48 protein-coding genes, 1 tRNA gene, 1 other RNA gene and 1 other annotated feature are annotated in these 51,062 nt (G+C 35.6%); of the genes, 46 read left to right on the top strand and 4 right to left on the bottom strand.

From position 1 onward, the window contains the following. Positions 1-44: 44 nt before the first annotated feature. Both Q0X02_RS02585 and Q0X02_RS02580 read left to right on the top strand, forming a co-directional pair. Entirely contained in the window at positions 45-1,838 is a 1,794-nt protein-coding gene (locus Q0X02_RS02585) for an oleate hydratase (RefSeq protein ID WP_094225457.1), read from the top strand. An 84-nt stretch (positions 1,839-1,922) separates the two neighbouring features. Continuing rightward, a complete protein-coding gene (locus Q0X02_RS02580) occupies positions 1,923-2,735 on the top strand; it encodes an ADP-ribosylglycohydrolase family protein (RefSeq protein ID WP_297811113.1) in 813 nt (270 codons plus the stop codon). Between the two features lie 42 nt (positions 2,736-2,777). On the opposite strand, the gene Q0X02_RS02575 is transcribed toward Q0X02_RS02580, so the two are convergent. Then, on the bottom strand, positions 2,778-3,938 hold the full coding sequence (locus tag Q0X02_RS02575) for an iron-containing alcohol dehydrogenase (protein WP_297811110.1): 1,161 nt from the start codon (positions 3,936-3,938) through the stop codon (positions 2,778-2,780). A gap of 225 nt (positions 3,939-4,163) precedes the next feature. Between Q0X02_RS02575 and Q0X02_RS02570 the strand changes: the two genes are divergently transcribed. After that, positions 4,164-4,493 carry a hypothetical protein gene (locus Q0X02_RS02570; RefSeq protein WP_297811107.1) on the top strand — a complete coding sequence of 110 codons (330 nt, stop codon included), beginning with the start codon at positions 4,164-4,166 and terminating at the stop codon, positions 4,491-4,493. A gap of 31 nt (positions 4,494-4,524) precedes the next feature. Here the strand turns inward: Q0X02_RS02570 and ssrA are convergent. Continuing rightward, positions 4,525-4,886: a transfer-messenger RNA gene (gene ssrA, locus Q0X02_RS02565) on the bottom strand. Between the two features lie 105 nt (positions 4,887-4,991). Here ssrA and rpiB point away from each other — a divergent pair. From rpiB to Q0X02_RS02360, 41 genes are all read left to right on the top strand, one after another. Further along, positions 4,992-5,444 carry a ribose 5-phosphate isomerase B gene (gene rpiB, locus Q0X02_RS02560; RefSeq protein WP_297811104.1) on the top strand — a complete coding sequence of 151 codons (453 nt, stop codon included), beginning with the start codon at positions 4,992-4,994 and terminating at the stop codon, positions 5,442-5,444. Between the two features lies 1 nt (position 5,445). Then, positions 5,446-8,073 carry a DNA polymerase I gene (gene polA / locus Q0X02_RS02555; protein WP_297811101.1) on the top strand — a complete coding sequence of 876 codons (2,628 nt, stop codon included), beginning with the start codon at positions 5,446-5,448 and terminating at the stop codon, positions 8,071-8,073. Next, the gene (gene coaE, locus Q0X02_RS02550; RefSeq protein WP_297811098.1) at positions 8,063-8,668 is read left to right on the top strand and encodes a dephospho-CoA kinase; all 606 of its coding nucleotides are present in this window, start codon (positions 8,063-8,065) and stop codon (positions 8,666-8,668) included. The genes polA and coaE overlap by 11 nt, the downstream gene beginning before the upstream one ends. Beyond that, on the top strand, positions 8,665-9,306 hold the full coding sequence (locus Q0X02_RS02545) for a lytic transglycosylase domain-containing protein (RefSeq protein WP_297811095.1): 642 nt from the start codon (positions 8,665-8,667) through the stop codon (positions 9,304-9,306). Before coaE ends, Q0X02_RS02545 begins: the two co-directional genes overlap by 4 nt. 28 nt (positions 9,307-9,334) lie before the next feature. After that, positions 9,335-9,420: transfer RNA gene (locus tag Q0X02_RS02540), tRNA-Leu, on the top strand. A gap of 27 nt (positions 9,421-9,447) precedes the next feature. Continuing rightward, positions 9,448-10,776: an electron transport complex subunit RsxC gene (gene rsxC / locus Q0X02_RS02535; RefSeq protein WP_297811093.1), complete on the top strand. Its 1,329-nt coding sequence runs from the start codon at positions 9,448-9,450 to the stop codon at positions 10,774-10,776. 3 nt (positions 10,777-10,779) lie between these two features. Further along, positions 10,780-11,751 (top strand): RnfABCDGE type electron transport complex subunit D, encoded by a 972-nt coding sequence (locus Q0X02_RS02530; RefSeq protein WP_297811090.1) that lies wholly within the window; start codon positions 10,780-10,782, stop codon positions 11,749-11,751. Then, positions 11,748-12,320 (top strand): FMN-binding protein, encoded by a 573-nt coding sequence (locus Q0X02_RS02525; RefSeq protein WP_297811086.1) that lies wholly within the window; start codon positions 11,748-11,750, stop codon positions 12,318-12,320. Before Q0X02_RS02530 ends, Q0X02_RS02525 begins: the two co-directional genes overlap by 4 nt. A gap of 9 nt (positions 12,321-12,329) precedes the next feature. Continuing rightward, complete coding sequence (rsxE, locus tag Q0X02_RS02520; RefSeq protein WP_297811116.1) at positions 12,330-12,959, top strand: electron transport complex subunit RsxE; 630 nt, start codon at positions 12,330-12,332, stop codon at positions 12,957-12,959. Continuing rightward, positions 12,959-13,540: an electron transport complex protein RnfA gene (locus tag Q0X02_RS02515; RefSeq protein ID WP_297811083.1), complete on the top strand. Its 582-nt coding sequence runs from the start codon at positions 12,959-12,961 to the stop codon at positions 13,538-13,540. Before rsxE ends, Q0X02_RS02515 begins: the two co-directional genes overlap by 1 nt. Positions 13,541-13,550: 10 nt before the next feature. After that, positions 13,551-14,402, top strand: coding sequence for an RnfABCDGE type electron transport complex subunit B (locus tag Q0X02_RS02510; RefSeq protein WP_297811080.1), 852 nt, complete (start codon positions 13,551-13,553; stop codon positions 14,400-14,402). Between the two features lie 249 nt (positions 14,403-14,651). Further along, entirely contained in the window at positions 14,652-15,326 is a 675-nt protein-coding gene (locus Q0X02_RS02505) for a DUF969 domain-containing protein (RefSeq protein WP_297811076.1), read from the top strand. Continuing rightward, the gene (locus tag Q0X02_RS02500) at positions 15,319-16,305 is read left to right on the top strand and encodes a DUF979 domain-containing protein (protein ID WP_297811073.1); all 987 of its coding nucleotides are present in this window, start codon (positions 15,319-15,321) and stop codon (positions 16,303-16,305) included. Before Q0X02_RS02505 ends, Q0X02_RS02500 begins: the two co-directional genes overlap by 8 nt. 10 nt (positions 16,306-16,315) lie before the next feature. Next, positions 16,316-16,957 carry a pyroglutamyl-peptidase I gene (gene pcp / locus Q0X02_RS02495; RefSeq protein WP_297811070.1) on the top strand — a complete coding sequence of 214 codons (642 nt, stop codon included), beginning with the start codon at positions 16,316-16,318 and terminating at the stop codon, positions 16,955-16,957. A 149-nt stretch (positions 16,958-17,106) separates the two neighbouring features. After that, a complete protein-coding gene (locus Q0X02_RS02490) occupies positions 17,107-17,484 on the top strand; it encodes a NusG domain II-containing protein (protein ID WP_297811067.1) in 378 nt (125 codons plus the stop codon). After that, positions 17,484-17,996 (top strand): Gx transporter family protein, encoded by a 513-nt coding sequence (locus tag Q0X02_RS02485; RefSeq protein ID WP_297811064.1) that lies wholly within the window; start codon positions 17,484-17,486, stop codon positions 17,994-17,996. Before Q0X02_RS02490 ends, Q0X02_RS02485 begins: the two co-directional genes overlap by 1 nt. Positions 17,997-17,999: 3 nt before the next feature. After that, entirely contained in the window at positions 18,000-18,671 is a 672-nt protein-coding gene (gene radC, locus Q0X02_RS02480) for a DNA repair protein RadC (RefSeq protein ID WP_297811061.1), read from the top strand. Next, on the top strand, positions 18,672-19,667 hold the full coding sequence (locus tag Q0X02_RS02475) for a rod shape-determining protein (protein WP_297811058.1): 996 nt from the start codon (positions 18,672-18,674) through the stop codon (positions 19,665-19,667). Beyond that, positions 19,668-20,522 carry a rod shape-determining protein MreC gene (gene mreC, locus Q0X02_RS02470; RefSeq protein ID WP_297811055.1) on the top strand — a complete coding sequence of 285 codons (855 nt, stop codon included), beginning with the start codon at positions 19,668-19,670 and terminating at the stop codon, positions 20,520-20,522. Next, positions 20,523-21,014, top strand: coding sequence for a rod shape-determining protein MreD (mreD, locus tag Q0X02_RS02465; RefSeq protein ID WP_297811052.1), 492 nt, complete (start codon positions 20,523-20,525; stop codon positions 21,012-21,014). 9 nt (positions 21,015-21,023) lie between these two features. Next, complete coding sequence (locus Q0X02_RS02460) at positions 21,024-24,359, top strand: penicillin-binding transpeptidase domain-containing protein (protein ID WP_297811051.1); 3,336 nt, start codon at positions 21,024-21,026, stop codon at positions 24,357-24,359. Continuing rightward, positions 24,340-24,936, top strand: a complete 597-nt coding sequence (locus Q0X02_RS02455; protein ID WP_297811047.1) for a cell division inhibitor — start codon at positions 24,340-24,342, stop codon at positions 24,934-24,936. The genes Q0X02_RS02460 and Q0X02_RS02455 overlap by 20 nt, the downstream gene beginning before the upstream one ends. After that, on the top strand, positions 24,933-25,937 hold the full coding sequence (locus Q0X02_RS02450; protein ID WP_297811045.1) for a ribonuclease E/G: 1,005 nt from the start codon (positions 24,933-24,935) through the stop codon (positions 25,935-25,937). Before Q0X02_RS02455 ends, Q0X02_RS02450 begins: the two co-directional genes overlap by 4 nt. A 20-nt stretch (positions 25,938-25,957) precedes the next feature. Next, positions 25,958-26,030 (top strand) — a sequence feature (ribosomal protein L21 leader region). Between the two features lie 12 nt (positions 26,031-26,042). Further along, positions 26,043-26,351 (top strand): 50S ribosomal protein L21, encoded by a 309-nt coding sequence (gene rplU / locus Q0X02_RS02445; protein WP_297811041.1) that lies wholly within the window; start codon positions 26,043-26,045, stop codon positions 26,349-26,351. Next, entirely contained in the window at positions 26,351-26,692 is a 342-nt protein-coding gene (locus tag Q0X02_RS02440) for a ribosomal-processing cysteine protease Prp (protein ID WP_297811038.1), read from the top strand. Before rplU ends, Q0X02_RS02440 begins: the two co-directional genes overlap by 1 nt. A 3-nt stretch (positions 26,693-26,695) precedes the next feature. Then, positions 26,696-26,980 (top strand): 50S ribosomal protein L27, encoded by a 285-nt coding sequence (rpmA, locus tag Q0X02_RS02435; RefSeq protein ID WP_297811035.1) that lies wholly within the window; start codon positions 26,696-26,698, stop codon positions 26,978-26,980. A gap of 117 nt (positions 26,981-27,097) precedes the next feature. Continuing rightward, entirely contained in the window at positions 27,098-28,363 is a 1,266-nt protein-coding gene (gene obgE, locus Q0X02_RS02430; RefSeq protein ID WP_297811032.1) for a GTPase ObgE, read from the top strand. Positions 28,364-28,371: 8 nt separating this feature from the next. After that, positions 28,372-28,662, top strand: a complete 291-nt coding sequence (locus Q0X02_RS02425; protein ID WP_297811029.1) for a YhbY family RNA-binding protein — start codon at positions 28,372-28,374, stop codon at positions 28,660-28,662. Next, entirely contained in the window at positions 28,655-29,254 is a 600-nt protein-coding gene (nadD, locus tag Q0X02_RS02420; RefSeq protein WP_297811026.1) for a nicotinate-nucleotide adenylyltransferase, read from the top strand. Before Q0X02_RS02425 ends, nadD begins: the two co-directional genes overlap by 8 nt. Then, positions 29,217-29,819, top strand: a complete 603-nt coding sequence (gene yqeK / locus Q0X02_RS02415) for a bis(5'-nucleosyl)-tetraphosphatase (symmetrical) YqeK (RefSeq protein WP_297811023.1) — start codon at positions 29,217-29,219, stop codon at positions 29,817-29,819. The genes nadD and yqeK overlap by 38 nt, the downstream gene beginning before the upstream one ends. Beyond that, complete coding sequence (gene rsfS, locus Q0X02_RS02410) at positions 29,820-30,122, top strand: ribosome silencing factor (protein ID WP_297811021.1); 303 nt, start codon at positions 29,820-29,822, stop codon at positions 30,120-30,122. A 9-nt stretch (positions 30,123-30,131) separates the two neighbouring features. Beyond that, on the top strand, positions 30,132-30,500 hold the full coding sequence (locus tag Q0X02_RS02405; RefSeq protein ID WP_297811018.1) for a RidA family protein: 369 nt from the start codon (positions 30,132-30,134) through the stop codon (positions 30,498-30,500). Positions 30,501-30,742: 242 nt separating this feature from the next. Further along, entirely contained in the window at positions 30,743-33,136 is a 2,394-nt protein-coding gene (locus Q0X02_RS02400) for a cell wall-binding repeat-containing protein (RefSeq protein ID WP_297811015.1), read from the top strand. Positions 33,137-33,233: 97 nt separating this feature from the next. Beyond that, a complete protein-coding gene (gene ychF / locus Q0X02_RS02395) occupies positions 33,234-34,331 on the top strand; it encodes a redox-regulated ATPase YchF (protein WP_297811012.1) in 1,098 nt (365 codons plus the stop codon). Between the two features lie 133 nt (positions 34,332-34,464). Further along, complete coding sequence (locus tag Q0X02_RS02390) at positions 34,465-36,234, top strand: aminopeptidase P family protein (RefSeq protein ID WP_297811009.1); 1,770 nt, start codon at positions 34,465-34,467, stop codon at positions 36,232-36,234. Between the two features lie 2 nt (positions 36,235-36,236). Then, entirely contained in the window at positions 36,237-38,063 is a 1,827-nt protein-coding gene (uvrC, locus tag Q0X02_RS02385) for an excinuclease ABC subunit UvrC (protein WP_297811006.1), read from the top strand. An 86-nt stretch (positions 38,064-38,149) separates the two neighbouring features. Then, entirely contained in the window at positions 38,150-38,794 is a 645-nt protein-coding gene (thiE, locus tag Q0X02_RS02380) for a thiamine phosphate synthase (protein WP_297811004.1), read from the top strand. A 2-nt stretch (positions 38,795-38,796) separates the two neighbouring features. After that, positions 38,797-39,207: a DUF5301 domain-containing protein gene (locus Q0X02_RS02375; RefSeq protein ID WP_297811001.1), complete on the top strand. Its 411-nt coding sequence runs from the start codon at positions 38,797-38,799 to the stop codon at positions 39,205-39,207. Between the two features lie 117 nt (positions 39,208-39,324). Continuing rightward, the gene (locus Q0X02_RS02370) at positions 39,325-39,675 is read left to right on the top strand and encodes a GntR family transcriptional regulator (RefSeq protein ID WP_297810999.1); all 351 of its coding nucleotides are present in this window, start codon (positions 39,325-39,327) and stop codon (positions 39,673-39,675) included. Continuing rightward, positions 39,672-41,009, top strand: coding sequence for a PH domain-containing protein (locus tag Q0X02_RS02365; protein ID WP_297810996.1), 1,338 nt, complete (start codon positions 39,672-39,674; stop codon positions 41,007-41,009). The genes Q0X02_RS02370 and Q0X02_RS02365 overlap by 4 nt, the downstream gene beginning before the upstream one ends. Before the next feature lie 113 nt (positions 41,010-41,122). Next, positions 41,123-42,079: a hypothetical protein gene (locus Q0X02_RS02360; protein ID WP_297810993.1), complete on the top strand. Its 957-nt coding sequence runs from the start codon at positions 41,123-41,125 to the stop codon at positions 42,077-42,079. Between the two features lie 41 nt (positions 42,080-42,120). On the opposite strand, the gene Q0X02_RS02355 is transcribed toward Q0X02_RS02360, so the two are convergent. Both Q0X02_RS02355 and Q0X02_RS02350 read right to left on the bottom strand, forming a co-directional pair. Further along, positions 42,121-43,776, bottom strand: coding sequence for a cell wall-binding repeat-containing protein (locus Q0X02_RS02355; RefSeq protein WP_297810990.1), 1,656 nt, complete (start codon positions 43,774-43,776; stop codon positions 42,121-42,123). Between the two features lie 471 nt (positions 43,777-44,247). After that, positions 44,248-45,978: a cell wall-binding repeat-containing protein gene (locus Q0X02_RS02350; protein WP_297810987.1), complete on the bottom strand. Its 1,731-nt coding sequence runs from the start codon at positions 45,976-45,978 to the stop codon at positions 44,248-44,250. A gap of 224 nt (positions 45,979-46,202) precedes the next feature. Between Q0X02_RS02350 and hprK the strand changes: the two genes are divergently transcribed. Together hprK and nifJ are read left to right on the top strand one after the other, a co-directional pair. Then, positions 46,203-47,162 (top strand): HPr(Ser) kinase/phosphatase, encoded by a 960-nt coding sequence (gene hprK / locus Q0X02_RS02345; protein WP_297810984.1) that lies wholly within the window; start codon positions 46,203-46,205, stop codon positions 47,160-47,162. Positions 47,163-47,299: 137 nt separating this feature from the next. Further along, positions 47,300-50,974: a pyruvate:ferredoxin (flavodoxin) oxidoreductase gene (gene nifJ / locus Q0X02_RS02340; RefSeq protein ID WP_297810981.1), complete on the top strand. Its 3,675-nt coding sequence runs from the start codon at positions 47,300-47,302 to the stop codon at positions 50,972-50,974. Positions 50,975-51,062: the final 88 nt, after the last annotated feature.

The following is a 51,062-nucleotide window of genomic DNA, read 5'->3' as shown; positions in this document are numbered from 1 at the left end:
CTTAAAATTTTCTTACAAAGAAAAAGAAAAGGAGATGTTATTTAATGAATAATAGTTATGATGAAAGAGTCAAATTTGTTAATGGAAATTATCACTCTTTAGTTCACGCAAGAAAGCCAAAAGGCATAGATGATAAGAAAGCCTACATTATAGGTACTGGTATTGCTGCATTGGCTGCGGGTGGATTTTTAGTAAAAGATGCTCACATGAAAGGCGAAAATATTACTTTTATTGAACAATTAGAATTGCCTGGTGGAAGTTTGGATGGAGAATTTAAGGCTGAACACAGAGGATATGTTGCCAGAGGCGGTAGAGAAATGGGTCACCATTTTGAAACTTTGTGGGACTTGTACAGTGCGATTCCATCATCTGAAAATCCAGAGGAATCAATACTAGATCATTTCTTCTACACTAACTTAGACGATCCAAATTTCAGTAAATGTCGTATAACTCATGAAAATGGTAAAAGATATGATGAAGAAAAATTCAACTTATCAGACAAAGCTTTGAAGGAAATTGCAGAGCTTACAATTACAAAAGATGAAATCTTACAAAACAAACAAATTGATGAAGTTTTCTCAGAAGAAACTTTGAATAGTGATTTCTGGATTTTGTGGAGATCAATGTTTGCGTTCCAAAACTGGAATAGTGCTTTGGAAATGAAATTGTATTTGAACAGATTTATCCACCATGTTGGAGGACTTCCTACACTTTCAGCTCTTCAATTTACTCAATACGACCAATACGAATCTATCGTTAAACCGATAGTTAAATGGTTAGAAGAAAAAGGTGTTAAATTTGAATACGGAATCACTGTAAAAGATGTTGATTTTGATATAACTGCTGATAAGAAAGTTGCTACAAAATTGGTAATGGAATCAAGTAAAGGTGAAGACAAATCAATTGATTTAACTGAAAATGATTTGGTGTTTATAACTAATGGATCAATGACTGAATCATCAAGCTACGGTGACGATGAGACTGCAGCAACTTTGAGTGCTGATCTTGGCGGAAGCTGGGATTTATGGAGGAATATAGCATTAAAATCAGATGAATTCGGCAAACCTGACAAATTCTGTAAAAATGTTGAAAGAACTAACTGGGAATCTTGTACTGTAACTGTTCATGGTGGTAAAGTTATCGACTATATCGAAAATATTACTAAGAGAAATCCTTACACAGGAAAAGTAGTTACAGGTGGTATCGTAACTGTTAAGGATTCAAATTGGTTGATGAGCTGGACGATTAACAGACAACCACAATATGTTGGTCAACCAAAAGAAGATATTTGCGTTTGGGTTTACGGATTATTTACTGACAAAGACGGAAATTATATCAAAAAAACTATGAGAGATTGTACAGGAAAAGAAATCACAAAAGAATGGTTATATCATATAGGTGTTCCTGAAGCAGAAATCGATCAATTATCACAAGATTGTTCAGCAATTCCTGTAATGATGCCATATATTACAAGTCATTTTGAACCTCGTGAATTTGGCGACAGACCTTACGTTGTTCCTAAAGGAGCTGTGAACTTTGCATTCCTTGGACAATTTGCAGAAACACTGGACAAACCTGGCAGAGATACTGTATTTACTACAGAATATTCTGGAAGAACAGCAATGGAAGCTGTATATGCATTGTGTCATGTTGAAAAGGGAATTCCAGAAGTTTACGCTTCAAGATACGATTTGAGATATTTATTAAATGCAGTTAGTGCACTTAATGATTACGAAAAACCTGACCTACCAATTCCAAAATTGTTAGCTCATAGTATTGGAAAGAAAATAGAAGACACTGATATCGAATTAATGTTAAAAGAAAATAATTTGATTTAGATTTGTTAATATCCCTGGAATTTATTTTCTGGGGATATTTTTTTGTTTTAATTTGTAATAAAATATACAAAAGGGGATGAAAATATGGACAGAAGGAAAATAGATCGAATCAAAGGAGCGCTTTTTGCTTTTGCGATAGGTGATAGCATGGGAGCTACTACTGAATTTATGACTGAAGACGAAATTTCAAAAATCTACGGAAAAGTCACTGATATATTAGGTGGAGGATGGCTTGATTTGAATCCAGGAGAATGCACTGATGATACTGATATGAGTATTTGCGTTATGAATTCTTTGATGGAAAATGACCGTGATAATTTTGAGAAAAATACTATGAAAAATTTCGTGGAGCGGTACAATACTCATCCAAGAGATATTGGCAATCAATGTAGACGTGCAATCGAACACTACATTCAGTACGAAATATTTATCGAAGAAGATGATACAGCGCTTGGAAATGGAAGTTTGATGAGAGCACTTCCTTGTGCACTTCTAGATAATGAAATTTCTGAAGATTTGAATATAAAACAAGGACGACTCACTCACAATAACGAAATGTGTGATAATATTTTACTCGAATACACACAAATTATCAGAGATAATATCAACGGGAAAAACCACGAACTAAAAGATACGCAATTGTTAAAACCATCTGGATATATCGTGAACACATTCAATAATGCGATTCATTGGGCGAAGGAAAATTCGATTGAAGATTGTATTATAAACGCTGTAAATCACGGGGGAGATTCTGACACGATAGCGGCAATTGCAGGAAGTATCAGCGGCTCGATTCATGGATATTCTACAATTCCTAAAAAGTGGATTGACAAATTAGACGAAAATGTAAAAGAGCAAATTGAAAAATTTGTAGAATATTTGAAAAATCAAATATAAGCAATAAAAAAATCCTGCGTAATGCAGGATTTTTGCTGTTTATTATTCTGTTATATCTTCGCCGTTGTAAGCGTGAGTATATATCATTTTTACTATTTCTGGATTTGATTCACGTGGATTTGTCAAAGTACAAGGGTCTTCAAAAGCGTTCTTGCTCATTTCATCCAATACTTCGTCGAATTTTTCCTTGTTAAATCCGAATTTGTCTTCAACTTCTTTTAATGTTGGTGGAATACCAACTTTCTTAGCTAATTCTCTAACAGCTAGTGGATAATCTTTAACTCCCAATTCTTTTTCAATCCAGTCAACCTTATCAGTTGCTTTTCTGTTGAATTGTGTGATGTATGGAAGAAGAATTGCATTTGCAAGTCCGTGAGTAATTCCGAACATACCACCGATTTTGTGTGCTAATGAGTGAACTAAACCAAGAGATGCTGATGTAAATGCGATACCAGCCATTGTAGATGCGTTGTGCATTTTTTCACGAGCTTGCATATCATCTGGGTTTTCGCAAGCTTTTGGTAAGTTTTCAAATACCAATTTCAAAGCGTGAATTGCAAGAGCATCTGTGTAATCATTTGCAATGTTTGAAACTAAAGCTTCAGTTGCGTGTGCGACAACATCCATACCTGTGTTTGCTGTAACAGATTTTGGCATCTTAGAAGGTAAAACAGGATCTACGATTGCGATATCTGGAACAATATGGTCAGAAACCAATGGATATTTTATGTGAGTTTCTGTGTCAGTAATAACTGAGAACGCAGTGATTTCACTTGCAGTACCTGAAGTTGATGGGATACCAACAAATTTTGCCTTCTTGCGAAGCTCTGGAAGAGAACCAGGTTGAACAATGTCTTCGAATTTTAATTCTGGATGTTCATAAAAAGCCCACATACCTTTTGCAGCGTCCATTGCAGAACCGCCACCTAAAGCTACAATCCAATCAGGCTCAAATTCTAACATTTTTTTCGCGCCAGCTTCAACTGTTTGTACTGATGGATTTTCTTCAACGCCATCGAAAACACAAACTTCCATGCCAGCTTTTTTCAATTCGTCACATGCTCTATCTATGAAACCATTTTTCTTCATAGAATTTCCACCTGTAACAATAATCGCTTTCTTTCCTTTTAATTCACTTAACTTTGAAAATGCCCCTTCACCAAAGTGAATAAATCCTGGAATATGAAGTACTCCATTTGCCATAAAAATCACTCCTTGTAAAATATTTACAAAAACGTATTCGCTTCTGCTATAATAATATTATAACAATATATCCCAGAAAAAGTCAAATGAAAAAAATATTTCTTAACAAATAATCATTATTATCTTAAAGACTTTTACCGTGATAAATAACAATGATTATTTAAAACATACTTTTATTTTTGGGAAAGCATTTGTATAATATTATTAAAAAATAAGGAGGTAAAAATGTCAGAAAAAGAAAATATAAAATTTAAAAAAATAAGCTTCAAAATATCGCTCGTAATTTTAATATTTTTGTTTGCGATTGGAGTATTGTTTTTTAAGTCGGCAGAATTTCAAAGATTTAAAAAAAATTTAAAAAGCGAATACAGCGGAGGAATAAAGAGAGAAATCATTATCTACAATGCAGAAGGAAAAGAAATTTTCAGAAAAGAAGGTAAATTCGATTTTACTTATGATGACAAATGTATAGAATACATCGACACACAAACGGATTTAAAACACAACGTATTCGCAGGAGACAACTCGACTGTAATAATCAACGAATTGAAATAAAAAAACGGTAGCTAAAAAGCTGCCGTTTTTATGGTGGAGATGAGGAGAATCGAACTCCTGTCCAAAAATATATTCATAAGAACTTCTCCGAGTGCAGTCAGTTAATTTTTATTCGTCGACCAAAATTTAACTGACAAAACCATAATCGATATATCCTCTTAAATAATCCCGTATGCCAGAGGAAAACAAACGAGATGTTCCTGCTCATTAGTTGAGATTCAAAAAGAAAACGCAGGACGATTTTTTAGCTTTTGAATCGGCCGCCGTTATTAGGCAGCTAGTGCGAAGTTATTATCTTCAGCGTTTATATTTAGTTGTCCTTTTTTTACGTTTGTAGACGAAAACGACTCGCTATTCAAACTTCAATATCCCTGTCGAAACCAAGACATCCCCGTATTTGACAATTTAATTTTACCACAAAATGCCTATTTCTTCAAATAATTGCTAATTTCTGGTACATATTATAAAATATAATTAACAAATTATTTGGAGGTTTTTATGAAAATTGCAATAGCAGCAGACCATGGCGGATTTGAATTAAAAAATTCAATGGTTGAATATATAAAAAGTTTGGGAAATGAAGTTGTGGATTTGGGAACAAATTCAGCTGATTCAGTAGATTATCCAGATTATGCAAAGAAAGTTTGCGAAGAAATCCAAAAAGGAAACTGTGAGCTTGGAATTTTGATTTGTGGAACAGGAATCGGTATGAGCTTGGCGGCAAACAAGTTAAAAGGAATCAGAGCTGCGTGCGTTTCTGATGTGTACAGTGCGAAAATGAGCAGAAACCACAACAACGCAAATGTTTTGTGCATTGGAGCTCGTGTTGTTGGAGATGAGGTTGCAAAATTAATCATCAAAACTTTTTTGGAAAATAAATTTGAAGCTGGTCGCCACCAAAGAAGAGTCGACAAGATTATGTCGTTTGAAAAAGAAAACAGGGAATTATAAAATGGCAAAAAAAGCTTTAATCATCGATGGCTCATCTCTTTTGTTTCGAGGATTTTATGCAATAAGAGATTTGACAACGAAAGACGGAGTGCACACAAACGGCGTTTACGGGTTTATGAATATGTATTATTCTGTGATGGAAAAACTCAGCCCTGATTTGGTGTGCGTTTGTTTCGACAGAAAAGAGCCGACGTTCAGGCACGAAAAATACTCAGAATACAAGGGCAACCGACAAGAAACTCCTCAGGAACTCATAGCTCAATTTGATTTGTTGAAAAAATTGTTGGCTGCGATGGGAGTGACATACATTGATTTAAAAGGCTACGAAGCAGACGACATCGCTGGGACATTGGCAAAACAAGCATCTGAAAAAAGCTACGATGTGTACTTGTTGACAGGGGACAAGGATTATCTTCAATTAATCGACCAAAATACAAAAGTTGTTCTCACAAAAAGGGGAATAACTGAAACAAAAATTTACGATGTCGATGAATTAAAAAAAGACTACGGAATTACACCTAAGCAAATGATTGATTTGAAAGGTTTGATGGGAGATAAATCAGACAATATTCCAGGGGTTGATGGTGTTGGCGAGAAAACTGCCCTCAAATACATCCAAAAATATGGAAGCATCGAAGGCTTGTACGAAAACATCGACGAAATTTCAGGCAAAAAGACAAAGCAAAAAATCATCGATGGGGAAGATATAGCGTATTTGAGCCGTGAACTTGGAACCATTGACAGAAATGTTCCACAAGATTTGATGGGATTTACGATAGACGATTGCATAATCAAACAACCGGATGAAAATGAATTGATAGAAGTGTTGACCAAGCTAGAGTTCAACAGCTTTATAAAAAAACTTCCAAATGAACAATCCGAAGAAAAATGTGAGTTTGAAATATTGGACGAAAATATCGAAGCAATAAAAGCCTATATTAAAGAAAACAAAAAGTTTACTTTTGCTTTATTTAACGATGGATTTTATGTTGACAATGAAGCCGTAATATTTGCAATCTACACTGACAAAGTCTACATCACAAGAAATGTCGAATTGGTAAAATCCTTCAAGAGTGAGTTTGAAGCAGATGATATCAACAAGCTTTCGTTTGACATAAAACCTTGTATTTATCATTTAATGAGATACGGCATCGATATTTCATACAACTATGACGATGTAGTGATAATAGAATATCTGCTCGACCCTTCCAAGACAAGCTACGGAATGGAAAGGTCTGACCCTAAAATCGTGGGCTACGATTTCAAATCGCTAGAAGACATCACAGGCAAAGGAAAATCCAAGAAAACTATTTTGGAATCTGACGAAAATTTAATAAACAACTATGTAGTTAAATATATGACGTTTACGAACAAATTATTCGAAAAAATTTCCGAAATAGAAAAAGAAAATATGACGCATTTGTATCGCGATGTTGAAATTCCACTTATAAAAGTGTTGTGCGATATGGAATTTACGGGAGTTTGTGTGAAAAAAGAAACTCTGGTCGAAATGGGAGAAATGTTCGAGGAAGAAATCAAACAAATCGAAGCAGATGTTGAAGAATTAATTGGAAAAAAAATCAACATCAATTCATCAAAACAATTGGCAGAAGTTTTGTTTGAAGATTTAGAACTACCTGTGATAAAGAAAAACAAAACAGGCCCATCGACAGACCAAGAAGTGCTCGAAGCGTTGAGCGGAAGACATGAAATCATCGATTATATATTGAGATATCGAACAATTACAAAACTCAAAACAACCTACATCGATGGAATGGTCGATTTAATCAAAGAAGAGGGCAAAATCCACACCACTTTCCAACAGACGATTGCACAGACTGGAAGGATAAGTTCTACCAATCCAAACCTTCAGAACATTCCAATCAAAACAGACGAAGGAAAACTCATCAGAAAAGCATTTGTACCATCAAATGACAATGTGCTTTTAGATGCGGATTATTCACAAATCGAGCTAAGAGTTTTGGCGGATTTGGCAGATGATGAGGTGATGATAGATGCCTTCAAAAAAGGAGCTGACATTCACAGAAAAACAGCGAGTGAAGTGTTCAAAGTCGACTTTGACAAAGTTACACCACTTCAAAGGTCCAACGCAAAAGCCGTGAATTTTGGAATAGTTTACGGGATTGGAGATTATTCTTTGAGCAAAGACCTTCACATCACCAGAAAAGAAGCCAAGGAATACATCGACAACTACCTAAACACATATAAGGGAATCAAAAAATATATGCAGGATATCGTCGAAATAGGCAAGGAACAAGGATATGTAGAAACAATAATGAACAGACGAAGATACATTCCTGAATTGAAATCCAAAAACTACAACGTGAGAAGCTTCGGAGAACGTGTCGCACTCAATACGCCAATTCAAGGCTCTGCTGCAGATATAATCAAAGTCTGTATGGTGAAATTCTACGACAGATTGAGAAATGAAAACCTAAAAGCGAAGTTAATCCTACAAGTACACGACGAGTTAATCGTAGATTGCCCAGAAGATGAAAAAGAAAAAGTTTTGCAAATAATGAAAGACGTAATGACTCATGCAGTTGAGCTTAAAGTTGATTTAAAAATCGATGTGCAAAGTGCAAAAAATTGGTATGATGCAAAATAAAAAAATAATTGTAATCGCTGGAAATATCGCAAGCGGAAAAAGCAGTGTTTGCAAAAGAATTAAAGAAAAAGGATTTGTTGTCATAGATTTGGATGAAGTAACACACCAAATCTATGGCAAAGGAGAAAAACTTTACTACAAATTAATAGAGGAGTTTGGAGAGGAGATTTTAGGCGAAAATTTGGAAATTGACAGAAAAAAACTCTCTAAATTTGTATTTAATTCAAAAACAATGCGAAAAAAACTTGAAGAATTAACACATACTGATATAATATTAAGAGTAGTAAATATAATTAAAAAGGAAAAGTCTGATTTGATTTTTCTGGAAGTTTCTATGTATGTGGAAGCGAAAAGTCTGATACTAGACAACATCGAGGTCGATGAGGCATGGGTAGTAGTATCCGACAACGATATTAGAATTAAAAGAATAATGAAAAGAGACAACGTCGATTTTGATATGGCAGTTAAAAAGATAAATTCGCAGTATGATTATCAAACATTGACAAGTGATTTTGATGAAGTTATAACGAACAACTCATCATTAGAAAAATTAGTCGCTGAAGTTGACGATTTGATAGATAGGAAAAAATTATGAAATTTATTAAAAGATTTTTTTTAACAATAATAACGATTTTTGTGATTTTATTTTTGGTTGGGTTTGGCGTGAGTGCATACAGCACTATGAGTAGACCTGTAAAATATGTTGATTTGGTAAACACATATTCCAAACAGTACAACGTCGATCCACTTTTGGTTATGAGCGTAATCAAAGTTGAATCCGATTTTAACCCAGACGTTCAATCAAAGGCAGGAGCGTTGGGGCTAATGCAATTGATGCCTGACACTGCAGAAAGCATCAACAATATGAGAAACACCCATTTCACAGTAGATGATTTGAAAAAACCTGACAAGAACATTGAAATGGGAACGGCGTATTTGTCGTACTTATTGCACCACTTCAAAAACCATGACTTGGCAATTGCAGCATATAACGGGGGAATTGGAAATGTTAAGGAATGGTTGGCGAACGAATCATTTTCAAAAGATGGAAAAACTTTGAGCGATATTCCATCATCAGAAACAAAGTATTACGTGGTCAAAGTCGACAATCAATACAAAATTTACAAGATTTTTTATGAAGATACTGTCTTGAAAGACAATATGCACAAAGATTTTAAGGTTTGGGCTAAAAATTACTTCAAATTAATCAAAAATATCATAAATAAATACTAAAAAAAGACCTTTATAAGGTCTTATTCACGCAGAGGTGGTGGAATGGTAGACACGCTGTCTTGAGGGGGCAGTGAGAGCAATCTCGTGAGAGTTCAAATCTCTTTCTCTGCACCATTTTTATTTTATTAAAGGGGTGATAAAATGAGTTTAGAAAATCTGACTTTCAAAGGCGGATTTCACATGGATGACCACAAATCCTACACTCAAAATTGTCCTTTAGATACAAATTTTAAACCAAGTACGGTTTATATTCCTATGCACCAACACATAGGTGCTCCTTGCACACCGATGGTTGCCGTTGGAGACGAGGTAAAAGTAGGACAAAAAATTGGAGAATCTAAAGCGGCGATATCAGCACCTGTCCACAGTTCAGTAAGTGGTAAGGTTGTGAAAATTGAGCAGATGGTATTGTCAAATGGTCAAAAAGGTGAAGTTGTAGTAATCGAATCAGACGGTTTAGACGAAATAGGATACACTGAAACTAATGATGATTTTACACAATTATCAAAAGAAGTTATCCTAGAAAGAATTAAGGAAGCTGGCATTGTCGGCTTGGGTGGAGCAGGATTTCCTACACATCTTAAGATGAAGAAAAAACCTGAATACAACATCGAACAGGTTATATTGAATGGGGCAGAATGCGAACCTTACTTGACAAGCGACCAACTTAATATGGAATTATATCCTCAAAAAGCAATTGGTGGATTGAAAATAATCATGAAACTGATGGATTGTGAAAAAGGATACATAGGGGTTGAGGATAACAAACAAAAAGCTATCGGAATTTTGAAAAACGCATCTAAAGATGAAAAAAATATTTCGATTTGTTCTGTTAAAACTAAATATCCACAAGGTGATGAAAGAAGACTTATCAACGCTATAACTGGTAAGAAAATTTCAAAAGCACAAAGGTCAAACGAAAGAGGAGTTCAAGGATTGAATATTTCAAGTGCTATGGCGATTTATGATGCCGTAGTTCACAGTATTCCTTTGACTCATAGAATTGTAACTATGACAGGTTCTGCAATCAAAGAACCTAAAAATGTTTACGTTCCAATCGGAACTAAATTCAGAGATTTAGTTGATTATTGTGATGGATTCAAAGAAACTCCATACAAAATTGTTGTCGGTGGACCTATGATGGGTGCGTGCCAATATGATTTGGAAGCTCCAACTGTTAAAACAACAGGTGGTCTTATTTTCATGAACGAAAAAGACGCCACTCTCGCTTCTCCAGACCCTTGCATTAAATGTGCGAAGTGTGTAGATGTATGTCCAATTCACTTATTGCCATTGTTCTTGCAATTGAAATCATTGAATGGCGATTTTGAAGGAGCAGAAAAATTGCACTTGAATGACTGCATAGAATGCGGAACTTGCAGCTATATTTGTCCATCAAATAGACCATTAGTAGAAGCAATTGTACACGCAAAGACTCAATTAAAAGCACAAAAGAGGAAAAGGGGATAGTCTATGGAAAACAAAGAAATCAAAAAACAAGAGTACGACTTATCTCATTTAATCGTAGAAGCTGCTCCTCATCAAAGAAGCGCAGAATCTATTCAAAGAATAATGCTAGATGTTATCATCGCATTGGTTCCTGCTTTGATTATGAGTGTTTACGAATTTGGAATGAGAAGTTTAGTGTTGGTAATAGCGGCAGTGATTACTTGCGTATTATCAGAATATTGTTATCAAAAAATAATGAAACAACCTTCAACTATTTCAGATTTATCTGCTGTTGTTACGGGGATTTTGTTGGCATTCAACGTTCCAGTTACATTGCCGATTCCGATGATAGTTATAGGCTCTGTTTTTTCTATAATAATTGTTAAACAATTATTTGGCGGAATAGGTTCAAACTTTATGAACCCAGCACTTGCTGGACGTGCTTTTATTATGGCAAGTTGGGCATCTGCTATGAGTAACTACACAGCACCACTAACACAAAAAGGTGTTGACGCTGAAACTTATGCGACAGTTTTGTCTGGCGGTCAACCAGTAAGTTTCTTAGACGCATTCATCGGAAACTTAGGTGGAACAATTGGTGAAGTTAGTGCATTGGCATTGCTTATAGGTGTAGCATATCTTTTATACAGAAGGGTAATTACTCTTAGAATACCAGTAGTGTACATATTGACAACATTTGTTACATTACTTATTTGCGGTGTAGGATTTGAAGACGCAGCTATGAACATTTTCATAGGTGGTTTGATTCTTGGTGCATTCTACATGGCTACAGATTATTCTACAAGTCCGGTTACTCCCAAAGGACAAATTATTTTCGCAATTGGCTGTGGATTTTTCACAGCGATTATAAGACAATTTGGTAATCTTCCAGAAGGTGTGTCTTATGCGATAATATTTATGAACTGTGCGGTTCCATTTATCGATCAGTATACAGTTCCAACACCAATCGGTAGAGGGGGTAAACAAGGAATATGAGAGAATCAATAAGTTTAGCTATAAGATTGTTCATTATCACAGCAATTAGTGCGATTGTACTTGCATTTAGTAACCAAGTTACAAGTCCTATAATTGAAGCAAAAAGGTTGGCAAATTATCAAAAATCTTTGAAGGTTGCTTATCCAAAAGCAGAATCATTCAAGGCAGTTGACCCTGCAAAATTAAAAGATTTACAATCTAAAGACGAAAATTTGAATGACGTACAAGAAGCCATCCAAGGTGGCAAAACTGTAGGTCATGTATATAAAACTACAGGCGTCGGTGGATATTCAGGAAATGTAGTATTCGTAATCGGCGTAGACAATGAAGAAAAAATAGTTGGATATTCAATTCTTGAAACGCAAGAAACTCCAGGTATCGGCAGTAGAATAGGTGAGCCTGAGTTTGTGAATGCGGTAATTGGAAAATCCATGAAAAAAGAAATAAAAGCTGAGAAAAAACCTCAAGCTGACAATGAAATACAAGCTTTGAGTGGGGCTACTTACTCCACTACTGCAGCTAAGAACGCATTGAATGTAGCACAAAAAGCTAATGCGGGATTAAAATAAGGAGGCTAGATTATGAAAACTAAAGCATCAGAAGTATTTAAGAGTAGTATTCTAAAGAACAACCCGGTTTTAATCCAATTAGTTGGTTTGTGTTCTGTACTTGGTGTATCAACATCAGTTCAAAACGCAATTGGTATGACTGCGGCGTTCACATTCGTATTGATATGTTCAAATATCGTAATATCATTACTTAGAAATTTCATACCATCAAAAGTTAGAATACCTGCGTATATCGTAGTTATCGCAACATTTGTAACATTAGTTTCAATGATACTAGAAGCATTTGTACCAGCATTGTATGCTTCATTGGGAGCATTCGTTCCACTTATCGTAGTAAACTGTATAATTTTGGCAAGAGCTGAATCATTTGCATCTAAAAATGGTCTATTCTTATCATTATTAGATGGTATTTCAAATGGTTTGGGATATGGAATTGTAATCTGTTTGGTTGCATTCATAAGAGAATTATTAGGTTCAGGTAAGATTTTGGGAAATCTTGTCATCGGGAAAATACCTCCAATTGGTATCATGGCAGCAGCTCCTGGAGCATTTATGGTTTTGGGATGCTTACTAGCAACTTACAATTATTTCTTGACTAAACAAGAAAGAAAGAAGAACAATATGAGAGGTGAAAACTAATGTTAGCAAATATATTTAAAATAATAGTTCTCTACTTATTGGTAAACAACTATGTATTTGGTCAATTCTTGGGACTTTGTCCATTGATAGGTGTATCCTCAAAAACTGAAACAGCTATCGGTATGGGTATGGCAGTATTTTTTGTAATAACAATAGCGTCTGTCATCACTTATATTTTCCAAATTCAAATACTAGAGAGATTTCACATTGAATACATGCAAACCATAGTGTTCATATTGGTAATAGCAACTCTAGTACAATTTGTAGAAATGGCATTGAAGAAACTGAGTCCTAATTTGTATTCGGCACTCGGTGTGTTCCTTCCTCTTATCACTACAAACTGTGTAGTATTAGGGGTTGCATTGGCAAATATAAAAGAAAAATACAACTTAATCGAAACAATTGCAAGTGCTATCGGTGCTTCTCTTGGTTTCATTTTGGCGATAACTTTATTATCTGCAATCAGAGAAAGAGTCGCATTAAGTAAAAATGTTCCTGAAAGTTTTAAAGGTGTACCAATTGCGTTTATTACAATCGGATTGATGGCGATGACATTCTTTGGATTCGGCGGATTGGTATAGGAGGCATTAAATGACAATTTTAACTCCATTTATAATTTTGGGAACGTTGGGAATTTTATTTGCGCTATTGTTGGGATACGCATCTAAAAAATTCGAAGTTCAAGTAGATAGACGAGTATTAAAAGTAAGAGAAATGTTGCCTGGAGCAAACTGCGGTGCATGTGGATTTCCAGGTTGTGATGGACTTGCAGATGCGATTGTAAACAAAGGAGCTGCTTGCAATTCTTGTCCAGTAGGTGGAAAGGAAGTTGCAGACAAACTAGCGGCATTTATGGGAGCAGACGCTGTCGATTCAGTAAAACAAGTTGCCTGTGTAATGTGTCAAGGAAAACCAGAATACGCAACAGAAAAATTCAAATACAAAGGCATAATGGATTGTAGAGTAAATCATAATTTACAAGGTGGAAGCAAAACTTGTCCTAACGGATGTTTGGGATGTGGAACTTGTGTTCATGTTTGTGATTTTGATGCAATTCACATCATTGATGGCATTGCAATTGTAGACAAAGAAAAATGTACATCTTGCAAAAAATGTATTGAAATTTGTCCAAGAGATATCATCAAACTTGTAGATTACGACCAAGAAGTTTACGTAAGATGTAACAGCCACGATAAAGGAAAAGATGTAAGACAGTATTGTAAAGTTGGATGTATTTCTTGTGGAATTTGTGCAAAAATGTGCCCTGATGGATTCAAAGTTGAAGACAACTTAGCTCATTTCAATTACGCTGAAGGATTGGATAAAGAACAAGTTCAAAAGGCGATAGACAAGTGTCCTACAAAAGCAATTTATCCAGGATTAAAAATCAAAGAAGAACAAGCAAAGGCTAAGGCAGAGGAAGCTAAAGTCAAAGAAGCTTAAAAATTTTGACAGACCGTCACATTAAATATGACGGTCTGTTTTTTATTGAAAACAATTTTTGAAATTAAAATTTTAGGAATTAAAAATTTTTTTGGAATTTAAGAATAAGAATATAATGATTTTTAAATTTTAGAAAATTTTGTTTTGTTTTATAAAAATTAAAATCGCAGTTTAAAATGCAAAAGTATCGGGTATATAATGGAGAAGTTATTATTTATTAGTAGCTAATAAAAACTAAGGAGGGTTATCATGGCAGATTATTTGGTATTCATAGGAATATTGATTATTGTAGTTGGTTTTGCTTTAAAACTTGACGTTTTGGGAATAGTTTTACTTGCAGGGCTGGTTACAGGTCTTGCTGGGGGACTTGGATTAGCAGGAACGTTGAAAATAATGGGAGAGGGATTTGTAAATAATAGGCTAATGAGTTTGTTTTTAATTTCTTTTCCTGTAATTGCAATTATGGAGAGATACGGGCTTAAGGAAAAGGCGAAGGATTTTATTTCTAAATTTAAACTTGCCAGTGCGGGTTCTGTTTTGTGGATTTATTTGTTTATAAGATGGGTTGCGGCGGCGTTTTCTTTGAGGCTTGGTGGTCACGTTCAATTTATTCGTCCATTGATTTTGCCGATGGCAGAAGGAGCGGCTTTGAAAAAAGTTGATTTGACCGAAGTTAGGCTTGACGAATTAAAGGGACTTGCAGCTGCTGTTGAGAATTATGGTAATTTTTACGGACAAAATATATTTCCACTAGCATCGGGCGTTTTGTTGATGCAAACGACTTTGAAGGATGCAGGTTATCCGTTGGAAACTGCCGATATCGCAAAATGGTCGATTTTTGCCGGTGTTAGTATGTTGGTTATTTCTTTAATACAATGCTTTATGTTTGAAATGAAACTTAGAAAGGACAGTAAAAATGCTTGATTTTTTTGTAGATAATAAAATAATTCTTGACGAAATAGCATATATGTTGTGTGCGGTTATTTGCATAATGGCAGGCATTCGTGCAAGGTTTAATAAGGAAGCTAGGATTGGTACTATGCTTTTTTGGATTTTGTTGGGGATATTGTTTGGCTGTGGTGGTTTTTTGGTCAGACATATAGAATCCGGTGGAATTATTGTCGGAGTGATTTTATTGTTCTTGGGCGCTTTGTCGATTTTTAATAAAATCAAACCAGGTGAGTTCGAGGAAGTTACTGACGAGGAGAGAAGGGCAAATGCCGATAAGGTTGGTGGCAAGATTTTAATTCCTGCTTTGGTTATGGGAATCAGTGCTATGCTTTTGTCGCAGCTTAAATCTTTTAACATACCTTTGCAAAATTCCAAGGGCGTGTTCTCGTTGTCGGCTGCACAAGTGTTGACTATTTCATCGGTGTTGGCGTATGTGATAGCGGTAATAATTGCCAAGCCAAAGGCAAAACAAACTGCTGATGATACTACAAAAATGTTGATGCAAGTCGGTGCTTCATCGCTTCTTCCACAATTGTTAGGTGGTTTGGGAGTTATATTTGCATCGGCCGGAGTAGGAAAATTAATTGGAACGTTGGCTACGGGAATGGTTGGCCATGCTGGAATTTTTGCGGCGGCAGTTGCGTACATTGTCGGTATGGTTGTTTTCACAATGATTATGGGAAACGCCTTTGCAGCGTTCACTGTTATCACTTTGGGAATAGGCGTTCCGTTGTTGATTGCAAAAGGTGCTAATCCTGCTGTTGTCACATCACTTGGAATGACTGCCGGTTATTGTGGTACTTTAATTACGCCGATGGCTGCTAACTTTAACATTGTTCCAGCGGCAATATTGGAAATGAAGGACAAAAATGGAGTTATCAAAGCACAATTTCCAGTTGCACTAGCTCTTATTGTTGTTCACATTGTTTTGTTAATGCTACTTGCTTTTTAGGAGGAAAATTATGAAAATATTAGTATCTGGATTTGACCCATTTGGAGGAGAAAAAATTAATCCCGCAATCGAGGCGGTTAAGCTTTTGCCAGATTCAATCAAAGGAAATGAAGTTATAAAAATAGAAATTCCAACGGTGATTGGAAAAAGCGTAGATAAATTAAAAGAGAAAATCAAAGAAGTCAAACCTGATGTTGTGATTTCTGTCGGTCAAGCTGGTGGACGTGAAGATATTACGGTTGAAAGGGTTGCGATTAACATTGACGATTGTAGAATCAAAGACAACGAAGGAAATCAACCGATAGACGAAAAAATCGCAGAAGATGGCCCTGATGCTTACTTGTTGACGCTTCCAATCAAAGCGATTGTCGAAAAGATAAAACAAGCGAATATTCCAGCATCTGTATCAAATACGGCGGGAACATTTATCTGCAATCACGTCGCTTATGGAATGGCACATTTAAAAGCCACTGAATATCCAAATATGAGAACGGGATTTATTCATATTCCATTTTTGCCAGAACAGGTTTTGAATAAAGCTCACACAGCGTCAATGAGTTTGCAAACAATCGTCACAGCATTGGAAAAAGCGATTGAGGCTGTAATTGAAAACGACGAAGACATCAAAGTTACAGGCGGAAAAACTCATTAAAATTTTTCAAAACAAATTAAATATTAATTCACAAGAACTTCGAATAAATCGGAGTTCTTTTTTTGAAATTAAAATCAAGGATTTTTCTTTTATCTTGAAAATATACACGATAAAATGATAAACTATAATGTAGTTTAAAGGAGTAAGATATGACAAAATACGATAAAATTTTGGTTGGGTTTTTGTTGTGCTTTTCGGCAATTCTTTTTGTCGTGATGAACATCGACAACGCAAATTCACAAGACAGATACGTGTCAATTCAAGTGAATGGAAAAGAAATAAAACAGATTACTCTGCCAGTTGAAGATTATAATTACAAGATTGATAATAAATACGGACACAACGTAGTTCATATTAATGGTTACAGCGTGTGGATAAGTGATTCTGATTGTCCAGATAAATTGTGTATTTTAAAAGGTAAAATAGAAAAGCCGGGTGATGTTATAGTGTGCCTTCCAAACAAATTAGTGGTAGAAGTGAAAGCCAGTAAACAAAACAAAAATGATATAGATGTGGTGAATTATTGATGAAAAGATTACATATTCCTATTTTAACGGCAGTTGCATTGGTAGTAAGCTTGATTGAGTCAATGATTCCGCTTCCAATCGTAATGCCTGGTGCAAAACTTGGGCTCAGCAACATTGTAATATTGACATGCTTAATTGTTTTTGGATTTAGAGATTCTCTTGTAATAGGAATCCTAAAATCATTTTTACTAATGCTAATCACAGGGGCGGTTATAAGCTTTTTCTATTCATTGGCAGGAGCTGTAAGTTCACTTGTTGTGATGTATTTGGTCAACAAATATTTGAGAAAATATTTTTCGTTGATTGGTGTTAGCTTGTTTGGAGCTTTTATCCACAACTTATCGCAAGTTTTGGTGTGCGCGATTATGCTCAACAACATCAGAATATTTGTGTACTTGCCAATTTTGGTGTTTTTGAGTATATTTACAGGGATTTTTGTGGGGCTTACTTCAATTTACCTTACGAATGCACTTTCAAAACAACAAAAATATTTGTTTAGTAATAGGAGATAAATTATGAGAGTTAGAGAGATGAATGCTTCTCTAAGACCAAGAGAAAAAATGAAGGTAAACGGATTGCCCTCGATGAGTGACGAGGAGTTGATGCAAATTATCTTAAAGACGGGAACAAAAGATGAGGGAGTGGAGATATTAGCTCACAAAGTGATTGATTACATCCACGAGAATGATTACAAGGATATTTGCGTTGAAGAGTTGATGAAGATAAAAGGAATAGGGATGGCGAAGGCGACATCAATATTGGCGGGAATTGAAATCGGAAGAAGGCTCGCTTTAAACAGAGCGATAGATAATTTCAAAATAACAAATCCGGAAAGTGTCGCACAGATTTTTTGCAATGAAATCGGAAATTGTAACGTGGAGAATTTCTACGCGCTTTTATTGGACACAAAAAACTGTATCATTTCCAAGGAACTCATAAGCAAAGGTACAATCAACCAGTCCATCGTTCACCCTAGAGAAGTGTTCAAATCTGCCATCAAAAAAGGTGCAAATTCGATAATTTTAGTCCATAATCACCCATCGGGTCACCTCGAACCATCGAGAGCTGATGTAGAAGTGTCAAAAAGATTGGAAAAAGTAGGAGAGCTCATCGGAATAGAAGTGTTGGATCATATTATTGTAAGTTCAAACGACAGTTTGAGTATGAAGAAAGGAATGTATTTTTAAATGGCTTTATTAAAATTACAACAGGATGGATTGGGAATAGATTTGGGAACGGCTAGTTGCGTTATTTCTGATGAATATGGAAAAATAATAATAAATGAACCGAGTGTTGTAGCTATTGACATAAATAATTACGATATTGTAGCCGTTGGAACTGAAGCGAAGAGTATGATTGGCAAGACTCCAGATAATATCGTAGCTATTAGTCCAATCGAAAATGGAGTTATCTGCGATTTCGAATCAACTGTCAGTATGCTCGCTTATTTCATAAAAAAAGCTCGTCCGAATTTTTCCGTGTTTCAGCCGGAAGTTTGTGTATGCGTTTCTGCATCGTTGACAGACGTTGAGAGGCGAAGCGTTGAGGATTTGGCGTTAAATGCGGGTGCTAGAAGCGTCAAATTAGTTGAAGAAAATATTGCGTCGCTGAAGGGATTGGGAGTCGATGTCACAGAGCCTAAAGGTCACATCGTCTTGAATATCGGAGCGGGAACGATAGAAGCATCTGTGATTAGCTTGGGAGGAATTGTCACAAGCTACTGCATAAAAAGCGGCGGAGAAGATATTGACCAAGAAATCAAACAAATTTTGAAAAAGAAATTTTCGGTGAATATAGGAATTTCAACGGCGGAAGCAATTAAAATCAAGATTGCAACGCTTAACTATGACAGGGAAAACAACACTATGATTGTCGGCGGAACGGATGTTATGTCCACTATGCCGAAATCTGTCGAGATAAGGGCGAAGGACATAACACCTGCGATAGTTCCAATCGCTGATATGTGTGTTGAAGCTTTGAAAAAAGTTTTGGAAAAAACGCCACCGGATATTGCAAACGACATTATCGAAGAAGGAATTTATATTGTAGGTGGAGGAAGTCTAATAGATTACATTCACGAGTACATTACAAATATCTTGGGAATAAAAGTGTTGAAGGTGGACAGCCCAATGGATTGCACAGGAGTAGGAATTGGAAAATTTCTAAAGAAGGGAGATAAGTAATTGGCTAAGTTTGGATATAACAAAAAGCTAAGAAAAAGAGTGTTCTTTTTTGCGACGACTTTATTTCTCATATTGGTCATAGCTATCTCCAACAACAACAAATCTTATATGTCGATAGGAGAGAACGCAATTGGCACTGTGATGACCCCAATCAACAAAGTTTTTTACGTTATCGGTTCGAAAGTCACGGAGTCTTTTCACTATGTTTTCGGAACTAGACAAATGCGCGAAGACAACAAAAAACTCGTATTGGAAAATGCAAAACTCAAAAAAAATATCGACAATTTGAGCAAAGTCATAGGCGACAAAAGGTATTTGCAAGAAGAATACGAGTTGCTAAACAAAGACAGAACGATAAAATCTAAAGCTTTTATAACGGGAAAAGACCCAGGCAACATTTTCACTAGATTCAGCATTGACAAGGGCTCTTTGGATAAAATTAAAAAAGGCGACATCGTCGTGCAAGCCGTATCATCGAACGACGGAATTGAAAAAGGACTCGTCGGTATAGTAACTGAAGTGGGACTCAACCACAGTAAGGTCGACACGTTGATGGATTCGGGAAATAATGTCGGATTTAGACTTGCAAAAAGCGAAGATGTAGGAGTGTTAAACGACAGAGAAAATGGAGTTTTGAAAGGATATATGTACGATGCAAATGCAGATGTAAAAGTAGGAGATGTACTTATGACATCTGGACTTGGCGGAGTGTATCCGAGAGATATTAAAATCGGAGAGGTTATTGAAGTTAGCAAATCCAAGGATAATTTCACGAAAAATATAAAATGCAAATCGCAAATCAACTTCAACAATATGTATCGTGTTTTAATAGTCGATGGACAGGGAGTGAATTAGATGAACAAATTAAAAATATTTTTGATAGTTTTGTTGGATATTGTAATTCAATCGACACTTCTTTCCAGAATTTCCGTGTTCAACGTCTATTGCAACTTGTCGATTCCAGTTGTAGTGTTGTTGTCGATAGGATTTGGCGCGTACACCGGCTCGATAAACGGAATAATAATCGGATTGATAGAAGATGCGATTTTCAGTCCTGTGATTGGAGTTAGAGCGTTGATTTATTTTACATCGGGATTTTTGATTGGCAACAGCGAGGCTGCAATTAACAAAGAAGACCCTAGGAGCGGAATGGTTTTGACGTTTTTTGTCACGCTTTACTACACTTTAGTTCATTATTTTGTAATCTACATCACAGGAAATGGAATCAACATATCGTATTTGAAAGGTCCGATACTTATCGAAATGATTTTAAATGTTTTGTTGTATTACTTACTATTCAAAATTTCCAATAAAATATTTAAGTATCCAAAGTTTAGATTTATTTGAGGCTAGGTTATGAAGAAATTTTACAGTAAAATATTGACCAAGTTGGAAAAATTGGAAAAATACGACAGATTTACAATAATAATTGTGATACTGATATTTATGATGTCAATTTTGTCGGTAAAATTGATACATTTGACATTGATAAAGGGAAGTTACTACCGAGATATCGCAAAGAACAACAGGCTAAGGGAAATAAAAATCCCCGCACCTAGAGGCAACATTTACGACAGAAATGGTGAATTGTTGGCGACGACAAAAAATGTTTATGTGGCAAATTTATACAAAGACCAAATCAAACAGATGACCACCGAAGACAGCAACAATGCACTGCTCGCATTGTCCAGGATTCTCGAAAAAGATGGCTCGATGAACACGGAAGATTTCCCGATAGATATGAACGCATTGTCCTACAGAAATTTGGATGATTTTTTGAGAGAAGATAAATCTCCGACAGACAAAGTGGCATCAATTGTTATGGAAAAAAATCTCATGGCAAATTTAATTGACAAGAGTTTTGTCCAAGAAACCAACCAAGGGATTTACAAAAAAACAGTGCTAGATTATTGCTTAAATGCCCTTCGTTCAAAAGGTTTGACGTTGAAGTTGGATAGCAAGGATATGACGAAATTTGACAAGTCTGATGAAGAAACGCTAAAACTTTTAAAAAAATACAAATTAAAAGACAATGTAGCGGTAAATTCTGCCATAACGACGATTATACAAAAAGACAAATCGATAATCAGAAAACTTCTCAACGACAGCGTAATCAGATCTATGATTTATCGGGAATTGGAGAAGAACAATCTTCAAGATGATATCGTGCTAAAAGATATGGAGTTGAAAGATTACCAGAAATTCGTTTTGAAGAAAGTCGAATTGATGAAATTATCAAGCAAGGTAGATTTCAAAACAGCGGCTGTCGACGATTTTGTGAACATCGTAAAAGAAAACACGTTGATAGATTTGTTGAAAAAAGTTGATGTCGATGGCGATAAAAAGACAATTGTATTGGAAAAGGCTCTTGATTTGTTGAAGAAAAAAGGAATTGACTCAAATGTTGAGTTCAAAATCGACGAGAAAGACACCAAAAACCCAAAAATACAAGCGAAATTCATTAAAACTCCGAAAAAATCCACAGACCCGTACAAACACGTTCAGGATTTGTTGATTAGCAACAATTTGGCGGAGAAATTTATCACAGATGATGATATAAAATTGATAGCACAATCTGTAAATACCGAAAACAACATCAATCCTTCCATCAGTGTCAATGATTGGAAATACATTTACACGAAAAATATGGATGATTTTTACGAAAGCTACAAGCTCGACAAGAACACCGACGTGAAATTGTTGTACGATGAGATTTTGAAAAAATACAAGTGCGAAAAATTTTCGAAATACGACGCCTACAATATGGTGAGCATATACAACAGGTTGAAAAACAAAGGTCAACGAGGTTATGAGCCTATTTGTTTGAGCTACAATTTGACGGAAAAATCAGTCACTAGTATCGAAGAAAAATTTGGCAAAAATCAGGGAATTGAAGTCACGACGATGCCTGTCAGGTATTATCCAAACGGAGAGGAATTGAGCCACGTTTTAGGTTACATCGGGAAAATCTCCACTCCGACTGAAATTCAAAAATACGTCAAAGAAAAAGGATACAGAAAAGACGCTTTGATTGGAAAAACCGGAATAGAGGAGAGCAAGGAAGATGCGCTTAAAGGCGAAGATGGTTCGCTTAGAGTTATGGTTGACAGCAAGGGAAACAGGACTGAAACACTGTCAGAAAAAAAAGCAATTCCTGGAGACAATGTTTATTTGAGCATCGACACTAACGTTCAGAAAGTTGCCGAAGAATCCCTCAGAAAATCTATCCAAGCGATTAGTTCCGGCGGAAATTATCAATCGGAATGGGGCGACAAACCACTGGCTGGCTACAAAAATGCAAAAAGTGGTGCAGCAGTAGCGGTGAATGTAGAAACGGGGGAAATCCTAGCAATGGCTTCATATCCAGCGTACAATCCGAATTTGTTCTCGACGGGAATTTCCCAAACAGACTGGGAGAGTCTGCAAGCAGAAGACCCGAAGGACCCGATTTCACCGAGACCACTCTACAATATTCCAATGCAAGCAGCGATTCAACCGGGCTCTATCTTCAAACTGAACACGTCACTCGCAGCACTAGAAGGTGGATTCAGTCCATATCATGAAATAAAATGTGGTGGATATGTCGATGTCGGAGGTTCGATTTTTGGTTGTTGGATTTGGAACACGCAAAGGTCAACTCACGGAAGCGAAAATGTTATGAGAGCCCTTCGAGACAGTTGCAACTACTATTTTTATTCTTTGGCACTTGGACGAGACCAGAGACGTTCAAAAGATTTGGGATTCAAATTGACAATTGACCAGCTTGTAAAAACAGCGAGAAAAGTTGGACTTGGAAGTAAAACTGGAATTGACATCAACGTTCCGGCGGAAAATGCGGGAACAGTTCCGGACCCAATGATAAAAGAAAATAATTTCAAATCGGTTTTCAGAAGATTTTTGGAAAAAAACGCCGACAAATACGTTAAAGATAACAAGTCATTCACACCTAAACAAATGAAGTTTAAGATAGACAGGATAATGGAGCTGTGTGATGACAAAAACCTTCAAACCAGAAACAACATAATCAAAACTTTGGACGGTTTGGGATTTGACGCTGAGAAAAAACTTGACGGGGAGAAAAATTCCTTCGCCGACAAAATAAAATTCGACTATTTGAATCAATCCAAATGGAATATTGGCGATATGCTAAACGTCGTCATCGGACAGGGACAAAACGCCTACACGCCACTTCAAATGGCGAGATACATTTCTGTTTTCGCAAACAATGGATACTTGAACAAGCTAAGCCTTGTCAACGAAATAAAATCAAATGATAATTCCACATCGCTATTTAAAAATGAGAAAAAAAGCGAAAGAATAAAATTGAATGACTACGAGAATTTGAAATACATCAGAACTGGTCTTAATATGGCGACGACAGAAGGATACGAAAAAAACACGTTCAGAAATTTCCCAGTGTCAGCCGGGGTTAAGACGGGAACAGCCCAAGTTGGAGTAAATCCGATTACAGGTCAGCCGTACGACAACCACGCATGGATGATAGGATTTGCACCAGTTGACCATCCGAAAATCGCCGTGGTGACGGTTGTGATGCAGGGCGGAACAAGCACTAACAACGGACCGATGACTCGCGATATAATGGCTGAAGCATTGAAGTTGAAGCAAAAAAAAGATAGAGGACAAGAAAATACTGAGAGTGAGAATGATACAGATGAAAACAGTACTCGTTAATTCACAATTACAAAAAAAGGCTTTGTTGGTACAAAGCCTTTGTAATTTATTAAAAGAAAAAATATTGATAATAAACACGGAACAATCTAGACAAATTGAATACGCACTTGGCGTCGAAGATTACTGCGTATACGATGTTTTAGATGTTTTAGGAAATGTAGTTGATTACAAAAAATCTATGATTAAAATTAAAGAACACAAGTACATTTTGCCATCGTCAATAAAACCGGAAAAATTTGCAGCGACAAAAGAAGATTTCGAAAATTTAATCCACAAACTTGATGAATTTGAAACTGTGATATTTACGCAAGATGTGGGGATTTGTTTTGACGAAGAAATAATGTGGGGAGATTGCGAGAAGTCAAATGCTGAAAAATATTTTCAGATTACAGACTCGAAATCAAAAAGAAAAGAAGGGTATTTGTACATCGGAAAATTGGAATTCGACAAGTCATTTGAAAAGACAATCAACACATTCACGCAAACTCCGATTGAAAAAATCAAACACATTGTCGACAACTACACAAACAATACGCCGGAAAAAATCGGCTTAATTGACAGGATACTTGGAAGATGAAGTACGTATTTGTTGATAAAAACACTTGGGGATATTACGATGGCGAACTAAAAATGATTGGTGAGTGTGAGTGTGAGGTGGGAAATATTTATGTCTGCAAAATTCAAAAATACGACAAAAAATTAGACGCATTTTTCATTGAGTACGACAAGAAAAAAATAGGATTTCTCAACAACACCAAATACACAAATGATTTGAAGCCATCTGATGAGGTTATCGTTCAAATGACAAAGGAATCGACAGAAGACAAGTATCCCAAGTTCACGACTAAGATTACAATTCAGACTGAAAACTTGGAGTACACAAATTCAAATGATGTGATATTTGAAGGAAGTCAAAAATTCAAAAATATCGAGAATTTCAAACGCAAATACGATTTTACGGGAGTGGTTAAAAACGGATTTTTCTCATTGACAGAAAAAGAACAAGAAAAAGAACTGAATTTAATATTGTCGAAAATAAAATTCATCAACACCGAGAAAAAATTTCTTCCAATACCGAAACTTTTGTACAAAAAAAATCCAATAGACAAAATCATTCAAGAAACAAATTTAGATTATTTAATAACCAACGAAAAATCAATTTACAGGCAATACAAGTCAATAGTGAATGCAAAATATGACGAAAATTACAATTATAACTATGATAATTTGATAAGTCGTGATATAATAGATAAAAATTCAGAAATAATAAAATTGAAAAACAACGCAGAGATTGTCATTCAAAAAACAGAAGCTATGTGGGTTGTCGATGTAAATTCATCCAAAATGCCAAATAGCGAGGATTATTTTCACGAATTGAACACAAATGCACTGAAGAAAATTCATCAGATGATGTATTTGAAGAAAATGGTGGGAATGGTGATTGTCGATTGTGTGCGACAAAGCGATTATCAAAAACTTTTCGATTTTATTGAAGAAGAATTTTGTGAACCGAATATAAAATTTCACGGATTTAGCAATTTAAATCTGTTAGAATTTACAGTAACACTTGACAAATAACGAGGATTACTGTACAATTATTTGGTGTGTAACCGCTCGAATCGGGTTTTTAAACTCAAAGAGTACCTTGATTTGGCGAGTCTTAAAAATGAGGAGGTGCACTAAATGTTCGCAATTATTAAAACTGGTGGAAAACAATACAAAGTTTCTGAAGGAGACGTAGTAAAAGTTGAAAAAATCGAAGCTGAAGCAGGCGATAAAATCGAATTTGACCAAGTATTACTAGTAGCCGGAGACGATGTTAAAGTTGGAAGCCCTGTAGTGGAAGGAGCTAAAGTTAAGGCTGAAGTTCTAGCTCAAAAGAAAGATAAAAAAGTTGTTATCTTCAAATTCAAAGCTAAGAAAAACTACAGAAAGAAAAAAGGTCACAGACAACCATATACATTAGTTAAAATCGAAAAAATTGATGCTTAATGGTCGATGTCCAAGTTTTTAAAAAAAATGAAAAGGTCATAAAATTAATTTCAACCGGTCATGCTAATCATGGATCCTATGGAAATGATGTTGTGTGCAGTGCTATTAGTGTTTATCTGATTAACACCGTGAATACATTTACTGAAATACTCAAGCTAACCGATGAACAATTAATTTACAGTTTCAAAAGCGGATTTTTTTCTTTTGAAATAAATTATGACTTACTTAACGAGATTGAAATGATTCAAGTGGATATTTTGATTAAATCATTGATGTTTGCACTTGAATCGATAAGAGAAGAAAATAAAAAAAATTTACGAATTAATTACCAGGAGGTGTAATATATGATTAGATTAGATTTACAATTATTCTCTAGTAAAAAGGGAGTAAGTTCTACTAAGAACGGTCGTGATTCTGAATCAAAGAGATTGGGAACTAAAAAAGGTGACGGTCAATTCGTTCTAGCTGGTAATATCTTAGTTAGACAAAGAGGAACTAAAATCCATCCAGGCAACAACGTTGGAAGAGGCGGAGACGATACGCTTTTCACTAAGATTGATGGAGTAGTTAAGTTCGAAAGAATTGGTAAGAACAGAAAACAAGTTTCTGTATATCCTAAAGAAGCTTAATTTTAAGCAACACCTTTGTTATGATTATGAATTTTTTTGTAATCATAAGGTGTTGCTTTTTTAGTGGAAAATAATGTAAACTTACAAGTGAAAGTGGACATTAGTTTGGAGGTAAAAATGTTTATAGATGTTGCAAAAATAGAACTCAAAGCTGGAAAGGGCGGCGATGGTTCTGTTGCATTCAGAAGAGAAAAATACGAGCCATCTGGAGGTCCAGCAGGAGGAGACGGCGGAGACGGAGGTAGCATTGTAATTGTCGGAGATAAAGACATAAAAACTCTTATGGATTACAGCTATCGTGCAGTCTACAAAGCAGAAAATGGTGGCGACGGAAGAAATAAAAAACAATTTGGCAAAAAGGGCGAAGATTTGATTTTGAAAGTTCCCGTTGGAACTCTAGTAAAAGATTTCAACACCGACAAAGTTATTTATGATGTCAAATTCGACAAAGAAGAGTTTGTGATTTGCAAAGGTGGAAAAGGCGGTAAGGGGAATGTTCATTTCAAATCATCTATAAGACAAGCCCCTCGATTTGCAGAGCCTGGAACAAAAGGCGAAGAAAAAACGATAAAATTAGAATTGAAATTGCTGGCAGATGTTGGCTTGATTGGACTTCCAAACGTAGGCAAATCCACTTTGCTGTCGATAATGTCAAATGCAAGACCTAAAATTGCAAACTATCACTTCACAACATTGGAGCCAAATCTTGGAGTGTGCAGAGTTTCTGATAAAAGCTTCGTCATTGCGGATATTCCCGGACTAATCGAAGGAGCAAGCGAAGGATTGGGACTTGGTCACGATTTTTTGAAACACATTGAGAGAACGAAAATTTTAGTTCACGTTTTGGATATTTCGGGAAGTGAAGGTAGAAATCCGATCGAAGATTTCGAACTTATCAACAGCGAATTGTCTTCGTACAACATAAAGTTGAATGACAAAAAAATGCTTGTGGTTTTAAACAAAACAGACCTCGGAGCAGATGAAAATATCGAAGAATTTAGAAAAAAATACTCGGATAAAGTCGATGAAATTGTGGAAATAAGTGCGGCTACAACAGAAAACGTGGACAAGCTTATGTATTTGATAGCGGATACTTTGGATAGCATTGAAGACGATTATTCTACGTTAGATGAAAAATACGAATATTTTGAAGAAGAAAAAGCACCTGATTTTACAGTTAGACGTGAAAACGAAAATTACATTGTGGAAGGTCCTTTGATAGACAATTTAATTTACAGGACAAATTTTGAAGTGTACGAGTCAGTCAACCACTTGCAAAAAATTCTCGAAGATAAGGGAATTATTCAACAGCTGAAGGAACTTGGAATAGAAGACGGCGACAATGTAATAATCGGCGATGTTGAATTTGATTTTTACGAATAGGAGATACAATGATAACACCAAAGCAAAGAGCAAAACTAAAAAAAATTTCTCACAGCTATAAACCTTTGTTGAATATAGGAAAAGGCGGAATATCTGAGAACACATTGAAACAAATTGAGGACACTCTAAATAAAAGAGAAGTTATGAAAATTAAAATTCTCAACAACAATTTGGACGATCGTGATATGTTGATAGATGAAATATTGACACGCCTTAATTGCGAATTTGTAAGATATATGGGAAATATTTTGACAATTTACAGAGAGTCCGAGAACAAGGTAATAGATTTAGATGATTAAAGTCGGAATAATGGGGGGCACTTTTGACCCAATCCACATTGGTCATTTGATACTTGCGATGGAAGCGATTAATTTCAAAAAATTAGATGAGGTATGGTTTGTTCCAACGGGCAATCCGAATTTCAAGCAGGACAAAAAAATTACCGATAAATACAAAAGACTTGAAATGGTTAAAATATGCACTCGTGACAATGAAAAGTTTAAAGTTTGTGAGTATGAAGTAAGTAAAAATGATGTGACATACACTTGGGAGACTATGAAGTATTTCAGGGAAAATTTCGACTGCGATTTTTATTTCATAATGGGCGAAGATTCACTTATGAGTGTAGAAACTTGGGAAAATGCTGTGGATTTTTTGAAGAACACGAAAATACTGGCCTGCATAAGAAGACAGGAAGAAATGTCAAAGTTAGATGAAAAAATCGCTGAATTAAAATCAAAAGGATACTTTGTGGAGAAAATTCCATCGAGTTTTGTGGATATTTCATCCACAAGTATAAGAAACAAATCAATGGCAAAAGAAGATTTCAGATATTTTCTGAAAGATGAAGTGTATGAATACATTAAGAGAAATAAGTTGTATGAAAGTTAAAGATATTGAAGAAAATCTAAAAAGAGTTTTAAAAAAATCACGATACGAACACGTTTTGAGAGTGAGAGACAAAGCTGTTGAATTGGCAAAGCTTCACAATCAAGACGTTATGAAAATAGAATTAGCGGCACTACTTCATGACTGTGCGAAAAACAACGAAGAGATGTATCTTGAGAAGTACAAAAAAGAATTTGAAGAGCTTAGAAAACTGCGCAACAACAATCCCGATATGGAAAATCCAAAGTTGTTGCACTGTTATTTGGGCAGAATTGTCGCTAAAAGAGAATATGAAATCAAAGATGAAATGATTTTGGATGCGATAGAATTTCACACGACAGGAAGAGTCAATATGACCGATTTCGAGAAGATAATCTACTTAGCTGACAAGACCGAAGATAACAGAGATTACGATGGCGTGGATGAAATCAGAAAATTATCCAGAGAAAATTTGAACAAAGCAATTGTCAAATCACTAGATGATACGATAAAATATTTAATAGAAGACGAAAGGGAAATATCCATCACTAGCGTTAATGTTAGAAATTTTTTGCTGAAAGGAGAATAAATGACTGAATTAGAATTAGTTCAAAAAGCAATTGATGATAAAATAGGAAAAGATATTGTAACATTGAAATTAGATTCGGCAGTAGCGGATTATTTTGTAATCGCAACTGCAAATGCACCAAACCACGCTCAATCAATAATTGATGAAGTGGAAAAAGTGGTAGATGAAAATGGCTTTGAGATTCTAGGAAAAGAAGGTTACAGCGAAGGCAACTGGATTTTGCTAGATCTTAATGATATAATAGTTCACATTTTTACAGAAGAATCACGTTCTTTCTACGACATAGAAAGATTGTGGAATTAGGAGGACAGTATGAAATTTTTACATTCAGACAAAGCACCTGCTGCAATTGGACCATATTCACAAGCAACATCTGCTAACAAGACAATTTATGTATCAGGACAACTTCCAATAGTTGATGGAGAATTACAAACTGATATCAAAAAGGCAACAAAAGCATCACTAGATAATATTCTACATATTATCGAAACTGAAGGAGCTAAAATCGAAAACATAACTAGAGTTGGCGTTTTTATGAAAGATTTATCACAATTTCAAGATATGAATGAAGTTTACGCAGAATTTTTCGGTAATCACAAACCAGCGAGAAGTGCAGTTCAAGTTGCAGCTCTTCCAAAATCAGCAGTAATTGAAATCGAAGCGATTGCTGTAATTGAATAAGAAAAAAATTCTTTTGAGTGAACTAACTCAAAAGAATTTTTTTTGCAAATTTGTCGGTGAATTTTTTTTGCGAATTTTGCGTTTGAATTTATTTTTGATTTTCGGTTGTGTTTTAAATTTTAAGAAATTTTATTTTGTTAAATTATTTTAATTCTTTCGTGATGAATTGCAACAATATACAAATTTGATACCATTTTGTAACTTTTTATGTTATTATGTATGTATATTAGGAGGTTGTATCTATGAAGAACATAAAAGAGGTTTTGAAAGTCTCGTTTGTAGCTTTGTCATTGTCGTTGATGATTTCAACTGCAGCGACTGCACAATCAGAGAATGATAAAAATTCTGTGGAAAATCAATTTTCACACAGATATTCATCTATGAGCACACAAAACCAAAGAAAGTTGACAAGAAAGGCTAAATTGGGATATGCCAATTCTTACGACTTTGACGATGAAAAATTAAGCGAAAATTTTGAAAATAAAAATGAAGCAATCGAAAATTCTTCAGATAATAAGGTTAAAGACGAAAATATTTTGTTGAATGATGAAAAATCAGACAACACACAAGAAAAAAATGACGATTCTATGAGCACTGAAACAACGACCAATTTAAATGGCGAGAACAGTGTAAATTCCAACGAACATAAAAATGATTTGCAATCAGAAGCTGATGGAAATGTCGAAGAACAAGAAGTTAAGGCATTGAGTGCATCTGGTCAGATAATTCCGACAAGACTTGCTGGTAAAAACAGATATGAGTCCGCTGCACAAATTTCCAGGGAACAATTTACCAATGCTAAGAAGGTTATTGTCGTTAATTCACAAAAATACGCCGACGCATTGAGTGCGACGACATTATCAGATGGAAGATATTCGATTTTGTACACTGAGAAAAATTCCCTTCCTCAAGCTACTAGGGACGAAATTGTAAGATTGAATCCTATCGAGGTATATCTTCTAGGAGGTAAACAGTCAATAGGAGCTGAAATAGAAAATCTGTTGAAGAAATTTTCCAACAAGGTTACGAGAATAGCCGGAAAAGACAGATACGAGACAAGTGCAAAGGTTGCAGAAATGTCCAACAAAAAAAATGTAGTCATCGCAAGCGGGGAAAACTTCAGTGACCCACTTTATGGCTCATCCTATGCGGCTTTCAAAAATGCCAAGATTTTGTTGAGTTCAGGGAAAAACCTATCACAGGCGACTAGAAATTATTTGTCTAAAAACAAGAACAAATTGGGAAGCATTACAGTAGTTGGTGGCGACAAATCAATTACAAATCAAACTGTAAGCAATATAAAATCCATCACAGGTAAAAGTGTTGGAAGAATAAGTGGCACTAACAGATACGATGGTTCTGTTAAAGTTGCTAATTCTATGTCGAAAGAAGTTGTATTTGTAGCGAGTGGCGAAGATTTTGCTGATGCGTTGGCAATCAGTCCATTGGCACAAAAATTGAAAGCGCCAATCTTGTTGAGCGCAAAGTCAAGATTAGATACGAGCGTCATCGCTTATTTGAACAATTTCAAAAAGTCTATTCAAGATGTTTTCATAGTTGGTGGTTACAGAACGATTGACAACGGTGTTTACAACACAATCAAAAATGTTTTGGCAAAAAGTCTACCAAAGCCAAAACCAAAGCCAAAACCAACTCCGAAACCAACTCCAAAACCAACGCCGAAGCCAACACCTAAGTCGACGCCAAAGGTTACACCAAAACCTAACAACACTATAACACCACCTGTTGTCACTGAAAATAATCCGAGACCAATTGAGCCAGAAAAAGCCATCGGGCTTCATGATTTTGTGGTTGCAAAGTACCAAACAAAAATGTACAACAGTGCAAGCGACACTTCTGACTCTGTCAGAAATATAAGTACTTCATCTGTTATGCAGGTTACAAAAATGTTGGACAACGGATGGATGCAATTGGACATCAATGGGTTCAAAGGATACGCAAAGGTAAGCGATTTTGGAATGTTCAATCCGAATATTTACCGTCAAATTTACCAACAAGGTCCAGACCTATCGAAGTTCAACGGAACTGTAAATATGCAACAAGCTAAGCGAAGCGGAATGGATTTTGTAATATTGAAAGCTGGTTCAGGTTACAGCGGAGAAGACCCAAAATTCCAATCGAACTACAACAATGCTAAAAATGCTGGATTAAACGTCGGAGCTTATTGGTACACTTACGCTGTAAATGTCGAAGAAGCGAAGGAAGAAGCCGTAAGATTTATGAAAATATTGGGTAAGAAACAATTTGAATACCCAGTTTATTTGGATTTTGAAGACCCATCGCAACGCAAAATCCCTAAAAATACAAAAACCGATATGGCGATTGCGTTTATGAGTATCCTTGAGCAAAATGGATTCTACACAGGACTTTACAGTTCGGGCTCTTGGATTAACAATCAATTTGAAAGAGAAAGATTGAAAGACTACGACATTTGGGTTGCTCACTGGCATGTAACAAGGCCAAACTGTTTTACACCAGATTATGGTATGTGGCAATTCACAAATAAATCCAAAATAAAAGGCGTTTCAGACACTGGAGAAGGCGGAGTAGATATGAACTATTCCTACAAAAATTATCCTAAGATAATAAAAAAAGCTGGGAAAAATAATTTTTAGAAAATAGAGCTCGTTTAGAGCTCTTTTTTGATTGTGTATAATTTACAAAAAATATAGTATATGGTAAAATTTGAGATAGTTAAAAGGAGTGAATATTATGAAATTAGGTATTGTAGGACTTCCGAATGTCGGAAAATCTACACTTTTTAATGCGATAACAAAAGCCGGTGCAGAAATGGCAAATTATCCATTTTGTACAATTGACCCAAACATTGGGCTGGTAAATGTTCCGGACGAACGTGTATATAAATTGGCAGAACTTTTTCATTCGAAGAAAATTATTCCAGCGACGATAGAATTTTACGACATTGCGGGACTTGTAAAAGGTGCCAGCAAAGGAGAAGGTCTTGGAAATAAATTCTTGGAAAACATCAGAGAGTCCGATGCAATCGTCGAGGTGTTGAGATGCTTCGAGGACGAAAACATCGTTCACGTTGACGGCTCAGTAGACCCACTAAGAGACATCGAGACGATTAATTACGAGCTAATCTTGTCGGACTTGGAAATGGTTGAGAGAAGATTAGAAAAATCCAGAAAAGCTTTGAAAGGCAACAAGGATTTGAAAGAAGAAGTCGATTTGTTGGAAAAAATCTACAACGTTCTAAGTGAGGGAAAATCCATCAGAATTTTGGAATTGGATGACGATGAGATGAAGCTTATGAGAAGTTTCAATCTTTTGAGCGTGAAGCCGATTATTTACGTGTGCAATGTCAGCGAAGATGAGGTAGCAGATGCTTACGAAAACAACGAGATGGTTCAAAAAGTCAAAGAATTTGCCAAATCTGAAGATGCAAAAGTAGTTGTAATCTCGGCACAAATCGAATCGGAAATTTCGGCGTTGGACAGCGAAGACGACAAGAAGGAATTTTTGGAAGCGATAGGATTGGAAAAATCTGGAATCGATGATTTGATTACACAAAGCTACGATTTGCTTGGACTTATGAGTTTCTTGACGACTGGAGAAGATGAAACTCGTGCGTGGACAATCAAAAAGAACACTCCAGCTGTACAAGCGGCGGGCAAAATTCACACAGATATTCAACGAGGATTCATCAGAGCAGAAATCGTCAACTACGATGATTTGATAGAATTAAAATCTATGGCAGCTGTAAGAGAAAAAGGCCTTATGAGATTGGAAGGAAAAGAGTATTTGATGCAAGACGGAGACGTTGTTCACTTCAGATTTAATGTTTAAAAATTTGATTAAAATTGAAATAAATCAAAGAATATTTTTCAAACTAGGTATTAATTTACCTAGTTTTTTTGTTGCTGTGAAAATAATTTTCGTTATTTTTTTGTGATATAATTATTGGTATTAGGAGGTAATTATGATTAAAGAAAGATTAGAAAAACTCAGAAAAAAAATGAGCGAAAGAAATATAGATGCGTATGTTGTTTTGTCGAGTGACCCACACACTTCGGAGTACTTGGCAGATTATTACAAGACTAGAAAGTATATGACAGGTTTCAGCGGTAGTGCAGGTACTGCTGTTATTTTGAAGAAAAAAGCTGCTTTGTTTACTGACGGCAGATATTTTATTCAAGCGGCAAGAGAGCTAGAAGGTTCGACTGTTGATTTGATGAAGATGGGAGAACCTGGGGTTCCAACTTTGATTGAATATTTAAAGGAAAATGTTCCTGAATGTGGGAAAATCGGAGTAGATGGGCTTACATTGGATTACAATACTTATTACAGATGGTTGGAAAATTTGGGAGACAGAATGATAATTACCGACGTCGATTTTGTGGGTGATATTTGGGAAGACCGTCCAGCAAAACCAGATTCAAAGGCTTATGCTTTTGATGTAAAATACTGCGGCAAAGACACTGCGACAAAATTAAAAGAGTTGAGATATTTTATGAAAAATCACGATTGTGATTACAATTTTATCGGCTCGTTGGACGATATTTGCTATCTTTACAACATAAGAGGCAATGATGTGTTGTACAATCCGGTGATAATCAGTTACGCTTTGATTGGAAATGATTTTGCAAACTTGTACATTGACGATGCAAAAATCGATGAAGATTTGATTGAGTCGTTGAAAAAACAAGGAGTAACAGTAAAATCATACGAAAAGGTGTTTGAGGATTTGAAAAACCTTCCTGGAACTAGTGTTTTGTTCTTGGACCCTTCAAAGACAAATGTAAAAATTTACAATTCAATAAATTCAAATATAAGAATCGCTAAAGGTCTTCAACCTACGACAATAATGAAGGCTCACAAAAATGAGATAGAAATCAAAAATCAAAAGAACGCATATATCAAAGACGGCGTTGCTCTTGTAAAATTCTTCAATTGGGTCGAAACTGGAACTCCGACTGGAAACGTAACGGAGGTGAGTGCAGCTGACAAATTGAGATATTTCAGAGAACAAGGAGATTTGTTTATGGATTTGAGTTTCGGAACTATCTCTGCTTACGGAGAAAATGCGGCGCTTCCTCACTACGCACCATCAGTTGACAATCCGGTTACTTTACAGCCTAAAGGATTGTACTTGGTTGATAGTGGCGCACAGTATTTGGATGGAACTACTGACATCACTCGTACGGTTGCACTCGGCGAGTTGACTGATGACGAAAAATTGCACTACACTTTGACTTTGAAATCCCACATTAATTTGATGACGGCTGTTTTTCCAGCTGGCACAAAATCATCAACACTAGACCCAATAGCAAGAAAGCCTATCTGGGATGAGTTGTTGGATTTCAGACACGGAACAGGTCACGGTGTTGGATTCTACCTTGGCGTGCACGAAGGCCCACAAAGAATTTCTTCAATGAACAACGACATTGATATGGACGAGGGAATGGTTACAAGCGATGAGCCGGGAATTTACATCGAAGGTTCGCACGGAATCAGAATCGAAAACATTATGCACTGCATTAAAGTTGGAGAATCAGATTTTGGCGAATTTTTGGGATTTGAATCGCTATCAATTGTCCCTATCGACACTAGACCAGTAATAAAAGAGAGATTGCTTCCTTTTGAATTAGAATGGTTGAACAACTACAACAAAGAATGCTACGAAAAACTATCCCCATATTTGGAAGGCTCTGATTTGGAATATCTTGAACAACAAACAAAAGCAATTTAAAAATGTTTGATATAAAAGAAGAGCTACAAAAAGTTCCTCACAAACCAGGCGTGTACATTATGCACGATAAAAACGATGAGATAATTTATGTCGGAAAGGCGATTGATTTGAGAAGACGCGTGGGACAGTATTTCGACTCGTCCAAGAAACTCGCAAAGGTCGCTGCGATGGTTAGTCACATCGAATACTTCGAGTACATTATCGTGAACAATGAATGTGAGGCACTAGTTCTCGAATCGAATTTAATTAAGAAAAATAGCCCAAAATACAACATCGTACTCCGTGACGACAAGCAATATCCCTACATCAAAATTTCGAACGAAAAGTTTGCGAGAGTTTTGAAAACGAGAAGGTTGTTAAAGGATAAGGCGAAGTATTTTGGGCCTTTTCCTAATGCTTATGCAGTCAATGATATCATAGATTTGATTCACGAAACTTATAAAATCAGAACGTGTAATTTGAATTTTGACAAGGGACAAAAATTGAAAAGACCTTGTTTGAATTATTACATCAACCGATGCGATGGAATGTGCGTTTACGATGTCGATGAACAACAGTACAATAAGGAATTATCCGAAGTGGAAAATTTCCTCAACGGCAGACACGACGAACTCACGAAAAAATTGACCGACAAGATGATGGACGCATCGAAAAACTTGAACTTCGAATTGGCAGCAAAGTTACGAGATTCAATCGCAAACATCCAAGTTATTTTGGAAAAACAAAACATCACCAACACCAAGGGCTTGGATATGGATATGATATCCATGGCGAGGGAAGCTGAAACGGTGTGCGTTCAAGTTTTTTTTATGAGAAATGGCAAGATAATAGAGCGTCAGCATTTCATAATCGACGACAAATTTGAAGAATCAAACGAGCATATAGTGGGCGAATTTTTCAAGCAATTTTACATTGACATTTCTTATGTTCCAAAGCAAATACTGACGGATGTCGAAATAGAAGACCGAGAACTCATCGAAGAAATGTTGACCGAGAAGAAAGGCTCAAAAGTCGAGATAAAAATCCCGAAACGAGGAAACAAAACAGACCTCTTGGAAATGGTGAGAGTGAATGCGAAAGAGGGCCTCGACAAATACATCTCTAGGCATTTGAAAAGAGAAAGAAACAGGGAAAATGCACTGCTCGATTTGCAAGACATCACAGGAATAAAACCCATTTATAGAATTGAATGCTACGACATTTCGAATATAAGCGGAGTGGATTCTGTTGGAAGTATGATTGTGTTCAAAAACGGCGAAAAGTCCTCCAAGGATTACCGAAAATTCAAGATAAAAACCGTGGAAGGTGCAGACGATTACGCATCGCATAGGGAAGTTTTAACCAGAAGATTCAACAGGCTTTTGGATAATGACAAGAAAGACAACAGTTTTGATGAATTGCCTTCTATTATTTTGATGGACGGAGGCAAAGGTCAAGTCAACATAGCAAAAGAAGTGCTTGACGAATGCAAATTAAACATCCCGGTCTTGGGACTTGTAAAAGATGACAAACACAGGACAAGAGGGATAATTTACGAAAACGAAGAAATCAAATTGAAAGTGAACACTCCGCTGTATAGGTTGTTGTTTGCAATTCAAGAAGAAACACACAGATTTGCGATAAATTATCACAGGAAGCTTCACGAAAAAAACTTTAAAAAATCAGAACTGGACAATATACAATTAATCGGAGAAAAACGCAAAAAATCTCTAATCAAACATTTCAAATCAATAGAAAAAATAAAAACTGCAACCAAGGAAGAATTGCTTGAAGTAGAGGGAATGAACGAGAAGGCAGCAGAAAATATAGTGAATTATTTTAAGCAATAATTCGCTATATTTTTTATTGTAAAATTTCGTAAATTGATGATAATATAATAAGTAGCTAATAATTTGAACGAATAAAGGAGAGTACAATGCGAAAAAAGCTCAATCTCAGTTTGTACTTGGTCACAGACAGGATAAATGTGAAAAGCGAGGAGGAATTTCTGAAAAAAATCGAAGATTCCCTCAAAGGTGGAGTGACATTGGTGCAACTTCGAGAAAAGAATATTTCAACAAAAGAGTACATTGATTTGGCGAAAAAAGTGAAGAAAATTACGGAGTTATTTGACGTGCCACTTTTGATTGACGACAGAATCGACGTGTGCTTGGCGAGTCGTTGTGCAGGAGTGCATCTCGGAGATGAGGATATGGAAATAAAAGATGCACGACAGATTTTGGGAGATGATTACATAATAGGCGCAACTGCGAAATGCGTTGACAGAGCTGTTCAATGTGAAAAAGAAGGCGCGGATTATCTCGGAGTTGGTGCAATTTATCCGACAAAAACACACGTCAAAACGAAAATAACCTCCGTTGACACACTGAGAGATATCAACAATAGCATTCACATAAAAACGGTCGCTATCGGCGGTTTAAACGAGAATAACGTGGATGTTTTAAGACACAGTGGTGCAAGTGGGATTGCAGTTGTAAGAGCGTTGATGAATGACGACAATCCACGAGAAAAAGCTCACAGATTATTAGAAAAATCAAAACAAATTTTAGAATTGAGGTAATTATGAACAAAAAAATAAAATTAATGTTGGCGATAATTATGGTGGCGTTGGTGATGGTTTCTTGCAAGAAAGCTGACCCTATAACACTTCCAAACGCAGATGATTCACAAGTCATAACGGTTACAAAAATCGAAGAAAAAAAGGAAGGACAAGCAGTGTCCATCACATCGAAGAAGGACATCTTGGATATGATTAATTTGATAAAAGAAAAATCAAAGCCAACCAGAAAACAATCAAACAATGACACACCAGCCAACACGAATGATTTTAGAAAGATGGAAATTTTCTACGGAAAAGACGAGAAAGCGACGTTGTATTTGTATCAAAACAAAAATTACTACATCGAAAAGCCATACGAAGGCGTGTGGGAAATCGACAAAGACACATTCGACAAATTAATAGGTGCTATGTAATTTTACAAAAAATTGCAGTGCAAAATTCAGAGTGCAAATCAATGCACTCTTTTTTCTTGAAAAAAAATTGCATTTTTGTACTAACTGTATTATAATAAGTAATACAAGGAGGACAGTATGATAAATTTGGACACTACAAGTGATGTTGCGATTTACACGCAAATTCGAAACGAAATTATTAGAGAAATCGCCGATGGAAATCTGAAAAATGGAGATGAACTTCCTTCTGTTAGGCAATTTGCAAATGACTTGGGAATCAATCCGATGACGATAAGCAAGGCCTACAATATTTTGAAGGATGAAAAAATCATCGTGATAGACAGGAGAGTGGGAGCGAAGATTTGTGTGGACGAAAACTACTCACGAAACACATTCTTAGATGAATTGAAGTTACTGTTGATGGAGGCTAAAATTCGAGGAAAATCCCAAAATTATATCGAAAAAATAGTGGAGGAAATCATAAAATGACGATGAATTTTATTTTATTGGCTACTTTGATATTCATTTTATTGATGATGAGAAGTATGAATATGTACACTTTAAAAAAGAACGAAACATATATATTATTCACAAACTTTCCGAAAGGACACGACAATGACGAGTTTATTGTAGAGCTGTTGAGTAAAACCAAGAGAAAGTTGAACATTTTGTTCGTCACAAGCATTGTATTGTCACTTCTTTTGTTAATGGACAGCGATTTGATAATGTTGATTTATTATAATTTGATAATTGCTTATCTAATCATTGCAAACACCATAGAATACAGTGCTATGAAAAAAATCAGACAGTACAAAAATGACAACAACATTTCTACAGAAAACCACGTTTTATCATATGATTTGAAAACTTCGAGAGATATCGAACTAAAGAAAATAAAACCAATAGCGTGGATAATCCCGTTGATAGTTCAAATCGTACTGCTAATTTCATTTTTTAAAACTACAGAAATGTTTTTGATGTATGGATTGTTGCTAATAATAATGAGTGCAAGTACAATTATAACTGCGATTGCATTATCGAAGAAAAACACAAAAGTCTACTCGACAGATTATTTTGAAAATCTAAAAATCAACGAAAGTAGCATACTCAAATTGCAACAGACAATTTATGCAATCTACATTATGTCTATTATTCTGGGCTTTGTTGTGGTTTTCATATCTTCAAGAGATATTTACAATTTAGTTCCAATATTTTTATACATCGTGGTACAAAGCACAGCTTTGATATTCACGATTATTAAATACCAAAAACAAGAACAAAACTACACAGCAATCAACAATAATTTGTACAATGGAGATTTCTACGACCCGTGGGGATATTACAATCCAAAAGACAACCGATTGTTGGTCGAAGATATCACAGTTAAAACGGGGAATATGACATTCAACAGGGCTAAACTTTCGGGCAAAATGATTTTTGCACTGACAATTGCTTTGCTGATTGGCATAGAGGTTTTTATGATTAATATAAGCTTTCCTAAACAATTTACAGTAAACAACACACAGACAACTCTAAGCGTTAGACAATCAGCTTACAAAACAACAATCGACAAGAAATCAATCGAAAAAGTGGAATTAATTAAAAATCTCAACGACAAACAAGGAGTCAGAATAAACGGAACAAGTTTGAAACATTACGCTTATGGAAAATTTTCTATCAAGACGATTGGAAATGTGGATTTGTACATTGATAAAAGAAATCCAACGGCAATATGGGTAAAAACAAAGGACAACAAAAACCTTGTGTTTAATTTCTCGACTGTAAAAGAAACTGAAAAATTTTATAATCTGCTCAAAAAATAAATTTTACAGTAGTTAATAAAACAATAAAAAGACTATTGACTTTAACACTTAAAAGTGTTAAAATAATAAAAAGCAAATTCTAGATATGCTTTTAATATTATTAGGAGGCGATTATGAAAAAACTGATATTATTCACTTTGTGCCTATTGCTCTTATCCTCTTGTGGCAATAAAGAAGTATACAACAAAGTCGAATCTAGCGTCAAAGTAGACAGAATTAAAAATATGGATTCTCACAACAAGATTTCTGACAAGCTTTTGAACTCGGAGTTTATCGGAAATTTGGATAAGGATAACATCAACATTTTAAAAGACAACGTGGGATTTATCTACAATAGCAAATCAGATGAATTAATACCAGTTGACAATGGATACAGCCCCTACGATGTGAACAATGACAAATCATTGTTGTACAAGATTGACGATTCTTATTTTAAAGAGTTGGTTGTCAAAGGAAAAAATGATTCGAGAAAAATAAATTTTGAAAAGCACGTAAGCGATGCAAAGTTATCCAAGGACAAGGTCTACGCTGTCAAAATTGAAGATAGTTCACAGGTAAAATTTTTCAAGGGTAACATTTTCGAAGAAAAAAATGGAACGTTGGAAGACACTAAAAAACAAGGAAAATTACTGAGAAGCAATGATGATGTTTACTACTGTGCATACGAAAACAACAAACTCACAGTAAAGGATATGAACGACAAGGAAATTTTCAGCAGGGAAATGAACGAAAATCAAATTCCTTTGGATATGACGATGTATGATAATGATGTGATTTACTCGGTGTTTGATTCCAAGGAAAATAAATCGTACTTGTACAGAAACGATAAGTTGATTTTGAAATCGGAATTAAAAAACTACCAAGATAGATTGAAACCATTGAAATCAGCCTCTAAATATGTGACTTGGTTCGACAGCAAAGTTGTCTACAATGCTAAGGACAACAAGATTGTCTATTTTGAAAACGGAACAGATGATAGGATGCTCGTACCTGTAGGTGAGGATGTGTACGGATTGAAGATTAACAACGCAATCGGCGTCTTCAACGATAAAACTGTAAAATTTAAGTAAACAAAAAAGCAATGGCTTTGATAAGCCATTGCTTTTTAAATTTATCCTAATAATCTTCTTGCTGTTACGAATGTCTTTTGGTAATATCTTGAGTTGATGTCAGACAAGATAACTCCAGTTGAAGGAGTAGATGCGTGGACTAATTTATTGTCACCTACATAGATTCCAACGTGACTTATTCCACCGCCACCTGTGGCAAAAAACATCAAGTCTCCTTTTCTAAGGTTTGATTTTGACACTTTGTATCCGTATGAAGCTTGTGCTCTCGAACTTGTACTGATAGACACTCCGTAAGCTTGTTTGTAAAGATAAGATGTAAGTCCCGAACAATCGAATGATGATGGGCCATGAGTTCCCCAAACATAAGGCTTACCTAATTGCTTGTAAGCGAGCTTCACGATTTTGTCCAATTTATTATTTGTGTCGTCTTGTTTTTTGTCACTTTTATTCGCTATATTTACAAGTGAGTCAACTTTTGACTTTGATTGTAGCGGTTTACCAGCCAACAAGTCTTTTATTTCGTTGACAACAAAATTATCTATGGAACTTTTGCCACCAAAAATCAATGTGTGCATAATATTCGACTTGTTTTGTCTGAAGAAAGACTCGACAGAATTTGACTTTTGCTCTTGAGTTTTGTAGTCCTCATCTCTTGTAACATCCATTTTCTTAACCAAAATAATCGGTGCGTTGTGTTTTTGTGCCACAGGAGATGCCGCTAGTACATCAACGAATTTTTCGCCGCTTGCCACGATTGCTCTATCCGTTTTAGCGGAGACAAGCTTAGCAACCTTAACAGATGTTTGGTATCTATCAGAGCCTGAGATTCTAGTCACATTTGCCAACTTTGAAAGTTCTCGTTCCACAAATTTTGAAATAGAATTTTCTCCACCTACTAAAGTTATGTCACCTAAAAGGCCTTTTTTCTTGAAAGAATTTAAGTATTGTTTTATAGAAGTAGGGATTTCATTCTTTTTAACCAACAAAACAGGAGCATTTTTCTTCTTAGCTAATGAGGTTGAAGAAATAGAATCGGCAAAGTTTTCGCCAGATGCTATGACAACATTTTGTCTCTTATCGGAAACAGGGTGAGAAGTTTTGGCTGATTTTGCATTTACCTCGTACCTGTCATTTCCCTTAACCCTTACTACTTCTATTCCCATAGCGTTTAATTCATCGACAACTTTCGAACTTACAGATTTTTCTCCACCAGTGATGTATACTTTTTTGACGCCGTTCAAAGCTTCTTTTGTCAAATTATCAAGCTTTTGTGATTGCGTATAAAGAATAGGTGATTTTCCGTTTGAAATATTAGTTGCACTGATTGAATCTGCAAATTCGTTCGAATTTACAACGACAGCTGTTTTTGCATCGGTAAATTCAGAATCTTTTATCTTCTTAGCAGTTTCGAATCTGTTTTTAGCATCGACTCTTTCAATCTTAGCTTTCTTTTCGGATTTAACCTCAGCTTCTTTCACATTCAAATTCTCTGTATATTCTCTATTAGAGATTACTTTGTTGTTTTCATCTAGTTTTACTTGTATCTTAGTTGTATCAGTATTACTTGAATTATCTAATGTTGCTTTAACAAATGTATCTGACTTGTTGTTGTCATTATCTGCAAATGAAACATTTGCTCCCAAAGATAATGAAACCGCCAAAGTCATAACAAGTAGTGGCTTCTTAAAATTATTCATGTATCCTCCTAATATACTCTTTTGCGAGTTGAATAAAATGGTTTTATATTTTGTAACCAATTTGTAACTTATTTAAATTACTCTACTAGTTTACAGGAATTTTTCGTAAGTTTCAAACAAATTGCACATTTTTGCTCCAAATTTTGAAGAGAAACAAAAATAATCAAAAAAATTTGCAAAAACTATTTACAAATTCAAAAATTTATGAAATTAATGTGAAATTGACATCGCAGAAAATAGGGGATAATTTGTAACCGATTTGTAACTTTTATCCTATTGATGGCAAAATGGCGATATTTTTATTACTTGTTACATATTTGTAATATTTGGCAAATTTCGAAGAAAATTTGATTAATTTTAGAATAAAAATGTTATTTTAAGAATAATACAATAGAATTTAGAACGCAAAATCAATTTGTTGCCAACTAAAAAAGCACCGAAATTTTACATTCGGTGCTTAAATGTCATTTATTATAAGATGTATATTTTTACGTTTCTGACGCCCCAACTACGAGACTGTGATTTTGAATCCATAACTACATCTATTTTTCTTCCTTTGATAGCTCCGCCAGTGTCTTCAGCTGTTGCAAATCCATATCCTTCGACATAAACTCTACTTCTCAATGGTATTACTCTTGGGTCAACTGCGATAACTCCTCGTCTAATAGGAGTGCCGATTGCTGTTACTGCCCAACCACCATTTTCACGAGGGTCTGCAGTATAAGCAGTCGCTCTAACTGTTAGAACTTTTTTTGCATTTTTAAGTTGTGCTTCTAGTGAATCGACAACGGATTCAACTTTTTTGATTTCCTTTGCGATTTGTTTTTTAGTTTCCTTCACAACTTCTTTTTTAGTTTCGATTGTTTTTTGCTTGTACAAAGCATCTGCTCTCGGTGCATCCTTTAAGCTTCTACCTTGCAATAAATCAGCAATTGATGCTGAAACAAATTCAGCTATTGATTGGTTAGCTTCACATACTATAACCTGGTCAATTGACGTATTATTCTTGAAGAAAGCTTCCATAGAATATTGTTTGTCTTTTGAAGCGTAGTTAGTAGTTCTAGTTACATCATCCGGTTTAGTTAAAATCAAAGATGCGTCTAACTTTGCAGCTACTGGTGACATTAACAAAGCGTCATTGTAACCTTGACCTTCAGCGACGATTGCTCGATTTGCATTCGGATTAACTGATTTTGCAACCTTAACATTAGTTGAATATCTGTCAGAACCAGCAATTCTTCTTACACGGTTTGACAATGCGTTCAAATAAGCTTCTACTTTGCTAGAAACTGAACTCATACCACCTACGATAGTTATGTTTCCGATAAGGTTCTTGCGTTTCAATGCCTTCAAATAATTTTTGATTGGAGTTGGCACTTCGTTCTTTGAAACGAAAAGAATAGGAGCCTTTTGAGATTGTGCTAAAGTAGCAGAATTGATGGCATCACTGTGGTTTTCACCTGATGTTATAAGTATATTTGTTTTTGAATTGTTTTGTGGATTATGTGTTTTCTCAGCGACTTTTGCATTTACCTCGAATCTGTTTTGTCCAGAAATTCTCTCAACTATTATTCCCAAACCTTCAAGTTGTTTGATTACTGAATTTCCAACAGATTTTTCTCCACCTAAGATGTAAACTTTTTTAGGCTTATTTTGTTTTAAATTAGCCAATGTTTTTTGGTCAAGGGAGTTTGATTTTGTAAACAAAATAGGACTCTTTCCTCTTGATAGTGAAACAGCTGACAATGAGTCTACGAATGTAGAGCTGTTTGTAAGGATAACTGTTTTAGAATCAGAGAAATACTTGCTTCTGATTTTTGCAGCAGTGTCAAACTTGTCAGTAGAGTTGATTTTTTTAATGTCAGCTCTCTTACTAGCCTTAACCTCTGCTTGTTTCATAATAAGCTTATCAGACTGTTCGTTTGATTCAGAAGCATCTTGTTTGTCTTTGTTTTCGTCTATATTTTCTTCGTTATTTTTTTCTTCGTTTTGCTGTGAGTGTCCAGATTTTATGGAATCTTCATTCACGTTTTCTGTGTGATTTATTATATCTTGCAAATTTGAATTGTGTTTTAAAGCGTCGTGTTTTACTTCTTCGATTAGCTTAGTATTGTCAACATCGGCAAATGAAGAAGTTGCATTTAGAGCAGAAAAGGTAAACATAAGTCCCATTACTAACAATGGTTTTTTTAGACTGTTCATTCTTCCTCCTAATATATTGCGATTAAAATAATTTAATCTTCAAATTCGATATACTTATTGTAACACATTTGTAACCTGTTGTAACTTTTTTGTAACAATTAAGACTAAAAAAAAGGAAAATATTACAAAAACGTAACAGATAAACCGCTTCGGCGATGTATTTTCCTCTTGTTAATTTGCGTACCAGCAGATATAAATATAGAATATAAATAGGAGGGAACTTTATGAAAACAGTAAAATTAAGTGCCGTTGTAAAAAAATTGGACTTGCACGTTATTAGGACTAGTTCCGATTATGAAACAATAGAAATCACGAACTCGGAAATAAACAGACCAGGTCTTCAACTGTGTGGATTTTTGGAAGAATTTCCTTATAGAAGAATCCAATTATTCGGAAAGGCAGAACTCGCATATTATATGGCGATGGATATCGAACTTAGAAAAGAAAGAGTCAGAGCGATGATGGAATACGATATTCCTTGTATAATATTCTCGCACTACGCTCAAATTCCAGACGAAGTGAGAAAACTCGCAGATGAATACGATAAGACTCTTTTGATTTCTGACAGGACAACTACGAGACTTATATCTGCACTTGATGAGGTGTTGGAATATTTTCTAAGCGAAGAAGATACTCTGCACGCATCTCTACTCGACGTATTTGGTATGGGAGTGTTGTTGATGGGAGACAGCTCCGTTGGAAAAAGCGAGACCGCATTGGATTTGGTGACAAGAGGTCACAGACTTGTTGCAGATGATGTGGTTGAAATTAGAAAAATCGAAAAAGGACTACTCGCACAAGCTCCAACTAACATCAGACATTATTTGGAAGTCAGAGGACTTGGAATTTTGGATATCCAAAGATTGTACGGTACAGGTTCGGTTAGATTGAACACGTTTATCGATTTGGTTATCAAGCTAGAAAAATGGCAAGACGACAAAGAATACGACAGAATTGGATTGGATGAGCACACAACTGAAATTTTAGGAGTAGAGCTTCCTTATCTCGAAGTACCGGTCAAACCTGGAAGAAATATCGCCATGATTGTAGAAGTTGCCGTTAGAAATCAAAGACAAAAACTTTTAGGATATAATGCTGCACAAGAGCTAAATAATAAGTTAATTGCAGAAATGAAAAAAGACGCTGCGAAACATAAAAAGCAAACTAAAAATAACAAAAAATAATTTTGGATTAAAATTTCTTGATGATTTTGCGATTTGTTGCAATATGAAAAATATTGCGTTATAATATTCTTCCGGATAATTTTTAAATCCGTTTTAAATGTACAATTTTATTTATTTATATATAGGGGGTTAAATAAATGGCAAAACACATGAAAACCATGGACGGAAACACTGCTGCAGCTCACGTAGCTTACGCGTTTTCTGACGTGGCAACTATTTATCCGATTACTCCATCATCACCAATGCCGGAAGCAATTGATGTTTGGGCAGCAGATGGACGAAAGAACTTATTCGGTGAAACTGTTCAAGTTACCGAATTACAATCAGAAGGAGGAGCCGCTGGTTCAGTACACGGAGCTTTAGTTGCAGGGGCTTTGGCATCTACATTTACAGCATCACAAGGGTTGTTGTTGATGGTACCAAATATGTACAAGATTGCCGGAGAAAACTTGCCTGGTGTATTCCACGTATCAGCAAGAGCATTAGCATCGCACGCACTTAGCATTTTTGGTGACCACCAAGACGTTATGGCAGCAAGACAAACAGGTTTTGCGTTGTTGTGTTCAGGCTCTGTTCAAGAAGTTATGGACTTAGCAGCAGTAGCACACTTATCAGCAATCAAAGGAAAAGTTCCATTTTTACATTTCTTCGATGGCTTTAGAACAAGTCACGAAATTCAAAAGATTGAAGTTATGGATTATGACGACTTGGCAAAACTTGTTGATTGGGAAGCTATTGACGAATTTAGAAGAAACGCTTTAAATCCAGAAAACCCTAAGACAATGGGTACAGCTGAAAATCCTGACGTTTATTTCCAAGGTGTTGAAGCATCTAACAAATACTATGAGGATATTGTTGGAATTACTGAAGAATACATCAATGAGATTAACAAGATTACAGGCAGAAACTACGGATTATTCAACTACTATGGGGCTAAAGATGCCGAAAATATTATAGTAGCTATGGGTTCAGTAACTGAAACAATTGAAGAAACTGTTGATTATTTGATTGGAAAAGGCGAAAAAGTCGGAGTGTTAAAAGTTCACTTATACAGACCTTTCTCTAAAGAACATTTCTTAAATGCAATTCCAAAAACAGTTAAGAAAATCGCAGTGCTTGACAGAACAAAAGAAAAAGGTTCATTGGGAGAACCACTATATCTTGATGTTAGAGATTGCTTCTATGACCAAGAAAACAAGCCGGTTATCGTAGGTGGTATTTACGGTTTAGGTTCAAAAGATACAACTCCAACTCACATCAACACTGTTTTTGAAAACTTAAAACAAGATAAACCAAGAACACAATTTACTATCGGTATAGTAGATGATGTTACTCATAGATCATTAGAAGTAAAAGATGTTATCAACACTTCACCTGAAGGAACTATCAGATGTAAATTCTGGGGATTCGGTTCTGATGGTACAGTAGGCGCTAACAAATCAGCTATAAAAATCATCGGAGATGGTACTGATATGTATGCTCAAGGTTACTTCGATTACGACTCTAAAAAATCTGGTGGGGTAACAATGTCTCACTTGAGATTTGGTAACAATCCAATCCACTCAACTTATCTATTAGATGAATCTGATTTCATTTCTTGTTCAAAACAAGCTTATGTATATCAATACGATTTATTAAGAGGATTGAGAAAAGGTGGTACATTCTTATTGAATTGTATCTGGAATGAAGAAGAACTAGATCGTCATTTGCCAGGAAAATTAAAGAAATATATAGCAGAAAACGACATCAAATTCTACACAATCAACGCATCTAAGATTGCCGCTGAAGTAGGATTGGGTGGAAGAACAAATATGATTATGCAAGCTGCATTCTTCAAACTATCTAAAGTGTTGCCAATAGATGAAGCAATTAAAAAATTAAAAGAATCTATTGTTCACAACTACGGAAGAAAAGGTGAGGACGTTGTAAATATGAACTACGCTGCAGTTGACCAAGGAATCGACAAGCTAGTTGAAATTAATGTTCCATCTGAATGGAAAAGCGCAGAAGAAGATGTCGAAAAAGACGTTAATGTTCCTGAATTTGTAAAGAATGTAGCAAGCGTTATGAATGCACAACAAGGTAATGATTTGCCTGTTTCAGCATTTAAAGATAGAGCTAATGGTGAGTTTCCAATGGGAACAGCAGCATACGAAAAGAGATGTATCGCTCTTAATGTTCCTGAATGGCAAATGGACAAATGTATTCAATGTAACCAATGTTCATACGTATGTCCACACGCTGTTATCAGACCTTTCTTGTTGAACGAAGAAGAAAGAAACAATGCACCAGAATCATTTGAAAGCAAAAAAGCTGTCGGCAAGGGATTTGACGGATTGACATTTAGAATCCAAGTATCTACAGCTGACTGTACAGGCTGCGGAAACTGTGCTGATGTTTGCCCAGCAAAAGAAAAAGCTTTAATAATGAAGCCATTTGAACAACAATATTTAGAACAAAAAGACAACTGGACATACGCTTCAGAAAAAGTCGGATACAAAGAGGATTTAATGCCAGCTGATAAAACAGTTAAGGGTTCACAATTCAAACAACCATTGTTTGAATTTTCAGGAGCTTGTGCTGGTTGTGGAGAAACTCCATACGCTAAATTAATCACTCAATTATACGGCGACAGAATGATGATAGCTAACGCAACAGGATGTTCATCAATCTGGGGAGCTAGTGCTCCATCAACTCCTTACTGCACAAACAAAGAAGGCAAAGGACCTGCTTGGGCTAACTCATTGTTTGAAGACAACGCAGAATATGGATATGGAATGCACTTGGCAGTCAAAAAAATAAGATTGCAATTAAAAGAAAAAATGCAAGCATTCTTGGATTTGAATATCGAAAGTCCATTGAACGAACCATTCAAGAAATTCGTTGAAAATATGGATGATGTAGCAACATCTAAAGCGTGCGCAGCAGAAATATTGCAACACTTGGATGACGACACTAAAAACGAACAAGCTGAAGAATTGTTGAAATATATAAGAACAGACAGAGACTTCTTGATTAAAAAATCTGTATGGATTTTCGGTGGAGACGGTTGGGCTTATGATATCGGATACGGTGGATTGGACCACGTATTAGCATCTGGTGAAAACATCAATGTAATGGTATTCGATACAGAAGTTTACTCAAACACTGGTGGACAAGCTTCCAAGTCAACTCCAACAGCAGCCGTAGCACAATTCGCCGCAAGTGGTAAGAAAGTTAGAAAAAAAGATTTAGGAATGATGGCAGCGTCTTACGGTTACGTTTATGTCGCACAAATTGCTATGGGTGCTAACCAAAATCAAACTCTAAAAGCAATCAGAGAAGCCGAAGAATACAATGGCCCATCACTAATCATCGCTTACTCTCCATGTATCAACCACGGAATAAAAGCTGGTATGGGTAAGAGTCAACGCCAAGAAAAATTAGCAGTTGAAGCTGGTTACTGGCACTTGTATAGATTCGATCCAACTCTTGCAGAAGAAGGAAAGAATCCATTCCAATTAGATTCTAAAGAGCCAACAGGTTCATTCCAAGACTTCATCAGAGGAGAAGTGAGATATTTATCATTACAAAAATCATTCCCTGAACAAGCTGAAGAATTATTCCAAGAAGCTGAAAGAGATGCAAAGGAAAGATACAACAACTACAAGAGAAGAGCAGAAATGGATTATTCAAACTCAGTAGAAGATTTGGGAGATTTACAAGAAAACCTCGAAAAAGAAGGAAAAAAAGTAGAATCAGTTGAAAAATCAAAACAAGAAGAAGGCTCAAATAAAAAAGATGTAGTAAATCCAAATTCTACAAATAGATAAAAACAAAAATACTGTGAGAATACTGTGAAATTTTCTCACGGTATTTTTTTGTTGCAAATTTTTAACAAATTTGGAAATTGATTTATTG

The sequence above is a fragment of the uncultured Finegoldia sp. genome (assembly GCF_947252345.1).
Lineage (GTDB): Bacteria > Bacillota > Clostridia > Tissierellales > Peptoniphilaceae > Finegoldia.
The sequence above is the reverse complement of the archived record's forward strand: the minus strand, read 5'-3'. Positions and strand labels throughout refer to the sequence as shown.

Coding starts and splice junctions, on each gene's coding strand:
- Q0X02_RS02545 (WP_297811095.1), top strand. CDS start 8,665: ATGAAATTTATTAAAAGATTTTTTTTAACAATAATAACGATTTTTGTG.
- hprK (WP_297810984.1), top strand. CDS start 46,203: ATGAAAACAGTAAAATTAAGTGCCGTTGTAAAAAAATTGGACTTGCAC.
- Q0X02_RS02510 (WP_297811080.1), top strand. CDS start 13,551: ATGACAATTTTAACTCCATTTATAATTTTGGGAACGTTGGGAATTTTA.
- rpiB (WP_297811104.1), top strand. CDS start 4,992: ATGAAAATTGCAATAGCAGCAGACCATGGCGGATTTGAATTAAAAAAT.
- ychF (WP_297811012.1), top strand. CDS start 33,234: ATGAAATTAGGTATTGTAGGACTTCCGAATGTCGGAAAATCTACACTT.
- pcp (WP_297811070.1), top strand. CDS start 16,316: ATGAAAATATTAGTATCTGGATTTGACCCATTTGGAGGAGAAAAAATT.
- Q0X02_RS02440 (WP_297811038.1), top strand. CDS start 26,351: ATGGTCGATGTCCAAGTTTTTAAAAAAAATGAAAAGGTCATAAAATTA.
- rplU (WP_297811041.1), top strand. CDS start 26,043: ATGTTCGCAATTATTAAAACTGGTGGAAAACAATACAAAGTTTCTGAA.
- rpmA (WP_297811035.1), top strand. CDS start 26,696: ATGATTAGATTAGATTTACAATTATTCTCTAGTAAAAAGGGAGTAAGT.
- coaE (WP_297811098.1), top strand. CDS start 8,063: ATGCAAAATAAAAAAATAATTGTAATCGCTGGAAATATCGCAAGCGGA.
- Q0X02_RS02570 (WP_297811107.1), top strand. CDS start 4,164: ATGTCAGAAAAAGAAAATATAAAATTTAAAAAAATAAGCTTCAAAATA.
- Q0X02_RS02530 (WP_297811090.1), top strand. CDS start 10,780: ATGGAAAACAAAGAAATCAAAAAACAAGAGTACGACTTATCTCATTTA.
- Q0X02_RS02375 (WP_297811001.1), top strand. CDS start 38,797: ATGAACAAAAAAATAAAATTAATGTTGGCGATAATTATGGTGGCGTTG.
- nifJ (WP_297810981.1), top strand. CDS start 47,300: ATGGCAAAACACATGAAAACCATGGACGGAAACACTGCTGCAGCTCAC.
- Q0X02_RS02360 (WP_297810993.1), top strand. CDS start 41,123: ATGAAAAAACTGATATTATTCACTTTGTGCCTATTGCTCTTATCCTCT.
- Q0X02_RS02400 (WP_297811015.1), top strand. CDS start 30,743: ATGAAGAACATAAAAGAGGTTTTGAAAGTCTCGTTTGTAGCTTTGTCA.
- mreD (WP_297811052.1), top strand. CDS start 20,523: ATGAACAAATTAAAAATATTTTTGATAGTTTTGTTGGATATTGTAATT.
- obgE (WP_297811032.1), top strand. CDS start 27,098: ATGTTTATAGATGTTGCAAAAATAGAACTCAAAGCTGGAAAGGGCGGC.
- radC (WP_297811061.1), top strand. CDS start 18,000: ATGAGAGTTAGAGAGATGAATGCTTCTCTAAGACCAAGAGAAAAAATG.
- Q0X02_RS02585 (WP_094225457.1), top strand. CDS start 45: ATGAATAATAGTTATGATGAAAGAGTCAAATTTGTTAATGGAAATTAT.
- Q0X02_RS02350 (WP_297810987.1), bottom strand. CDS start 45,978: ATGAACAGTCTAAAAAAACCATTGTTAGTAATGGGACTTATGTTTACC.
- Q0X02_RS02460 (WP_297811051.1), top strand. CDS start 21,024: ATGAAGAAATTTTACAGTAAAATATTGACCAAGTTGGAAAAATTGGAA.
- rsxC (WP_297811093.1), top strand. CDS start 9,448: ATGAGTTTAGAAAATCTGACTTTCAAAGGCGGATTTCACATGGATGAC.
- Q0X02_RS02365 (WP_297810996.1), top strand. CDS start 39,672: ATGACGATGAATTTTATTTTATTGGCTACTTTGATATTCATTTTATTG.
- Q0X02_RS02450 (WP_297811045.1), top strand. CDS start 24,933: ATGAAGTACGTATTTGTTGATAAAAACACTTGGGGATATTACGATGGC.
- polA (WP_297811101.1), top strand. CDS start 5,446: ATGGCAAAAAAAGCTTTAATCATCGATGGCTCATCTCTTTTGTTTCGA.
- nadD (WP_297811026.1), top strand. CDS start 28,655: ATGATTAAAGTCGGAATAATGGGGGGCACTTTTGACCCAATCCACATT.
- Q0X02_RS02455 (WP_297811047.1), top strand. CDS start 24,340: ATGAAAACAGTACTCGTTAATTCACAATTACAAAAAAAGGCTTTGTTG.
- Q0X02_RS02425 (WP_297811029.1), top strand. CDS start 28,372: ATGATAACACCAAAGCAAAGAGCAAAACTAAAAAAAATTTCTCACAGC.
- rsfS (WP_297811021.1), top strand. CDS start 29,820: ATGACTGAATTAGAATTAGTTCAAAAAGCAATTGATGATAAAATAGGA.
- Q0X02_RS02580 (WP_297811113.1), top strand. CDS start 1,923: ATGGACAGAAGGAAAATAGATCGAATCAAAGGAGCGCTTTTTGCTTTT.
- Q0X02_RS02575 (WP_297811110.1), bottom strand. CDS start 3,938: ATGGCAAATGGAGTACTTCATATTCCAGGATTTATTCACTTTGGTGAA.
- Q0X02_RS02515 (WP_297811083.1), top strand. CDS start 12,959: ATGTTAGCAAATATATTTAAAATAATAGTTCTCTACTTATTGGTAAAC.
- Q0X02_RS02525 (WP_297811086.1), top strand. CDS start 11,748: ATGAGAGAATCAATAAGTTTAGCTATAAGATTGTTCATTATCACAGCA.
- Q0X02_RS02405 (WP_297811018.1), top strand. CDS start 30,132: ATGAAATTTTTACATTCAGACAAAGCACCTGCTGCAATTGGACCATAT.
- yqeK (WP_297811023.1), top strand. CDS start 29,217: ATGAATACATTAAGAGAAATAAGTTGTATGAAAGTTAAAGATATTGAA.
- uvrC (WP_297811006.1), top strand. CDS start 36,237: ATGTTTGATATAAAAGAAGAGCTACAAAAAGTTCCTCACAAACCAGGC.
- Q0X02_RS02390 (WP_297811009.1), top strand. CDS start 34,465: ATGATTAAAGAAAGATTAGAAAAACTCAGAAAAAAAATGAGCGAAAGA.
- Q0X02_RS02505 (WP_297811076.1), top strand. CDS start 14,652: ATGGCAGATTATTTGGTATTCATAGGAATATTGATTATTGTAGTTGGT.
- thiE (WP_297811004.1), top strand. CDS start 38,150: ATGCGAAAAAAGCTCAATCTCAGTTTGTACTTGGTCACAGACAGGATA.
- Q0X02_RS02475 (WP_297811058.1), top strand. CDS start 18,672: ATGGCTTTATTAAAATTACAACAGGATGGATTGGGAATAGATTTGGGA.
- Q0X02_RS02490 (WP_297811067.1), top strand. CDS start 17,107: ATGACAAAATACGATAAAATTTTGGTTGGGTTTTTGTTGTGCTTTTCG.
- Q0X02_RS02500 (WP_297811073.1), top strand. CDS start 15,319: ATGCTTGATTTTTTTGTAGATAATAAAATAATTCTTGACGAAATAGCA.
- Q0X02_RS02355 (WP_297810990.1), bottom strand. CDS start 43,776: ATGAATAATTTTAAGAAGCCACTACTTGTTATGACTTTGGCGGTTTCA.
- Q0X02_RS02485 (WP_297811064.1), top strand. CDS start 17,484: ATGAAAAGATTACATATTCCTATTTTAACGGCAGTTGCATTGGTAGTA.
- Q0X02_RS02370 (WP_297810999.1), top strand. CDS start 39,325: ATGATAAATTTGGACACTACAAGTGATGTTGCGATTTACACGCAAATT.